Origin of the sequence: Actinomadura sp. 3N508 (assembly GCF_044326375.1) — a bacterium.
In the GTDB taxonomy this organism is placed as follows: Bacteria; Actinomycetota; Actinomycetes; order Streptosporangiales; family Streptosporangiaceae; genus Spirillospora.
This window is the reverse complement of sequence record NZ_JBIRAX010000003.1, coordinates 56,133-111,747: the sequence shown is the minus strand read 5'-3', so window position 1 is coordinate 111,747 and position 55,615 is coordinate 56,133. Positions and strand designations below refer to the sequence as shown.

At 69.8% G+C, this 55,615-nt stretch carries 61 protein-coding genes and 2 pseudogenes (1 of these 63 running past the window's edge); 23 read left to right on the top strand and 40 right to left on the bottom strand.

Annotated elements, in window-relative coordinates; genetic code table 11:
• Nucleotides 1-66, bottom strand: a pseudogene (locus ACH34S_RS11685) (pentapeptide repeat-containing protein); its annotated part reaches 1,005 nt to the left of the window's first position; the annotation flags it as partial.
• A gap of 351 nt (nt 67-417) precedes the next feature.
• On the opposite strand from ACH34S_RS11685, the gene ACH34S_RS11680 reads away from it, so the two are divergent.
• Together ACH34S_RS11680 and ACH34S_RS11675 are read left to right on the top strand one after the other, a co-directional pair.
• Nucleotides 418-966 (top strand): DNA/RNA non-specific endonuclease, encoded by a 549-nt coding sequence (locus ACH34S_RS11680; protein ID WP_395952549.1) that lies wholly within the window; start codon nt 418-420, stop codon nt 964-966.
• Between the two features lie 83 nt (nt 967-1,049).
• Nucleotides 1,050-1,415: a peptidase inhibitor family I36 protein gene (locus ACH34S_RS11675; protein ID WP_395952547.1), complete on the top strand. Its 366-nt coding sequence runs from the start codon at nt 1,050-1,052 to the stop codon at nt 1,413-1,415.
• A 908-nt stretch (nt 1,416-2,323) separates the two neighbouring features.
• Here the strand turns inward: ACH34S_RS11675 and ACH34S_RS11670 are convergent.
• The 5 genes from ACH34S_RS11670 to ACH34S_RS11650 form a co-directional block, all read right to left on the bottom strand.
• Entirely contained in the window at nt 2,324-2,635 is a 312-nt protein-coding gene (locus ACH34S_RS11670) for a hypothetical protein (RefSeq protein ID WP_395952546.1), read from the bottom strand.
• The gene (locus tag ACH34S_RS11665) at nt 2,626-3,495 is read right to left on the bottom strand and encodes a hypothetical protein (protein ID WP_395952545.1); all 870 of its coding nucleotides are present in this window, start codon (nt 3,493-3,495) and stop codon (nt 2,626-2,628) included. Before ACH34S_RS11665 ends, ACH34S_RS11670 begins: the two co-directional genes overlap by 10 nt.
• A gap of 201 nt (nt 3,496-3,696) precedes the next feature.
• Nucleotides 3,697-3,963, bottom strand: coding sequence for a hypothetical protein (locus ACH34S_RS11660; protein WP_395952544.1), 267 nt, complete (start codon nt 3,961-3,963; stop codon nt 3,697-3,699).
• Nucleotides 3,951-4,226, bottom strand: coding sequence for a hypothetical protein (locus ACH34S_RS11655; protein WP_395952543.1), 276 nt, complete (start codon nt 4,224-4,226; stop codon nt 3,951-3,953). The genes ACH34S_RS11660 and ACH34S_RS11655 overlap by 13 nt, the downstream gene beginning before the upstream one ends.
• Nucleotides 4,223-4,474: a hypothetical protein gene (locus tag ACH34S_RS11650; RefSeq protein ID WP_395952542.1), complete on the bottom strand. Its 252-nt coding sequence runs from the start codon at nt 4,472-4,474 to the stop codon at nt 4,223-4,225. Before ACH34S_RS11650 ends, ACH34S_RS11655 begins: the two co-directional genes overlap by 4 nt.
• Nucleotides 4,475-4,660: 186 nt before the next feature.
• Between ACH34S_RS11650 and ACH34S_RS11645 the strand changes: the two genes are divergently transcribed.
• Both ACH34S_RS11645 and ACH34S_RS11640 read left to right on the top strand, forming a co-directional pair.
• On the top strand, nt 4,661-5,989 hold the full coding sequence (locus tag ACH34S_RS11645) for a transcriptional regulator (RefSeq protein WP_395952541.1): 1,329 nt from the start codon (nt 4,661-4,663) through the stop codon (nt 5,987-5,989).
• A gap of 45 nt (nt 5,990-6,034) precedes the next feature.
• Nucleotides 6,035-6,559, top strand: a complete 525-nt coding sequence (locus ACH34S_RS11640; protein WP_395952540.1) for an NUDIX domain-containing protein — start codon at nt 6,035-6,037, stop codon at nt 6,557-6,559.
• A gap of 225 nt (nt 6,560-6,784) precedes the next feature.
• Here ACH34S_RS11640 and ACH34S_RS11635 read toward each other — a convergent pair whose 3' ends face one another.
• Nucleotides 6,785-7,231: a PASTA domain-containing protein gene (locus tag ACH34S_RS11635; RefSeq protein ID WP_395952539.1), complete on the bottom strand. Its 447-nt coding sequence runs from the start codon at nt 7,229-7,231 to the stop codon at nt 6,785-6,787.
• Nucleotides 7,232-7,557: 326 nt separating this feature from the next.
• Between ACH34S_RS11635 and ACH34S_RS11630 the strand changes: the two genes are divergently transcribed.
• The gene (locus tag ACH34S_RS11630; RefSeq protein ID WP_395952538.1) at nt 7,558-8,385 is read left to right on the top strand and encodes a PIN domain-containing protein; all 828 of its coding nucleotides are present in this window, start codon (nt 7,558-7,560) and stop codon (nt 8,383-8,385) included.
• Between the two features lie 103 nt (nt 8,386-8,488).
• On the opposite strand, the gene ACH34S_RS11625 is transcribed toward ACH34S_RS11630, so the two are convergent.
• The 4 genes from ACH34S_RS11625 to ACH34S_RS11610 form a co-directional block, all read right to left on the bottom strand.
• Nucleotides 8,489-8,977 carry a hypothetical protein gene (locus ACH34S_RS11625; protein WP_395952537.1) on the bottom strand — a complete coding sequence of 163 codons (489 nt, stop codon included), beginning with the start codon at nt 8,975-8,977 and terminating at the stop codon, nt 8,489-8,491.
• A gap of 51 nt (nt 8,978-9,028) precedes the next feature.
• The gene (locus ACH34S_RS11620; protein ID WP_395952536.1) at nt 9,029-9,406 is read right to left on the bottom strand and encodes a hypothetical protein; all 378 of its coding nucleotides are present in this window, start codon (nt 9,404-9,406) and stop codon (nt 9,029-9,031) included.
• Between the two features lie 350 nt (nt 9,407-9,756).
• The gene (locus ACH34S_RS11615) at nt 9,757-10,983 is read right to left on the bottom strand and encodes a cytochrome P450 (protein ID WP_395952535.1); all 1,227 of its coding nucleotides are present in this window, start codon (nt 10,981-10,983) and stop codon (nt 9,757-9,759) included.
• A 102-nt stretch (nt 10,984-11,085) separates the two neighbouring features.
• Entirely contained in the window at nt 11,086-12,687 is a 1,602-nt protein-coding gene (locus tag ACH34S_RS11610; RefSeq protein ID WP_395952534.1) for an SAM-dependent methyltransferase, read from the bottom strand.
• Between the two features lie 1,128 nt (nt 12,688-13,815).
• Between ACH34S_RS11610 and ACH34S_RS11605 the strand changes: the two genes are divergently transcribed.
• The gene (locus ACH34S_RS11605) at nt 13,816-14,151 is read left to right on the top strand and encodes a hypothetical protein (RefSeq protein ID WP_395952533.1); all 336 of its coding nucleotides are present in this window, start codon (nt 13,816-13,818) and stop codon (nt 14,149-14,151) included.
• Nucleotides 14,152-14,320: 169 nt separating this feature from the next.
• Here the strand turns inward: ACH34S_RS11605 and ACH34S_RS11600 are convergent, their stop codons facing one another.
• On the bottom strand, nt 14,321-14,638 hold the full coding sequence (locus ACH34S_RS11600) for a hypothetical protein (protein ID WP_395952532.1): 318 nt from the start codon (nt 14,636-14,638) through the stop codon (nt 14,321-14,323).
• Between the two features lie 106 nt (nt 14,639-14,744).
• Here ACH34S_RS11600 and ACH34S_RS11595 point away from each other — a divergent pair, with 106 nt between their 5' ends.
• The gene (locus tag ACH34S_RS11595; RefSeq protein ID WP_395952531.1) at nt 14,745-16,661 is read left to right on the top strand and encodes a protein kinase; all 1,917 of its coding nucleotides are present in this window, start codon (nt 14,745-14,747) and stop codon (nt 16,659-16,661) included.
• Nucleotides 16,662-17,041: 380 nt separating this feature from the next.
• On the opposite strand, the gene ACH34S_RS11590 is transcribed toward ACH34S_RS11595, so the two are convergent.
• A complete protein-coding gene (locus tag ACH34S_RS11590; RefSeq protein WP_395952530.1) occupies nt 17,042-17,434 on the bottom strand; it encodes a hypothetical protein in 393 nt (130 codons plus the stop codon).
• Between the two features lie 175 nt (nt 17,435-17,609).
• Between ACH34S_RS11590 and ACH34S_RS11585 the strand changes: the two genes are divergently transcribed.
• Complete coding sequence (locus ACH34S_RS11585; protein ID WP_395952529.1) at nt 17,610-18,101, top strand: hypothetical protein; 492 nt, start codon at nt 17,610-17,612, stop codon at nt 18,099-18,101.
• A gap of 104 nt (nt 18,102-18,205) precedes the next feature.
• Here ACH34S_RS11585 and ACH34S_RS11580 read toward each other — a convergent pair whose 3' ends face one another.
• On the bottom strand, nt 18,206-19,873 hold the full coding sequence (locus ACH34S_RS11580) for a TROVE domain-containing protein (RefSeq protein ID WP_395952528.1): 1,668 nt from the start codon (nt 19,871-19,873) through the stop codon (nt 18,206-18,208).
• Between the two features lie 447 nt (nt 19,874-20,320).
• A complete protein-coding gene (locus tag ACH34S_RS11575) occupies nt 20,321-20,761 on the bottom strand; it encodes a hypothetical protein (RefSeq protein ID WP_395952527.1) in 441 nt (146 codons plus the stop codon).
• Between the two features lie 234 nt (nt 20,762-20,995).
• Here ACH34S_RS11575 and ACH34S_RS11570 point away from each other — a divergent pair.
• Nucleotides 20,996-21,082, top strand: a pseudogene (locus ACH34S_RS11570) (hypothetical protein); the annotation flags it as partial.
• Between the two features lie 54 nt (nt 21,083-21,136).
• Nucleotides 21,137-21,589, top strand: a complete 453-nt coding sequence (locus ACH34S_RS11565; RefSeq protein WP_395952526.1) for a hypothetical protein — start codon at nt 21,137-21,139, stop codon at nt 21,587-21,589.
• A gap of 1,187 nt (nt 21,590-22,776) precedes the next feature.
• Here the strand turns inward: ACH34S_RS11565 and ACH34S_RS11560 are convergent.
• From ACH34S_RS11560 to ACH34S_RS11505, 12 genes are all read right to left on the bottom strand, one after another.
• Entirely contained in the window at nt 22,777-23,388 is a 612-nt protein-coding gene (locus ACH34S_RS11560; protein ID WP_395952525.1) for a recombinase family protein, read from the bottom strand.
• Nucleotides 23,389-23,465: 77 nt separating this feature from the next.
• Nucleotides 23,466-24,317, bottom strand: coding sequence for a tyrosine-type recombinase/integrase (locus ACH34S_RS11555; protein ID WP_395952524.1), 852 nt, complete (start codon nt 24,315-24,317; stop codon nt 23,466-23,468).
• A 251-nt stretch (nt 24,318-24,568) separates the two neighbouring features.
• Nucleotides 24,569-25,321, bottom strand: a complete 753-nt coding sequence (locus tag ACH34S_RS11550) for a PP2C family protein-serine/threonine phosphatase (RefSeq protein ID WP_395952523.1) — start codon at nt 25,319-25,321, stop codon at nt 24,569-24,571.
• Between the two features lie 21 nt (nt 25,322-25,342).
• Nucleotides 25,343-25,654: a hypothetical protein gene (locus ACH34S_RS11545; protein ID WP_395952522.1), complete on the bottom strand. Its 312-nt coding sequence runs from the start codon at nt 25,652-25,654 to the stop codon at nt 25,343-25,345.
• Between the two features lie 29 nt (nt 25,655-25,683).
• Nucleotides 25,684-27,675 (bottom strand): hypothetical protein, encoded by a 1,992-nt coding sequence (locus ACH34S_RS11540; protein ID WP_395952521.1) that lies wholly within the window; start codon nt 27,673-27,675, stop codon nt 25,684-25,686.
• Nucleotides 27,676-27,707: 32 nt separating this feature from the next.
• Nucleotides 27,708-28,691, bottom strand: coding sequence for a hypothetical protein (locus tag ACH34S_RS11535; RefSeq protein ID WP_395952520.1), 984 nt, complete (start codon nt 28,689-28,691; stop codon nt 27,708-27,710).
• Entirely contained in the window at nt 28,691-29,158 is a 468-nt protein-coding gene (locus tag ACH34S_RS11530; RefSeq protein ID WP_395952519.1) for a hypothetical protein, read from the bottom strand. Before ACH34S_RS11530 ends, ACH34S_RS11535 begins: the two co-directional genes overlap by 1 nt.
• Nucleotides 29,159-29,174: 16 nt before the next feature.
• On the bottom strand, nt 29,175-29,792 hold the full coding sequence (locus ACH34S_RS11525) for a hypothetical protein (RefSeq protein WP_395952518.1): 618 nt from the start codon (nt 29,790-29,792) through the stop codon (nt 29,175-29,177).
• Nucleotides 29,789-30,013: a hypothetical protein gene (locus ACH34S_RS11520; RefSeq protein ID WP_395952517.1), complete on the bottom strand. Its 225-nt coding sequence runs from the start codon at nt 30,011-30,013 to the stop codon at nt 29,789-29,791. Before ACH34S_RS11520 ends, ACH34S_RS11525 begins: the two co-directional genes overlap by 4 nt.
• Nucleotides 30,013-30,243 (bottom strand): hypothetical protein, encoded by a 231-nt coding sequence (locus ACH34S_RS11515; RefSeq protein ID WP_395952516.1) that lies wholly within the window; start codon nt 30,241-30,243, stop codon nt 30,013-30,015. The genes ACH34S_RS11520 and ACH34S_RS11515 overlap by 1 nt, the downstream gene beginning before the upstream one ends.
• The gene (locus tag ACH34S_RS11510; protein WP_395952515.1) at nt 30,240-31,355 is read right to left on the bottom strand and encodes a hypothetical protein; all 1,116 of its coding nucleotides are present in this window, start codon (nt 31,353-31,355) and stop codon (nt 30,240-30,242) included. Before ACH34S_RS11510 ends, ACH34S_RS11515 begins: the two co-directional genes overlap by 4 nt.
• A 102-nt stretch (nt 31,356-31,457) precedes the next feature.
• Complete coding sequence (locus ACH34S_RS11505; protein WP_395952514.1) at nt 31,458-31,589, bottom strand: hypothetical protein; 132 nt, start codon at nt 31,587-31,589, stop codon at nt 31,458-31,460.
• Between the two features lie 358 nt (nt 31,590-31,947).
• Here ACH34S_RS11505 and ACH34S_RS11500 point away from each other — a divergent pair, with 358 nt between their 5' ends.
• Complete coding sequence (locus ACH34S_RS11500; protein ID WP_395952513.1) at nt 31,948-32,154, top strand: hypothetical protein; 207 nt, start codon at nt 31,948-31,950, stop codon at nt 32,152-32,154.
• Here the strand turns inward: ACH34S_RS11500 and ACH34S_RS11495 are convergent.
• The 6 genes from ACH34S_RS11495 to ACH34S_RS11470 all read right to left on the bottom strand — a co-directional run bounded on the left by ACH34S_RS11495 (nt 32,151) and on the right by ACH34S_RS11470 (nt 36,463).
• The gene (locus ACH34S_RS11495) at nt 32,151-32,486 is read right to left on the bottom strand and encodes a DUF6409 family protein (RefSeq protein ID WP_395952512.1); all 336 of its coding nucleotides are present in this window, start codon (nt 32,484-32,486) and stop codon (nt 32,151-32,153) included. The genes ACH34S_RS11500 and ACH34S_RS11495 overlap by 4 nt on opposite strands.
• Before the next feature lie 95 nt (nt 32,487-32,581).
• Nucleotides 32,582-33,328 (bottom strand): hypothetical protein, encoded by a 747-nt coding sequence (locus tag ACH34S_RS11490; RefSeq protein WP_395952511.1) that lies wholly within the window; start codon nt 33,326-33,328, stop codon nt 32,582-32,584.
• Nucleotides 33,329-33,419: 91 nt separating this feature from the next.
• Complete coding sequence (locus ACH34S_RS11485; protein ID WP_395952510.1) at nt 33,420-33,668, bottom strand: hypothetical protein; 249 nt, start codon at nt 33,666-33,668, stop codon at nt 33,420-33,422.
• Between the two features lie 205 nt (nt 33,669-33,873).
• Complete coding sequence (locus ACH34S_RS11480) at nt 33,874-35,172, bottom strand: hypothetical protein (RefSeq protein ID WP_395952509.1); 1,299 nt, start codon at nt 35,170-35,172, stop codon at nt 33,874-33,876.
• Entirely contained in the window at nt 35,169-35,501 is a 333-nt protein-coding gene (locus ACH34S_RS11475) for a hypothetical protein (protein WP_395952508.1), read from the bottom strand. Before ACH34S_RS11475 ends, ACH34S_RS11480 begins: the two co-directional genes overlap by 4 nt.
• A gap of 512 nt (nt 35,502-36,013) precedes the next feature.
• Nucleotides 36,014-36,463 (bottom strand): DUF6069 family protein, encoded by a 450-nt coding sequence (locus tag ACH34S_RS11470; RefSeq protein ID WP_395952507.1) that lies wholly within the window; start codon nt 36,461-36,463, stop codon nt 36,014-36,016.
• A gap of 82 nt (nt 36,464-36,545) precedes the next feature.
• On the opposite strand from ACH34S_RS11470, the gene ACH34S_RS11465 reads away from it, so the two are divergent.
• A complete protein-coding gene (locus ACH34S_RS11465) occupies nt 36,546-36,986 on the top strand; it encodes a MarR family winged helix-turn-helix transcriptional regulator (RefSeq protein WP_395952506.1) in 441 nt (146 codons plus the stop codon).
• Nucleotides 36,987-37,124: 138 nt separating this feature from the next.
• Here ACH34S_RS11465 and ACH34S_RS11460 read toward each other — a convergent pair whose 3' ends face one another.
• Complete coding sequence (locus tag ACH34S_RS11460; protein ID WP_395952505.1) at nt 37,125-37,457, bottom strand: thioredoxin family protein; 333 nt, start codon at nt 37,455-37,457, stop codon at nt 37,125-37,127.
• 46 nt (nt 37,458-37,503) lie between these two features.
• Complete coding sequence (locus ACH34S_RS11455; protein WP_395952504.1) at nt 37,504-38,148, bottom strand: class I SAM-dependent methyltransferase; 645 nt, start codon at nt 38,146-38,148, stop codon at nt 37,504-37,506.
• 160 nt (nt 38,149-38,308) lie between these two features.
• Here ACH34S_RS11455 and ACH34S_RS11450 point away from each other — a divergent pair, with 160 nt between their 5' ends.
• Nucleotides 38,309-38,665, top strand: a complete 357-nt coding sequence (locus ACH34S_RS11450) for a MarR family winged helix-turn-helix transcriptional regulator (RefSeq protein WP_395952503.1) — start codon at nt 38,309-38,311, stop codon at nt 38,663-38,665.
• 18 nt (nt 38,666-38,683) lie between these two features.
• Here ACH34S_RS11450 and ACH34S_RS11445 read toward each other — a convergent pair whose 3' ends face one another.
• From ACH34S_RS11445 to ACH34S_RS11430, 4 genes are all read right to left on the bottom strand, one after another.
• A complete protein-coding gene (locus ACH34S_RS11445; protein ID WP_395952502.1) occupies nt 38,684-38,992 on the bottom strand; it encodes a sulfurtransferase TusA family protein in 309 nt (102 codons plus the stop codon).
• 2 nt (nt 38,993-38,994) lie between these two features.
• Entirely contained in the window at nt 38,995-40,176 is a 1,182-nt protein-coding gene (locus tag ACH34S_RS11440) for a cysteine desulfurase family protein (RefSeq protein WP_395952501.1), read from the bottom strand.
• Entirely contained in the window at nt 40,173-40,841 is a 669-nt protein-coding gene (locus tag ACH34S_RS11435) for an ArsR/SmtB family transcription factor (protein ID WP_395952500.1), read from the bottom strand. The genes ACH34S_RS11440 and ACH34S_RS11435 overlap by 4 nt, the downstream gene beginning before the upstream one ends.
• 211 nt (nt 40,842-41,052) lie before the next feature.
• The gene (locus tag ACH34S_RS11430; protein ID WP_395952499.1) at nt 41,053-41,454 is read right to left on the bottom strand and encodes an ArsR/SmtB family transcription factor; all 402 of its coding nucleotides are present in this window, start codon (nt 41,452-41,454) and stop codon (nt 41,053-41,055) included.
• A 112-nt stretch (nt 41,455-41,566) separates the two neighbouring features.
• Here ACH34S_RS11430 and phnD point away from each other — a divergent pair, with 112 nt between their 5' ends.
• The 10 genes from phnD (at nt 41,567) to ACH34S_RS11380 (ending at nt 53,077) form a co-directional block, all read left to right on the top strand.
• Nucleotides 41,567-42,475, top strand: a complete 909-nt coding sequence (phnD, locus tag ACH34S_RS11425) for a phosphate/phosphite/phosphonate ABC transporter substrate-binding protein (RefSeq protein WP_395952498.1) — start codon at nt 41,567-41,569, stop codon at nt 42,473-42,475.
• A gap of 12 nt (nt 42,476-42,487) precedes the next feature.
• Entirely contained in the window at nt 42,488-43,225 is a 738-nt protein-coding gene (locus ACH34S_RS11420) for an ATP-binding cassette domain-containing protein (RefSeq protein WP_395952497.1), read from the top strand.
• Complete coding sequence (phnE, locus tag ACH34S_RS11415; protein ID WP_395952496.1) at nt 43,222-44,118, top strand: phosphonate ABC transporter, permease protein PhnE; 897 nt, start codon at nt 43,222-43,224, stop codon at nt 44,116-44,118. The genes ACH34S_RS11420 and phnE overlap by 4 nt, the downstream gene beginning before the upstream one ends.
• Entirely contained in the window at nt 44,115-44,477 is a 363-nt protein-coding gene (locus ACH34S_RS11410; protein ID WP_395952495.1) for a DsrE/DsrF/TusD sulfur relay family protein, read from the top strand. The genes phnE and ACH34S_RS11410 overlap by 4 nt, the downstream gene beginning before the upstream one ends.
• 48 nt (nt 44,478-44,525) lie before the next feature.
• A complete protein-coding gene (locus ACH34S_RS11405) occupies nt 44,526-45,707 on the top strand; it encodes an NAD(P)/FAD-dependent oxidoreductase (RefSeq protein WP_395952494.1) in 1,182 nt (393 codons plus the stop codon).
• A gap of 141 nt (nt 45,708-45,848) precedes the next feature.
• Complete coding sequence (locus ACH34S_RS11400) at nt 45,849-48,002, top strand: MMPL family transporter (RefSeq protein WP_395952493.1); 2,154 nt, start codon at nt 45,849-45,851, stop codon at nt 48,000-48,002.
• Between the two features lie 95 nt (nt 48,003-48,097).
• Complete coding sequence (locus tag ACH34S_RS11395) at nt 48,098-48,709, top strand: 4Fe-4S dicluster domain-containing protein (protein ID WP_395952492.1); 612 nt, start codon at nt 48,098-48,100, stop codon at nt 48,707-48,709.
• 4 nt (nt 48,710-48,713) lie between these two features.
• Entirely contained in the window at nt 48,714-49,604 is an 891-nt protein-coding gene (gene nrfD, locus ACH34S_RS11390; protein ID WP_395952491.1) for an NrfD/PsrC family molybdoenzyme membrane anchor subunit, read from the top strand.
• Nucleotides 49,605-49,618: 14 nt separating this feature from the next.
• On the top strand, nt 49,619-52,177 hold the full coding sequence (locus ACH34S_RS11385; RefSeq protein ID WP_395952490.1) for a molybdopterin-dependent oxidoreductase: 2,559 nt from the start codon (nt 49,619-49,621) through the stop codon (nt 52,175-52,177).
• Nucleotides 52,178-52,183: 6 nt separating this feature from the next.
• On the top strand, nt 52,184-53,077 hold the full coding sequence (locus ACH34S_RS11380) for a mycoredoxin (RefSeq protein WP_395952489.1): 894 nt from the start codon (nt 52,184-52,186) through the stop codon (nt 53,075-53,077).
• 320 nt (nt 53,078-53,397) lie between these two features.
• Here the strand turns inward: ACH34S_RS11380 and ACH34S_RS11375 are convergent, their stop codons facing one another.
• Nucleotides 53,398-54,924: a hypothetical protein gene (locus ACH34S_RS11375; RefSeq protein ID WP_395952488.1), complete on the bottom strand. Its 1,527-nt coding sequence runs from the start codon at nt 54,922-54,924 to the stop codon at nt 53,398-53,400.
• Nucleotides 54,925-55,615 lie beyond the last annotated feature (691 nt).

Sequence of the window (55,615 nt, the reverse complement as noted above, 5' to 3'; positions counted from 1 at the left end):
CACTGAGGATGTGTTGTCAGGATCGGTATGTTGGCAGGCGCTTTCGGCCTGGGCAGCGGCGACCATGTCCCGATCCCTATCGGACCCGCTTCTTTAGCGCGTGGTAACACCGAAGTCGGCAACAACCGGCCATTGCCCAGCGGGGTAGGCGTGGTAGTGGCGCAGGGGCAAGCCTGACCGTCCCTGTTCGTCACGTCTCCATCCAGAAGCGGAGAGTTATGGTTCAGCTGCATTGCGTGATTGTCTTGTCGGGACGCTCCCGACGAAAGGATCACCGCTGTGGCTCGGCACAGATCCGTCACAGCCCTTCTCGCCACCTTCTTGACCGCTTTGCTCGCCGTCATCGGCGCTCCGGCCGCCGAAGCGTTGTCCGCTGAGACCTCCGATCGGGCTGTGCTCCTCACCCAGACCGCCAGGGTGTCGCGACAGATCGACCAGGTGCCCTGCGAGCCTCACATCGGCGCCAACGCGACTTACCGCGCCCACGGCGCCACCTTCACCACCGACGGTCATGGCAGACCGGTGACGGCCGAGGCCACCAACCTCACCCGCTCCAAAGCCGACCGCGGCCCATGCCAGACCAAGGTCGGGCACATGGCCCCCACGCCCGGATACGACGGGGGCCACCTGATCGCGGCGACGCTGCACGGCGTCGACCAGCGGTACGACCTGGTCCCCCAGTGGGCCAGCGTCAACCGCGGCCTCTATCAGCAGATGGAGGCCGGCGCCAAGAAGTGCCTGACCGCCCCCGGCGGCAAGATCCTGCGCTACAGCATCCGGGTCACCTACCCCAACGCCAGCACGGTCGTCCCCGATCGCTTCCTGGCCGACGTCACCGTCGACACCGACGGCCACCCGCAGCAGCGCCTCGACCTGACCTTCCCCAACCGGCGCCTGGAGCCGGCCGAGTCCCAGGCCATCAAGGCCGAACTCACCGCCGGGCTCCGCACCGCCGGATGCACGTGAACGACCCGGCGCGTTAACCGGTCCGCCGCCCAACCCCACCATCGGCCAAAGGCCGCAACCAAATCACCACAGGAGGTTCCGCCATGCCCATCATCCGTCCCGTGTCGAAACTGCCGGGCCTGACCGCCGCTCTGGCCGGACTGGCGGCCGCCGGTTCGCTCATCCTGGGCCCGGCAGCACCGGCCGAGGCACTGGCCGGCCCCAGCCACCGCTGCCCCGAGGGCTACGTCTGCTTCTGGAGCGGCCCCGACTTCACCGGAACCATGTACGTCTGGCACAACCCGGTCAGCCACTACTGCGATCCGACGCCGCCGCAGCCCGCCAGGACGATCTACAACAACGACGACGAGGCGTGGGCGTTCTACCGCGACCTGGACTGCACCACCCTCGCCGTGACCCTGCCCCCGGGCAGGTTCGCCCGCGACACCGAGGCGTACAGCTGGAAATAGCCCCGAGCACGACGGCCGCCCGCTGGAGCAAACTCCAGCGGGCGAGCTGCTTCGCAAGTGCCGGGACGCGAGCGAGAACCACCTGCCTGCGGGAAGCGGTCGATGGCAGCCAGAAGAAGCCGGTGATGGACAAGCTCGACGCGCCGCCCACCTCGGTGGAGAATTCTGCACCGGCGGTAGATATTCATTCACCGCCGCCCGTTATGTGTCACACGACACAGAACAATCAGAAGAGTCTTGCTGACGGCACTGCGATACCGGCCAAAAGGCGCCTAACATGCTGACTCCTGAGAGAAATTCTCAGGTGGGGCCTGGTACCCGCTGGTCTCGCTGGCTGTGCGCGGTACCAGGCCCCGCGGCCGCTAGCGGCCGCCGGCCGTCACCAGATGAAGATGAACGGGACGACCGTCAGGCAGAGCCTTGTCAGCTCCAGCCAGACGGAGATCATCCTGCACCCTCTGTCGTGGTCGACGACCTTGTTTTTGGGCTCGTCCATGACGCGCCCTCCTACCTACCCGGCCTAGGGGGGCGGCCGGGGTAGCCCGCGCAGAGGTATGCCACCTTGCGCCGGCGTCAAGGTGGCTCTGTGCGAACTGTTTCCGGAGACTAGCGCCTGTACTGGCGTGGCGGGAATGGATCTGTGTGGAAGTGATAAAGGGCCGGGCTGTTTTGCCTGGTCAGGCGTAGAGAAATCTGTGTCCGGGTGGCGGGTGGCTTGTTGTGGAATTCAGCGGCCTTTTCTGGATCGTCGAGGAATCCTATGACAGGGGTGTGCGCTTCTCAATTGTGGTGAAATGGGCGAAACGCGCCTGTTCGGGAATCTGAACAGGCGCGCTCGTGATCTCGAAGGCGGCCTCAGGAAGGTCCGTGCCGTGGCCCGGGCGCGCCGCCGACCCGGGCCACGGTGCCTAGGGGAGCGCGTCCGCCGGGCCGTCCGGCTCGGCCGACGGCGTCACCGCGCCGAGCTGCTCGGCGATCTCGCTCGCGGCCTGCGCCGGATCGGCAGGCAGCCTCTCCCACGGCCCGCTTTCCGAGCACCACTGGTAGCTCCGGCCGGTCCACATAACCACTCTCGGGACGGCGTCCCGGCCGGTGACCCGTACGTGCGACAGGCCGGACTCGTCGTTGCGGAGCACGCAGGCGGCCAGCTGCGGGGCGCGCTGGCGGATCGCGGCGTGGAGCCGCTTGGCGGGCCCGAACCCCTCAGACGTCAGATCCATTCGCGGGCCTCGACCTCGTGCAGAGCTGCGGTATCGATGGTGGCGACGATCGCGTCGTGGTCGGACGCCTTGCCGGTCGGGATGCGCTGATAGCCGAGGACGGCGTCAGCCATGTTGTCGGTGACCCAGAACTGGTCTGTGCGGACTCCGCCGTTGTGGCCGGTCGGGGCCAGGAGCTCCTTGTCCGCAGCCTCGTCGCCCTCGCGATCGGCGATGAGCTCGGCGACGTCGTACAGGTCGCCGTCGGCCAGCGTCAGCGCGACGAGGGGGTTGCCGAGCCACGGTCCGTCTGGGACGGCCCGGCGGTAGCAGCGGGAGGAGCGGTTGTAGGGCGGGACGGTGCTCCAGTCCGGGTCGGTGTCGGCGGGGCCGAGGTGGTTGATGTCGCCGCCGAGCAGGCCCATCCCGCCGTACCGGTAGAGGCGCTCGATCAGGACCTGCGCCTCTGTGGCGGCTTTCTGCGCGCTGCTGGGGTGCAGGTGCGCGGAGATGACGGTGAGCGGCACCTTCATCTTCGGGTCGGCGATGACGTCGAAGACGGCGACGCCGAACCCGTGGCGGCTCTCCCTGGCGTACTTGGTCTCCCAGTGCCGCCACCGCAGAACGTCCGGCCGGTGCATCACCACCGTGTGCGCCCCGGACTTGGACGGGGCGACGTGGGCGCGCATCCCCAGGTCGTGCTCGGCGTCGGCCTGGAGGCGGGGGTCGGCTTCCCAGCCGTGGGCCTCTTGGCCGAGCAGGATGTGCGGGTCGACCTTCCGGATGATGTCGACCTGGTCGGGCCACCGCGGGTCGGGGCGGCCGTCGGAGTCGGTGCGGCCGGCGTATTTGAAGTTCAGGCTCATGACGGTGAGCTGCACGAGGGGACTCTCTATGGTCGGGTCGCCCGGGTCCGGGCGAGCGATGGGTGCGCGGGCGGGCGGACCGAGGGGTGCCCGCCCGCGCACGCTGGGGGATGGGAGCTGGCTAGAAGGGGCGACGCACCCGGAGCCACGGGGATTGCCCAGGCGCGCCGCCCCGCCCACGCCCCCCGGCAGCCACGTGACCGCGGGGCGGGGGAGTCACCGGGATGCGGCCTGCAGCTTGACCCACAGCTCGGCGGGCGTGTTCGCCTCCAGGGCCGAGGCGTCGGTGTGTGACAGGTCGTCGCGGTCCACCGTCGGTCGAGTCGCCCACCACCGTCCCCGGTCGGTCCAGATGACCGACCAGCCGGGGAACGCCTGCTTGAACATCCGCTTGAGGTCGCTGACGTCATCCGGCAAGGGCGGGACGCTCGTCGCGTCCGCGCCGGGTTTGGTCTCCTCGCCGAGCTGCATCACAGGACGCACCGCCCCGCGGTGTCCGTGACCGGCACCCGCGCGGCGGCCTCGGCGGCGAGCTGCGCCTCCATCTGGAGCGCGCCCTCGATGAAGTCACGGAGCCCCTGCGCGGTCTTCGCGCGGATCACGATGTAGCCGCCGCCGCTCGGGCCGCCGAACTGGACCCGGGTCGCCTGCCACGGCGTGTGGAGGCACGGGTTGTGCCGGCACACGAAATCGGGGAAATCTTCGAGTAGGTCGGCGAGGCTCTTAGCAGGGTCGGGCGGGGTCACGTTGTCGCTCCGGTCTCAATCGCTGGGTGAGGCGCGGCGGCGCCGTCGGCGGGTTGTGGGGACTGCTCGTTCAGGAGCGCGCGGAGCCCGTCCTCGGTCTCGGCGCGGAGGGTGTGGACCTTCCCCTCCCGCATCTCCGATTCGGTAAGGAGACGTTTGCGCGTGGCCCACCAGGTCGTGACGCCGTCCTGCGCGTACCTCCAGATCGCCCATTCGTCGGGCTCTGGCGGTCGGGGCCGGTCGGTCATCGGTGTACTCCTGCGGTAACGAGGTGGTGTCAGCCAAGCCCGAACTGGCGCGAGCTGGGGAGGTGTGAGCGGGCCCCGGTGATGGTGAAGGGTTCACACGGGGTGTGAAAGGAATGCTCGCGATCCGCGCCGCACCCGGTGGCCGCGCTCCTACAATGCCGATAATCACCAGCAAGGAGGCGCGTCGTGGCCGAGGCGAATCTGCTCCTCGACGCCCTGATCGACGAAACGGGAATGTCCTACGCCGGGCTCGCGAGCCGGCTCAACCAAGGCCACACGACCCGGTATGACCATGCGTCGGTGCGGCGCTGGATCCGCGACAACGCCATCCCCCGAGGCGATGCCCCGGAGCGGATCTGCCGCGTCCTGGGCGCCGCCCTTGGCCGGGGGCTCACGCTTGCTGATATCGGCATGGACCGCGCCCGGCACGGTGACCTGTCGGACACGCCGCTGCGGACGGCGATTGACCAGGCGGCGGCGCTGTGGCGCGGCGACTACAAGCAGCGCGAGGCGGTCGAGCACACCCGGCTGCTCTCGGGCAGTGCGGCAGTCGCGCCGGTGTTCGCGTGGGAGAATCCGCCGGACGACATCGACGTCTCCCATCGCGGGCCGCTCGCGGTCGGCGCCGGCGACGTTGCACGGGTCCGGGCGGCGCGCGACCGGTACGAGCAGATGTACCGGCGCGTCGGCGGCATCCCGGTGCGGCCCCGCATCGTCGCCTACCTCAACAACCGGGTCGGGCCGCTGGTCCGCGGCGGGTACGACGACCGCACTGGCCGGGAGCTGCTGCGCGCGACCGGCGGCCTGGTCGCGCTGGCCGGGATCTCCGCCTACGACGCCGACCGTCAGGCCCTCGCCCAGAGGTATCTGCTGCACGCCCTGCGCATGGCCAAGGCCAGCGGCCACCGCGGGTTCGGTGGCTACTGCCTGGCGCTGCTGGCCAACCAGGCGATGTACCGCAAGGACTACCGGCGCGTGGTGCAGTACGCGCAGACGGCGCTGCGCGGCGCCGACGGGCACCTGTCCCCGGCCCTGATGGTGGATCTGCACACGCTGCAGGCCAAGGCGTATGCGTGGATCGGCGATATTCGCGGCAGCCACCGTCACATGACGCACGCTGAGGGCATTCAGATACGGCCGGAGAACGAGCCACCGGAGACCGGGTACGTGCAGCCCGGCCTGCTGGAGACCCAGCATGCCGAGGTGCTCCGCCGTCTCGGCGACCTGACCGCGGCTGAGACCTACGCCGAGCAGTCCGTCCATCCCTCCAACGGGACGCACCTGCGAGGCCAGGCGCACCGGCTCGCAACGCTCGCGCAAGTGCAGGGAGAACGCGGGGACGCCGAGCACGCCGCAGCCACCGGGCAGAAGATGCTGGACCATACCGAAGGCATGGAGTCGGGGCGATTGCATGACCGCGTCACCGGCCTCGTTCGTGCTCTTGCCGCCTATGACACAAGCGACGTGCGTGCGTTTCGTGAACGTGCCGAGCTTCAGCTGCACCGCGACCAGTAGCGTGACGGGCGACCCTGTACCCATCGAACTAAGGGAGCCGGCCCCGTGCGTTGGAAGGTCCATTCCGAGAAGCCGCTTTACAGCGACCCCTGGCTCGACATCCGCCTCGCCGACGTCGAGATCACCGGCGGACGGCACCTGGACCACCGCGTCATCCGGTCGGAGGCGGGTGCTGGCGCGGTAGTTGTCGACTCGGAGCAGCGGGTCCTGCTGGAGTGGCGGCACCGGTTCATCACCGACGCATGGGGCTACGAGATCCCCATCGGCGGCGTTCGGGACGGGGAGGCGCCCGAGGCGGCCGCCGCGCGTGAGGCGGAGGAGGAGACCGGGTGGAGGCCTGGTCCGATGCGTCCGCTCACCATCGTGCACCCCACTCCGGGCATCAGCGACAGCCGCCACTACATCTACTGGGCGGACGGCGCCACCCACGTCGGACCGCCGGCCGAGGACTGGGAGGCCGAGCGGATCGAGTGGGTGCCGCTCGCCGATATTCGTGAGCTGGTGGAGACCGGGAAGATCGTCAGCGGCACGAGCATGGCCGCGCTCTTGCTGGCCGCGGCCAGACTTTGAGTTCCCGGATCACGGCAGGCTAGGGCAGGATCGTCGCGAGCGTGGCCCACTCCTCATAACGGCGCGCTCGGCCGAGGACGCGTCAGCCGTGCAGCCCGATCTCGAGTTTTTTCGGCGCACAACCCGGCGGGTGCACCGCGGGGTGCGCGGGCTCAAACTGCGCGGCGGAGCCCGCAGCATGACCGGGATCGGGCCGATGCGGGGCGGCCGTGCCCGAGGGCCGGGCTACTCGCTGAACTTCTTGGCGAACAACGTGATGGCCTGATCGGGGGCGACGAGTGTCCCGGCTTTCGGGGTTTGCCGGACGACCACCCAGTTGCGATCCCACACCAGGATCCGGTTCTGACCGGTCGCATCCTGCTCTCTCAGGTTGTAGAGCCCGTGCGACTGCATGAAGTCCTGGGCCTCTTGATGGTTCTTTCCCACCACGTTGGGGACGCGGATCTTGGTGGTGGGCGTGACGGTCGGCTCGGCCGGCGCTGTGGAGTTTTCGGTAGTTGGGCTGGGGGACGGTTCGGTGCTGGCCGCGCGGCTGGGCGTCTCGGACACCGCAGGCGTAAAGGGTGATGCCGCGGCGGCCTGATCGGTCGGCGGCGCCGACCCGATTCCATAGCCGGTAGCGCAGCCGGCCAGTAGGCCGAGCCCGAAGAAGCCGCCGGCGAGGAGAGCCACGACTCCTCCGGGGACACCGGTCCGGTGGGGTGGCCGCGGCGGGGGTCCGTAGTGCATGCGTTATCTCCAGGTAAGCCGGGCGCGGGGTGCCTGTGAGACGTGCCAGGGGAGGCGCTGGTGCACGAGCGGCCGGTCTAGGCCAGGTCCCGCGTTGTCCGCCTGCCAGCTGGCGATACGCAGTATCGCGGCGCCGGGGGCCGCTCCGTTGTTTCTGGGGCCCGGCCCGTTGGGGGCTGAAGGTACGAACAAGCTCCCCAGGCGCAGAGCACCGCGACACACCGTCAATCCCGTTCGCGGGCACTCCGTCCGCCTGCGAGGCTCGCCGCATGGAGCTAAGAAACGGGATCACCCACGCTGGCGCCATCAAGGCGATCCAAGCCTGCTGCAACTCCTCCACCACGCTCCAGCACCACGAGCACCACGTGGCGCGGAGCAGATACCTGCGATGGGTCGACGAAACCGACCGCCAGCTCCGGAACATCTTCGTCGACAGCACCCAAAGCGAGGCGCTGTACACCGTCCGGTACTGGTACCTGGCCGAGGGCCGCGACCTCATCCTGCCGAGCGGTCACGTCGACTGGGGGCCGCTCGTCAGGGAGCAGGAGGTGCAGGTGGAGCGGCTGTGGGAACTCACGGCGCGGATGAAGGCCCTCAGCGAACGTGTCGAGGGGCCCGGAGCGATCAACGTCCTCGACGCCAACGCATACATCGAGGCGACGATGTTCGACCAGGTCGACTGGCGTACAGAGCTGGGTGAGGAACAGGTCCGGCTGGTGCTGCCCTATGCCGTGCTCGTTGAGCTCGACGAGAAGAAGCACGACCGAAACGAACGTGTTTCCCGCCGGGCCTACAAGGTGGTCCGCGCCCTCGACCAGTACATCCCGCAACTGGCCAAGGGCGGAAGAGCCGAAATCCGCGCGAGGGTGACGATCGAGCTGCTGCCCGAGGAACGCGGTCACCGCCGCGCCCCGATCACCGATCAGGAGATCGTGGACCAGGCCGTCCTGCTCAGCCAGTACAGCGGCCGGCCCGTGCAGATCATCACCGATGACCGGCACATGAGGCTCCGGGCGCTGAGCTACGGGCTCGACGTCTGGCCCATCCCCGACCGTCTGTTGCTGGAGCGCAACCGCCCCAAACCGGACGGGTCCTGACTCGCGCAGGCGGGCGAGCCAGGGGAGGGGGCTGGTCTACTCTCCGCTGCGGCTGGCGTAGTGGTCCGTCGCCTGTGGCCGCCGTGGGGAGCCGGGCACCGGTTCACCACGGCGGCGTCTCAGAACGGCGGGGGCTGCCGGGTGAGGGCGCCGCCCTCCTCATGGCGGCGCCGCCACCCCGGAGGTCAGCTGTCCGTGGGCAGGCTGATGGTGGCGCGAAGCCGTCGTCGTCGCGGCGGCGAGTGGGGATCAGGGCCACCTCCTTCGGCTCGATGTCGCCGTTCTCACCAAGGCTGGCGTTGCTGGCGACCCGGCAGACCTGGAACGCGATCTGCGCCCGCCCGTTCGAGGGCATGCGGTGGAGGGCGCGGCCGGCCATGTACAGCACGTCGTACCATCGCCCGTTCTCGTCCTGGATGGCGCCGGTACGGGCCGCGTCGGCGTCGGTCCAGGCGACGCAGTCGTCGTGCGCGGCGCGGGTGAGCGCGACCGGCATGCCGAACCTGGCGTCGCGAGCCAGATCAGCGGGGGCTTCGATGAGGTCGCCGGCGTCGATGTGGGCCGCGCGCACCTGGTCGGGGCGGTTTCGCAACGTGTTCTCCCGTGGTGGGTTGGAGGTGGGCGGGGGACTCCCGCCCACCGGTCAGGCAGTTGCCTCCCACTCCGCCTGAAGGGCGGCTTCTGCGATGCGCCGCTCGGTCGCTGTGCGCCCGCTGCGCCAGGCGTGCTCGGCGGCGGCGGGTGCAGCCTGCCGTGCCTTCTCCAGCGTCTGGGCGGCGTGTGCTTCGGCGTCGTCGAGGGCGCGTTCGAGCCGCCGCGCTCTGGCCTCAGCGGTCCGGAGGTTGGTGCGTGCGACGGCATTGCCAGGCTCGCGGGCGAGCGCCTTCCGCGCCTCGCTGATCTGGTGTTCGGCGTCCTGCAGCTTCACCAGCACGGCGACGGCCTGCTGATCGGCCTCCCGGAACTGCTTCACTTCCGGGATTCCGCATGCCACCTGGATGTCAGGGTGAGGAGTGGTCACACCCACAGAGTATGGCAATCTAATAATTATGTCAAGTTGGATGTGTTTTGGGGGAGGCTTGTCCCGAACCCAGGCAGGGCCGGCCGCCGGGACTCGCAAGCTCGTTACGCAGCCGACATGGGCGGCTGTCCCCGCAACGGCTGAACCCTCCTGCCCATCGAGCAGGGTGGAGCAGGCATCGAGCTCGGCGGCGGCGACCGTTGTCCCCGGCTCGCCGAGGGCAACGGCTCGTTCTCCCTGCTGTTCGAGACCGCCGGCGGCGCCTTCGAGGGTCACCCGGTACGGCGGCCGCCAGCCCGCGGGACGAGGCCGAGGCCTTCACCTGATGGGAAACCGGCGGCCAGCCCCGATCATTCGTAGTCGTCCCAGGTGACCGGCATCTCGCGCGGTCGGCGAATGAGCACGCTGGTGTCCCAGGAGATCTCCTCCGGGTCACAGGCGAGGCGGAGGCAGGGGAGGCGGCTGGTCAGCGCCGCGACCATGATCTGGAGTTCGAGGCGGCCCAGGTGGGCGCCGAGGCACACGTGGGCGCCCTGCCCGAAGGTCAGGTGATCGCGGGCGTTGGGGCGTTCGGGGTCAAACTGGTACGGGTCGGGGAAGACGGCCGGGTCGCGGTTGGCGATATCGTGCCCGGGGATGATCAGCTCCCCGGCCTTGATGGTGACATCGCCGAGCTGAATATCGACTGCCGCACGGCGCGGCAGCGCGGTGGCGTTGTAGGTGGAGGGGAGCAGGCGCAGCAGCTCCTCGACGACACCGGGTGCGGCCTCGGGATGGTCGACCAGCCACCGGTAGGTGCTGCGGCCTTCGTGGGTGGTGGTCAGGAGGCGGTAGGTTCCGGTTGCTATCGCGGCGGCGGTGGTCTCCCAGCCGCCCACGATGATCCCCACCGCGAGTAGCGCGGCGTCGTCATCGGTGACGCCGGTATCGGCGGCACCCAGCGCGGTGGCCAGCGCGGTGGCCAGGTCATCGGCCGGTTCCCGGCGGCGCTGGGCGATCAGGCCCTTGGTGTAGTCGATCATCGCCATTACTGACGGCCATGCCTCCTCGGCGTGCTCGGCGCCGACCAGGAGACCATCGGACCAGGCATGGAACTGGGCCCGCTCGGCGTCCGGGACGCCGAGCATCTCCCCGATGATCGTCAGCGGGAGCGCAAACCCGTACGCCTCGGTCAGGTCCACGGGGCCGCCGGTGGCGACCATAGCGTCGAGCAGCTCGTCCGCGAGCTGTGCGATGCGGGGGCGATACCGGGCGAGCCGAGTGGGCGTGAACTCGCCGGCGACCAGGCGCCGGATCCGGCGATGCTCGTCACCGTCCCGGGCGAGGATCAGCGGGCCGAGCATCGGGAACGGCGGGATGCCGTCGGCGTCGCCGCGGGTCAGGTCGGGGTGCCGGAAGGCCGCCAGCGCGGCGGCATGGGTGGTGGTCAGCCATGCGACCTGACCGCCCGGCAGCGTGACCTGAACCAGGTCTCCGGCCTGCCGGACCTGTTCCCAGTCGTCGCCGAGGCTAAGCGGGGCGCCGCTCGGGGCGGGGAAAGGGAATCGCAGGTGAGGGCACGGGGTAGGAGAAGTCATCCGCTCTCTCTTTCGGGATGCGGCGGCTTCTCTGCTGCATTCCGTTCCCTCCCACGCCGCAGGCGCCCACAAACCTGCAGAATGTCATATCTGTCGCGTTTGTCAGCTCTTCCGTGCGATGAGGCTGAGCGTGGGGAGTTCCCCCGGCGAATTCTGCCTCGGGGTCGGCTGCCCGGCCCACACCTCCCAGACCCTCCACGCGTCGGTAGCGCCCGGGGGAAGGATCTCGAACTCGGGAGGAACGAGGCTGGCGAGTTCGGGAGCTGTCCGTGCGATGAGGTTCATGGTCGGCGACGTGCGATACGCCTCCTGCATGGCCCACGGAACGCCGCTCGACAGTCCCTCGGTGCTCGCGGAGGTGAACGTGATGTAGGACCCGGCGGCCAGCAGCTCCCCTAGCTCGGCATACCGATCCTGATACTCCGGGGTGTTGGCGATCATGTTGACTTCGTGCTGGTTGATGACGACGACCGGCTGGGAGAAGTCGATCAGATCTAGGCGGTGGCGGGCCTGCAGAAAGGTCTCCAGGTTGCCCCAGAGACACTCCACGTTGCGGACGCCGGCCAGGAGGTGCTGGGAGTATCTCACCATCGCCGGGTCGACGTTGAGATAGAGGATGCGCGCGTCGGGGCGGGGTAGGTGCGCCACATCGTGCACGGCGAGCGGTGAGGGGGGCAGGCCGCCGAGCTCGATGAACTGGACCACACCCGCGCGGGCGAGCTTGCTCACCAGGCGGGCGGTCAGGTCGAGGGTCTCTCTTTGTACCTCCCGGACCCCGGGGGCGATGGTGAGGATGCTTCTGACGGCGGCGCGGTCGAGCGCGGTGTGAAACGCGCGCGGCTGCGACATGTACGTGCCGAACACGATTTCCGAGCTGTAGTTCGCCAGCCGCGGCTGGGTTACCGCATCCAGGCGGCCGCCGTGGTCGAGGACGGCCTGATCAGCCGGGGGCAGCGGCGGAGGTGGCGGGGCGGGGGCCATGCGTCCGGTGCGGATGTCCTCGCGCAGGTCACGGAGCCGAGTGGATGGGACGGCACCGATCTTGCGTTCCACGTAGTCGTTGTGGCGGTCGAACGCGGCGAGAGCGTCGACGGTCCGCCCCGCCCAGTGCAGGGCGGACATGAGCATCTCGACGAGGTGCTCGCGTTCGGGCCAGGCGTTCACCAGCTCCTGCGCGGTTTCGGCGACTTGGGGGTGCTGGCCCAGCTTGCGTTGCACTTCGGCGAGCCGCTCCACCGCACCGAGCCGCTCGCCTTCGAGGCGGTGCAGCAGCTCAAGCATCGGTGCGGTGTCGGGCATGGCTTCGACCGGCAGCGCGGCCCAGTGCCGCATGGCCTGGATGTACATCTCCGCCGCGGTGCGCGGGTCATCGGAGGCGAGCGTGCCCGCGTCCTCGACAAGGGCACGCCATCCGGACAGGTCAACGATGTCGGTTCGAGGGAGGCAGAGTTCGTAACCGCGGGGGCCGAGGCCGATGCGGTCGCCTCCCAGCATCTGCCGTAGCCGCGACATGATCTTTACCGGGCGCTTTTGGTCCTTGGGCTGACTGTCGGGAGGCCAGAGAAGATCGCGTAGCTGGTCCGCGGACACGGGGTGGCCACTGCACACCAAAGCAAACAGCGCAGCCCGCTGAACGGGCTGCAGGGACGGTTGTGGCTCGTGATCGGGTATCACCTGGACGCCGTCGAGCACGAGAATCCGCATGTACCCCCCTCTTTGTCGCCTCAGATGATGGGTGACGTCCACCTCTCCTGTCCGAAACGTGTCCGCATCCGGTCGCGGAATCGGCCCGTTGACCTGTGCGGGGACCCGGCGGGGACCGGATGGGGACCGGATGAGGACCCTTTGGAGACCATTTGCGGACCCGACGAACCTAGGGTTCCGATCGTGGTTGGCAAGCGGGCCATGGACGGGTTGAGACATCGGCTGGTTTCTCTGCTGCGCCCGTCGTGGCCGCGCAGCCAACAAGGGGCGATCGCCCTGGTCAACGCGAAGTACGAGAAGGAGCCGGCGGAGCCCCTCGGGTAGGAGGCCGGTGATCTAGGAGGTGACGTGGGGCGCGCGTACGCAACGCAGGGGTCGCAGGCGACCCAACGGCCAACGCGGTCGGGAAGGCACCGACGGGGAACGGCTCCGTCGACGGAAACGTCGGGGGCGCCGGGTGTTGGGCGGTCCGGTTGGCGGGCCTGGTTCCGACGCGGGAGGCATGCGACACCGGAGCGTGAACTGGACGGCCGGACTGGCCGGCGAACGCTCCAGGCGAAGTAGAGGTGCAGCGCGCCCTTCTGGAGGAATTGAGAAGCGGCGCGGGCCCTTCCTGGCCTTGGTTGCGGGAGGTGTACCCCGCCATCTCCCGCAACCAACCCGCCGGCGCCGGACGCCGTAGATAAGGCGGAAGGTGTATGCGTGATCTCCGGCGGGCGACGGCGTCGAGTTCGGCGCAGGAACGACACCAAAAGAGAGTCGGCGCGGCGACTCTGAATCCCGAGAAACGACGCAGCCGCGACGCGGGTTTCGTCTCGACAACACGGGGACCGTAGCTCGGCGCTGCACTTCGCCCACGAGGGACCTCAACGATGCAGGGACCGGGCGCCACCACCGCCCCCGTAGCGGACAGTGCCGTAAATACGAGCGGCGAGGAAGGAGGCGCGGCAGGCGCAGCGAACACGAACAGGCACGACGATGGCGTCCATCGCCGTGGCATCTCATTTGAGGCGGGTTCGCGGCCCGGCCATACCCCCTGGTATTGCGGACCCTGCCTCACGAGATTGCCCCAAGCAGACCACGCGTCTTCCGGTAGCATTAGTTGCCTGCACAACTACGGAGCGCGTTATGCACGACCACCCGGCAAGGCGCTTGGTCCCCGACCTCGACGAGTGCTCAATCTGCGGTGAACCGGTCGAAGGCGAAAACGCCGACCTGCGTCATCTCGGCGGGCAGTACCGGCAGCGGATCGTTCCCGCCCGTACAGACTCGTTCGCCTTTAACCGCGGCGTCGCCGTCTTGGCTCAAGCCCTCGACCGGCTCAGCTGGACGCCCAGCCTGGACAACGAGGCACGAGCCCGCGCCGGTATGGAGGCCCTCTACGCGGCCGGCCTGGTGACCTCCCGGCCCCGGAAGGTTCGCGCGCGCAAGATTTCCGGCGGCCCCCGCAACAAGCAGACGTAGCCAGCTGATGGACCGCCGACGCCGCAGTACTATGAGGGAACTCTTCGGAGTTGTCAGGGCCGGTGAGGACTGTCACCTCTCCACGCAAGTGGCGGGACCCCCTCACCGGCCCACCGCTTTCATGACGTGAGAAAGCCCCCGAGCTGGAAGCTCGGGGCCTGTTCTCTACCTACCGCATGCGGGCCTCGCCGAGGGCGACACGCGCCCCCTCGAACGTGGTGGCGGCCGCAATGAACTCCGCCGCCGCCCGCTCCGCAACCGGACCGTTCACACGGTCCAGCGCCAGCAGGATCGGCGCGTTCTCCTGGAGGCCGGTCCGCCTTCGCAGTAGTTGGGCGGCGGCCGTCAACGCGGTCCACGCGCACCAGATGTCCACCTTCGCCGCCGCGAACTCCTCGGTGCACTCGGGGACGACAGCAGGACGATCTGTGATCTCCTCGTCTTTCTGTAACAGCGCCTGACGAGAAGCCGGCACGCTGCCGCGCACCGGTCGCACCATCGACCGTGCACTGGCGACCGTGCGGGGCTTGGCCCCATACGCGCGCGTCTGAAAAGATGGCGATCCGGGAGCAGCAGACTCCGAGGAGACCCCTGTGAGGACTCCCCTCCAGCCTGGCGATCCCGAGTCGATCGGTGCCTATCGCGTTCTGGAGAGGCTCGGCGCGGGCGGCATGGGCGCGGTCTATCTCGCCGAGGACGTCACGGGCGCGCACGTCGCCGTCAAGGTGATCAAGTCCGAGCTGATCCGCGGCGAGAACGGCGCCGTGTCGGCCCGGTTCCGGCGTGAGATCGCCGTGCTCCGCAGTCTCAGCCGGCGTTGCACGGCCGCGCTCCTTGACGCGGACCCTGAGGCCGACCCGCCGTACCTGGTCGTCGAGTATGTCGAGGGCTTATCGCTGGGCGAGGCCGTGCGGCAGGACGGACCGCTGCGCGGCACCTCCCTGGAGGAGGTCGCGGTCGGCACCGCCGCGGCGTTAGAGCACATCCACGCGGAGGGCATCGCGCACCGCGACCTGAAGCCCGGCAACGTCCTCCTGGGACCGCACGGCCCGCGCGTCATCGACTTCGGCATCGCCCTCCTCACCGAGCCTGGCACCCGGATCACCGCGACCGGCCAGCTCTGGGGCACCCCGCCGTACATGGCGCCGGAGCAACTGATGGGGGAACGGGTGACGACGGCCGTGGACCTGTTCGCATGGGCGGGCACCGTGGTCTGCGCCGCGTCGGGCCGGCCCCCGTTCGGCGACGACCGCCGGACCGTCCACACGAGGATTCTGCATGGTGAGCCGTCCCTTGAAGGGCTCGGCGGACCGATGTTCGACATGGTGCGCAGGGCCTTGGCCAAGGACCCGGCGGCCCGCCCGTCCGCCGCCGAGGTCGTGGAGAGCCTGCGTGGCCTGTCCCGGACCGTCCTGCGGGACGCTTCCCTCGGCGCAGGACCGGCGGGGCTCGACGCCGACGACGCGGAGGGCTGGGCGGAGAAGGCGGGCCAGAGCATCGCGGAGGGCAAGACCCAACTCGCCCTCTACCAGGCACAGCGCGGGCTGTCCATGAATCCCCTGCACCCCCGCTGCCTCTTCCACCGCGCCCAGGCCAACCTCGCCGAAGGCGGCCACGGGCTCCAGGACCTCCAACTGGCCCACGAGGTCGACCCGGACGACGCGGAGATCCGCCGCGCCTACGCACGGGAACTCACGGCCCGCGGCGATTCCCGGGCCATGGAGAGGGCCTACACTCTCGAACCGGCCGACCCCGTGGTCTCGGCGGCCTTCGCCCGGTCCCTGGCACAGCACGGGCACACCGAGCGCGCGTTCCAGATCGCGCCCGGCGACCCGGAGGTCCGCCACCGGTACGCCTTGATGCTGGCGGAGCGCCCGGGAGGCGAACTCGACGCGCTGGCGGTGTCGCCCCACGATCCCGAGGTCCTCTCCCGGTACCACCGTTTCGCCGAGTTGACGGCCGGATCGGCGGCGATCCCACCAGACGCGCTGCGCGCCGTCCTCGCCGTCAACCGCGAGCTGGACGGAGGCAACACCGACCTCATACGCCTCGCCGTGGCGCTAACCGACCTCGCCTGGCTGGACCCGACCCTGCCCGCCGAGACCCGGCTCCACCTGTTCCCCAAGGTGCTTCATGCGCTCTGGTGGGAGCTCGCTGCCCACGCCCGCAGCCCCTTCTCCCTAGAACGCGCCGCCGCGTTGGAGTGGACGGCGCGTCTCGCCGAGTTCCTCGCCCCCGGCGACTGGCGGCTCCAGAACCTGGCCCGCGCCGCCTACGCCCCCAAGACGAGCACCGCGCAGGGCGTCGGCCTCGCGGTGGGCTCGGGCTTGGCCATGCTCTCCTTCCTCCTGGTCCCGGTGACTGGGCTCACATGGTGGATGGCGGTGTTCCTCGTGTTCCCGTGCTTGCTGATCGTGCCAGTCATAGTCGCAGTTGGACTGCAGGCGGCCCGCCGTGAACAGCGCCGTAGCAAGGCACGCGAACTCTACCCGTGGTCGGCCCACGACTGACCCCCCGCCGGGCGCCCTCCGACCGACGCCAGCGTCGCGACGTCCTCGCCCCGGTCAAGGTCAGGTTCTGGCGGGCGGCCTGCCGATCAGCCCTGCGAGGCCGGCGTCCAACGTGGGCCGGCGCCGCTGGGTGAGGGAACGAACGGTCGTCCTGGCTGAACAGCCGCCGCCTGCATCGCCGCGACGAACGCACGCCCGAGCGCTTCCTGCCTTCGTTGGCATCGCCGCCACTCTGATCCACCACCGCCAACTCACCAAATGAGATGGCGTCTAACTAAGGTCGACGATCATCTGGGGTGTCCCTCTCTCTCGGGGCCCAAAGACGGGACGTGGAAGACGGGACAGGTGCCCCCGGTTGGTTACCGGGGGCACCCGGGCCGCTAGTCGGCGATGCCGAGGTCGAGCGCGACCTTTCCGACCTCGAACTCTCCCCGCCGGATCACGTGCTCAAGCCCGTCCAGCCGCCACCCGCCAGGGTCCCCGTGCAGCTTGATGAAGCCGGCGAGGTCGTAGCCGAGGAGCCAGTCCGTGATCGCGGCCTGGAGCAGCTCCGTGTGCAGCTCGGAAAGCCCCTGCGGGGGGATCAGCTCCATGCGGGCCCGGTTGAGCGCATGGAGAGCGGCGATCGTTTCCTCAGGCTGCCACTCCTTGCTGAAGTGCTGAAGCTGGATCGGGAGCGGCAGGTAGGTCAGGACCGCCCGGATGATCCCGTAGAGGGTGATCATGTCGTCGGTCAGGTCTTCCCACCGCTTTTCGGCGTGGTCGTCTTCCACGTCGATACCTCTCTGGAGTTGTCAAGGGCCACCGGCAATCCCGGGACCCGCCGGTCCGGTGGGCTGTCACCCCCGCCCGTTCCGACACCTCAAACACTACCGTAAAACATTGCGTAACGCAATACTTTTCAAGTATGGTGGTCTCATCAGCACCAACACCGACAGGAGAGACCCGATGGACACATGGGCCGCAACCGTGAGGCTTGCCCTCACCGGGCCGGCCACGCAGGCCGCCGCCCCGCCTCTGCCCGAGGGAATGACCCTGGAACACCGTGACCCTGCCCACGGCCGCGCCACGGTGCGGACGACGGTCCAGGCTCAGGACTTGGCCTCGGCTGCCGCAGCGGCGGCTGGCGCGGTCACCGCGGCGGTCTCCAACTGGCCCGGCACGCCCACGGTCGTCGGCGCGGAGGTACTCCGCGCGGATGAGGCGGCGCACCTCACAGCGCACCCCGACCCGCTCGACCTCGTTGACGACACCGGCGCCGCGAAAATGCTCGGTGTCGCGCGGCAGCGCATCGCCGGCCTCGCCGCGACGCCGAGCCTCGGGTTCCCGCATCACGTCTCCGAACTGACCCGTGGGCGGGCGTACACCGCGGCGTCGATCGCGGCGTTCGACGACCGGTGGACCCGCACGCAAGGACGACCGACGAAGGCCCGCGCCTGACACGCCCGGGACAGCGCAACGGCCCGTCTCCTCGCTAGGGGGCCGGAATCGGCGACGGGCCGTTGCTTTCCGGGTGCCGGAGGGACGCTCCGGAGATCGGCGGGTCAGGGCCGCATGAACTCGGTGACCAGCGTCGGGAGGGACGCGTCGAGGCCGGCGACGTTCACCACGCCCGGGTCGCGAGGGTCGCCGATCGACGTGCCGGTGGCGTTCAGGGACGCGACGACCAGCCGCGCGGCGGGGGAAACCCGCCGCCGGTACTCGGTGAGCGCTTGGGACGCGTGCTTCTCACCGGCCCAGGTCTCGTTGTCGGTCAGCACGAGGACACCGTCGGCCTCGACGTGTTCGGCCGTGGCCCAGGCGAACGGGACGGCCAGGTCGGTGCCGCCGCCGAACGGCCGCCACCGCTGGATCTCGGTCAGGCTGGTGCGCGCCGTCAGCGACGACGGCACCATCTGGGTCGTCACCTCGATCACGTGGGCGTTGCCGCGCTCGATCCGCAGCATGATCGCGGCCAGCGTGTTCGCCACCTGGTAGGTGGTGCCGACCGGCGTGCCGCTTGCAAGGACCTGCTCCCAGGTCATCGAGGAGCTGGCGTCCACGGCGATCAGCAGGCGCCGCCCGGACGGCTGGGTGTGCCCGTACGACAGCTCCCACGCCTCCTCCAGCGCGTCACAGACCGCCGTGACCGGAACCCAGTGCTGCGGCTCCTTGCCGGGCCTGGCGGGCGTCTGCCCCGCCCGGTAGGCGGCGAGGACGAGGTAGGCGGTCATGGGGTGGACGCGGGCGGCGGCGAGCGAGTCGGCGTCGGTGAGCCGCGCGGACACACGACGCGTGGCGTCACCGAGCGGCGTGAGGGTGCCGAGCCTGGTCATGCGGCCGAGGTTGCGGAGCAGTGCCGTGACCCCGATCGTGTCGATCAGCGCGTCCCACACGGTCGGCTCGGTCAGCCACCGGTCGGGCAGGAACTCCCAGGGAAAATTCCGCTGGCTGATCACGCGGCGGGCCTCCCGTGCGGAACCGACCGCCTGCGCGGTTAGGAAGTCGTCTACCCGGCGGACCAGCTCGCGGGCCTGGTCGTCGGTGACGTTGCCGGCGATCCAGCCGAACAGCGCTGCCCGCTGCGGGGTGCTGGCGACGGGGTGCGCCATCCGCATCACGTCACGCAGGTGGAACTCCTCGCTCTGCGGGGTGCGGCGCTGCATCGCCTTGCAGGCCCGGTAGGCCAGATCCTCGACGTCTTCGTGGACGAACGGGTACGCCAGTGCGGTCCGCAGCGACCGGAACGTGCGCGGCCGTAGTTTCCCGACGCGGCCGGACGACGCTCCACCCAGCTCCTTGTAGTACCCGAACCACGTCGCCAAGTGGTCGGTGGTGCGGGCAACGCGAGGCAGCGCGGACTTGGCCGCCTGCCGGGCCGCGTGGTCGCCCCACGCGAACGCCGCAGCGATCACGAACAGGGCACCGCGGTTGGAGGGGGCGCGCGGCGGCCGCGCGGTCGAGACCTCCTCGGCGACCGCGACCGCGCGGGGCCCGTCGAGGGCGATCGCGTCGCGGACCACACCGGCGTTGTCGACCGTCAGCGCGGTGGCGTCCACGTAGAAGGTGCCGCCTGCGGTGCCGAGGATGACGAAGTCCTCCAGGCGCCGCCACACGTCGAGCGTGAACACGTAGCCGCCGGCAGCGTTGCGGACCTGGTCGCCCTCCCTGCCGGGGAGCGGCTGGCTCTGCGGGGTGCCGAACGTGGGCAGGGATGCGAGCGGGTCACGCATGAGGGACTCCAGGCCGTGAAGGCGGGGGAGGAAGGGGCGGATGTGTGGATGTCCGCCGGGTGTTTGTCGACTGGAGTGCTGCCGCTACACCACACCGCCGTGAGAGGCGGCGCCAGGACTCGAACCTGGCCGGCCAGTTTGGGATCGATAACCGACGGGCTTCGACCCGCCCCCTGCCCCGTATATGGGAACGCGTCAGACCTGGTGCCGGCACGGATGTGGGAACGCCCACCGGGGGAGATCTGTACAAGAGATAACCGACGGGCTTCGACCCGTGCAGGCGCCGGGCCTGACGCGTGTGTCCCGACTGTAGGCCGCAGTGGACCGTCCACGCACGCCTGTTTCGGCTGGTGTGGGCAGCGTGACCCTAGATAGCCGTATAAGCCGCTAGACCAGGGCGGTGCTGGTACGAAGAAGGCCCCCGGCTGTCGCCGGGGGCCTCGTTCGTCACTCCTGATTCTCAGGCGGCTCCTCCTCGTCGGTGCGGAGGATCTCCGACTGCTTTTCCAGCAGATGGATGGAGGTGATCGCACGACCGCACATGAACTCGACTCGCTTCAGGCAGCGGAACCACAGTTCCGCGTGCCAGTCGGTGAGCTCGAACTGTTCGGTGTGCGTGACCATCAGGAGGGCGTGGAGCATCTCCAGCGCCCCCTCGGCGATCAGGGACTCCGTAATGGCCGGGATGCCCTGGAGGGGAAGCAGCTCTTCCCGCGCATGGTGGACCGCGTCGACCGCCTCGCCGACGCTCTCGGAGTCGTCGGCCCGGAGGTCGGGCAGCCCGACGACGATCGGAAGCAGCGAGAACAGCTCCCGCAGCATCTCCCACACGAGTGTCGTCCTGGCCAGGTAGTACTCGCGCGACTTACCCGCGAATTCGTCTTCCACCTGGGAATTCCTCTCTGGAGTTGTCAAGGGTTACCCGGCAAGCTCCGGGGCCCGCCGGTCCGGGGGGCTGTCACTCCCGCTCCGTTCCGACAACACAAACTCTACCGAAAACTATGACGTAACGCAACAGTTTCTTGGTTGCTGTCCGAGATGCTGTCGTAGTGCGGACACCGGGTATGCGTACGTCGATGTGGCGGATCTGGCGGCGGCGGTGACCGTCCGGGATTCCAAGATCCGGACGGGCCCAAATTGGTGTTCGGTCCGGCCGCGTGGGAGGCGTTCGCGGCCGAGGCCAAGTCAGGTGCCCTCGCCCTGAGCTGAGACCGATCAACCAGGAGCCCCGGCCCGTCAAGCAGACGGGCCGGGGCGCTCAGCGTGTCCGTCCGGCCGCGCTGGAACGGGCAGCTGCGACCACCTGTTGAGACGCCGAGTAGGAGAGGCCAGCGCGCGACGCTGACGGCGCGCACGGTCGTGGGCGCGCATCACCCCCTGGGCGGTGACGGCCTGATCCCGATGGACGACGGCGTTTCCGTGCGCGACGACCTGCGCGGGGCTTGCAGGGCGCTCGATATGAGGCCGGGCTTCCGTGGCGGGCTGATCAACGAGCCCATCTTGTGGGCGCCCCCGGACGTCCAGGACGAGACCATCGTCGTGGCTACCAAGATCACGGCGACGACCGGGGCGGCTCTGGCCCGGACCGCGCGACCCGGCCTGTGCTGCTGTCCCAACCGCCCGGCTTCGCCTCGCACCCCCAAGACCGTGCGGCCGGTCGAGTGGCTGCGCACCGGCCAATACCGCATCCCCACCACCTTGCCGGGCCTCAGCTGAAGCGTCGCCGTGGCGGCGTCCGGCACCAGGCCGACACCCCTGCGCGTGGCCCCGCGCACCGTCGCTCCCTTGAGCGGGCCGGTGATCGCGGCCGGCCGCACCGCTGCGCCTGGCGACGTCCGCGACGGTCTGATCCCTGGCGACTTCACCATCACCGCCGCCGAGGAGCGACTGCCGCCCACTCCCACGCCTCGACCGTCGTCGGGGGCGGCACACAGTGAAAGCGACCGCCGTCCCGGCCCTTGTGGCCGAGGACCTCGGGCATCCGGCACTCATGGCCGCGACGCACTTTTGGACACAGGAATTCGAGCAAGACTGATGTCCCTAACAAGGAAGCCCGGGCGTCAGAATGAACCGTTAGTGTGAACCAATTCGAAATGCCTAGAAGTCCCATGGGAGACAGGTCGGATGTCTTAGAGTGGGAGCCATGTGAGTCTTACGATGGAGGGCGGGTGCGATGGTCGAGCCCAGGTCAAGTGACACCGAGTCGTCCGAGGCAAGCAATGTTCGTCGGGTTTCTGTGACGAACGTTCTCGCTGCTGGCGGCGCTGTGATCACGATCTTGTCCGGGGGGTTTGCCCTCCTTCAAGGGTGTACCGGATCGCCTGGGCCGGAAGGTAAGGAAAATGTGGCGGCTTCGCCGTCCACGTCATCTGCCGGTGCTTCTCCTGCCGTGGACGTGCCGACGCAGACTCCGAGTTCGCCCGTTCCCGAGAACCCACGGGTGCTCCGTCAGGGGACGATCTCAATTCGAGATGGCCATCAGGCCAGTCTTTCAACCGGGAAGGTAGGCGCCAGCGTCGAACGCCCAGATTTGGCCTACAGCGTTGAGGTTGTTGGCTACCTCTCGGCCTCCGCCGGGAGGATCGCCAGAGCTGATGGAGCGGTGACCCCAAGCACGTGCGCCGACCATCTAGCTCGTGATTCACAGTCAAAGATGGACACATTTAACACGTGGCTTTGCCTTGCCACATCGGACGGCCATGTTGCCGGAGTTCAGGTGGTCGATGAGGGTGACGAGGTGACTCTCCAGTACCTCATCTGGGATAGACCTGTTCCGCCGATCGCAAGCCCCTGAATCCCAGCCGACCGCTGACCTTCTGCGGAGGCTGAGCTGGCACGCGAAACGGCCCGCCATCCGCAACAACGGGCGACGGGCCGCGCGAACACGGTCGACGGGAGAGCGGTCAGGCGCGCCGGTAGGCGGTGACCCGCTGCCCGTGCTCGGGGTCCTCGGTGACCACCGCAGTGAGCCGCGCGCCGGGCAGCTCGGTGAACGGAATGCCGGTGTCACGGACGATGTCGACGGCGGGCACCCGGAGCGGGTTCTGTGGTGTGCGGTTGCCGAACACCAGCTCGGCGTCGGTGTCGAACGTCAGCATCACCCGCACCTCGACGCGCTCGTCGCCGGGTTCGTCGACGTGCGGCACGGCCGTCCGGCCGGCCATCGCAGCGTCCGTCTCGGCCAGGTCCGCGCCCATCAGCGAGAAGTCGCCCCACACCCCGTACAGCTTGGCGCCGTGCTCGTCGGCGAGGCGCGCCAGGCGCCGGCCTTCGGCGTAGTCGCGGGTCAGCATCTGCGGCGACGTCGTGATCACCCTGGCGGCCTCACCAGCCGCGATGGCCTCCTTCAGCCGGACGTAGCCGGAACGGTCGTTGTCCATGCCACCGGTGATGTCGCGGTAGGTGTCGGTGACCTCCCAGCCGCGCCGGGCCGCGAACTCGCGGCACGCCTCCTCGGCGGAGTTCAGGTCGCTGTTCGCGCCGTCCGCGACGCGCAGGTAGATAAAGGTGCTCATGATCGTCCTTCGGTTGTTCTGAGGCGCCGTAGCGCCATTGTCGGGGGAGAGGTGGCCTCTCGCGGGGCGTTGTCGGGTTAGGCGGCGAGCGCGTGGACGTCCGCCGGGGTCGGGAGGTACAGCAGCTCGACGGTCTCCTGCAGAACGGCGTCCGATCGGCGGTCGTAGCCCGCGGTGGTCGCGACGCTGGCGTGCCCGGCCTGACGCTGCGCCAGCACGATGTCGCCGCCGACCGCGAGGTAGCCGGAGATGAACGTCCGGCGCAGGTCGTGCGGCGTGAAGACCGCGACGCGCGCTTCCGCGCACCGGACGGTGATGATGTAGTTCACCGAGCTGGGCTTGAGCGCCCGCGCCTGGACGTTGCCGGACCAGTGCACGGGCCGGAACAGCGGGCCGGGTTTCGCCGGCAGCAGCGCGAGCCAGGCGTTGATCCACTCGGCCGCGCGGCGGTGCACGTAGACGGTGCGTTCCTTGTTGCCCTTCCCGACGATCCGCAGCGTCCGCAGCGCGGCGTCGTAGTGGGCGCGGAGGGCCTGGACGGCCTCCTCACGGCGGATGCCGGTCGCGTGCATCAGCGCGATCAGCGCCGCGTCCCGGATTCCCCGCGCGGGGTTGTCGTCGTCGGTGAGGCACGCGCGGAGGATCTTGTCGATCTCGTCCTCGCCGACGGCGCGGCCCGTCTGCTCGCGGTGCCCGCGCACGGGTGCGACGTCGGCGGCGGCCTCGAAGTCGTCGGCGGTCATGAGCTGGTGGCGGCGCGAGAACCGGAGGACGCACCGCAGCGCCACCAGATGCTGGTTGACGTACGCCGGCGACCAGCGCTCGCCCTTCGGGGTGGTCTCCTCGCGGAGCGCGGCGCGGATCGCCTGGGTGTGCTCGAACCGCAGCCGCCACCACGCGAGCCGTTCCGGTGGGGGGAGCGGCCTCACCCTCCGGGACGGTCACCATCAGCGTGCCGATGCGGGCGAGGCGCTTGCGCATCGTGTGCCGCGAGGCGGCGGAGTCCAGCGAGTCGATGTAGGTCGCCGCCGGGCACGGGTCCGGGGGCGTGTCGAGGACGAACCCGGCGGGCCCGCACGAGCGGCCGCGGCTCGGCGGAGCCGCGGGGGAGTGTTCCGGGCATCACGGACACCCCGAAACGATCATGTAGCTGATGGGAATTGGCATTCTGTCGAGTCACCTATCGGGTGGGGCGGTCGCGTAGGACAGCGCCACGGGCAGCGGCCGGACGCAGGACGACCACGGTCGCGTCGTCCCGATACCCCGTCTCGTCCTCGCGAGCGGCGGCGATGATCCCGCGAGCCAGCGCCGGAAGGCCAACGGCTTCGCCGTCCTCGTCCTGGGGCTCGTCGTACCGTCGCAACAGGGCCTCCAGCTCGTCGTGGGGCACGCCATCGGGGACGCCGTCGCTGACCAGGAGCACCGTCTCATCGGCGGGTATCTCCACGTCGTAGACGGCGGCGATGACCGCGGTGCGCAACGTCGCGCGGACCCAGTTGTCGTGGTCTGCCGCGAGGTCCCACGGGGCCCCGTTCCGGCGGAGCTGCTCACCGACCGTCTGATCGGTGGTGTACCGCCGCAGACGTCGGCCGTCCCAGCCGTAGGCGCGGGCGTCGCCGATCCAGTGGACCGCCGTGACGTCGTCGTGCGCCACGGCGGCGACGGCGACCGCGTCGGGGTTCTCGCCATCGACTGCGGGTGCCCTGAGAAGGTCAGCGGCCGTCAAAAGGGCGGCCAGGCCGCCGCGGTGTGCGGCGACCCTGGCGATGACGCCGGCCAGCAGACGCGAGCTGGCCGCGACCTCGGCGCTGTTGCCGATCCCATCGACGACCGTCGCCACCGTGGTCTTGTCGGTGGTCCAGGTCCGGGCAGCGTCGGCGTTGTAGGGGCGTGTCCCTCGCCGCGTTGCGGCTGCCGCCTGTGGTGCGGGCATAAGGTGCTCTCCTTCTTTGGGTTAGCCGCGACGAGCGGTGAGTGCGGCGAGGCGGTTGCGGCCGGCGAACGTCAGCTCGTACCGGCCGGTCTGCCCGTCCTTGACCACCAGCCCGCGTCGGGTGAAGGCGATCAGCTGGCTCTTCACCAGGCTCGGCGTCCAACTGGTGGCCGCCGCGATCTTCTCGGCCGTCAGCGCAGTCCCCGTGAGCGTGGACAGCAGGGTGCGGTCGACGTCGTCCCACGCCGCCGTCGGCTGGACGGTGCGAACAGGCGGGCGCGGACGGGGCGCCGGACGCTGGCCGGAAACACTCGCACTGGTGTTGGTGATCATTGTCGTTCTCTCCTTGGTTGGTTCGGTGGTCAGGCGGTGGCCATTCGGGGCTCCAACGCCTCACGCCCGGCGTTGCTGATCCGGTACGGGCCGCGCTCCTGGTGGTCCAGGAGCTCGGCCTCGGTGAGCTGCTGCAGAGCGAGCACGACCGTGCGGCCGGCGATCTGATCAGCCTCGGGCAGCCCGTAGAAGTGCTTCTTGACCTCGATCGCCGTGCGGGACGCGCCGTCGGCGAACAGCGCCAGGACCCGGTCCCGCGCTAGTGGTTTGGTGTCCGCCTGCGCCGCCGCCGGAGCGGTCGGGGCGTCGTCGTCGAGCGGCGGCGGGACGGGCACGCCGTTGTCGTCGAGCGAGGGGATCTCCCCCACCACGTCGTCGGCGGCCGCTGGCTCGCCCACCTGAGACCAGCCGTAGGCGTCGACCGGCAGCAACGTCCGCATCGTGGTGGGACGGTCCGCGCCCGGAGCGAACACGAACCCGAGCCCGGACGTCGACGTCCCGTCCGGCCACTCCTTCGGCAGCAGCACCGGGTCGACGGGCATCGCCCCGTTGAACGCCGCCCCACCCGAAAGCGGGTTGGCGGTCCGGAGCACGATCACGTTGCCCGACGCGACGGCGTCCTTGATCTGCTGAGAGTCGCCCAGCGACCCCTGCAGCGGCACCTGGGTGAGGAGCCGGACCTTGATCCCGCACTTGCGGGACATCGCGATGATCTCCTCGACCAGGCCGCAGCAGATGTCGTCGGCGAGGATCACCTGCGCCTCGTCGATCGTGATCGCGATCAGCGGCAGCCCGTGCCTGGGGTCGCCAGGCGTGAAGTCCTCCACGCCCTCGATCCGGCGGCCCCGCTCGTCCACCCACTCCAACGTCGACAGCAGCTCGTTGCGGGCGTACATGCGGGCCCGCGCCTCGAACAGCAGCCGCCGCGCCTCCGCGACGGTGCCGGCGAACCGGTGAACGGACTTCTTCCACCCCGAGTAGGACTGGCCGCGCTGCGGGTCGACCAGCCACGACACCACGAGGCCACAGTGACGTTCCTCGGCGAGCAGCATCTTCACCAACGCGGATTTGCCGGCGTCGGTGGTCCCGGCGATGAGGGTGTGGACGGGACCGTGGCCGCGCCTCCAGTGCCGGTACGGGACTCCCGCCAGGTCGGCGTAGATCCCGATCCGCGAGACACCCGTTCCGACGTCCAGCGTGGGACCGTCCCAGTGGCGGACCTCCGTCAGGGGGTTGTCGGGCTGGACGAGGATGACCGCCAGATGCAACCCCCGAGGGTGCGGCTCGATCGAGAGCTGGTCGGCGCGAAGCTTCAGCCGGGCCCCGATCTCCTTCACCCGCGCCTGCGCCGCATCCGAGGTCCCATCGTCGAGTTCGATGACCGCGCGCCACCCGCCGGGGATCTCCTGGAGCTCCAGGAGCCGCGAGGCGGGCAGTGGCCCTTGCGGGCGTGAGACCCGCGCCGCCCACACCTGCCGGATCTCCTGCTGCCAGCTCACGGCGGCCGTGTCGTCGTCTGGGCGTGCCGGGCGGGGCCGCACGCGGTGATGCACCCACCACGGGACGGCCAACGCCGCGCCTGCGGTCCACAGGGCACCGTCAACAGCCGTAACGCCGGTGCCGGCCGCGGTCGCCGCCCACCCGGCGGCGGCGGTCCACGCGGACGCGCCGTACAGCTGCTCAGGCGTACGGGTGAGGCGGTGCCGTCCGCGCAGCCCCCACCACAACAGGCCGGTGCCCGCGGTGACGCCGGCGACGAGCGGCGGCGCGGCCGCGGTGGCGTGGGCGGCCGCCGCGGCCGCGTGCAGACCGCCCATCAGGGCCAGCGGCGCAAGGTGCTTACGGTGCCGGTACGGGCGTCGGGTGAACTTGCGGGGACGGTGGCCGCCGAGGCCACGGGCTTCGGGCCCCTCGCGCGGCACGGACGAGGGCGGCGCTTGGGCGTGCGCGTCGATCCGGGCGCGCATCTCCTCCAGCTCTTCCTGCATCTGCGCGAGCGTCCGCCTGGTCCGCCTGGCCATGACACATCCCCCGTTCGGTTCCTGGTGCGGGTTCAGCTGGTGCTGAAGTTGCGGTCGGAGCGCGCCCCCGTCGAGGCCTCGACTTCGGCCTTGGGCCGGTGGGTGCGGTTGAGGTAGGTCAGCGCCGCGCGGTAGGCCGCGACCGCTGCGGCGTGCGCGGATGCGGCGGTGCGGAGGCTGGAGGCGGCGGCGGCGATGTCGTTGTGGGCGCGGCGTTGGGCGTTGAGCGCGGCGTTGGCGGCCACCATGGCCTGGTGCACGTGTGCCAGCGCGGCAGGTTCCAGGCTGTGTGCGTAGCACGCGGCCTCCAGCTGCCCGAGGTTCGTCAGCGTCGCGTTGATCTGCTGGCAGTGCGCCTCGGAGGAGTCGGCGAGCTTACGCATCGACGCCGCGGCCTGCACGGCCTGCTCGCGGTCGTTGTCGCCCGACGTGATCAGCCGGTTCCAGCCGGCCAGGACGGCGCGGAGGCCGACGATCTCGCCGCCGCGCTTCGGGTGATTGGTCACGGTCATCGGGGCTCCATGTGGTGCGGGGTTCGGGACGGGCGCGGGCTGGCTCGGGGGGGCGGGTACTGGTTCGTGTGCCGGGTCGGGACCTGGTCCTTCGCGGGGCGCCTCGGCTGGTTCGGGCGCGGCCGGTTCGGGGGCGGGGTCCCGGTGGTCGGGTTGTTCGTCCCGTCTGGTGCCGGGCTCTGCCGAGTCGGCGTCTCCCGCCCGCTCCCGCCCGCCGGTGCCGGCGGAGGGAGCGGGGTCGGGTCGAGCGGCGCGGCGACCGGCGAACGACCTGGCCGCGCGCGCCGCGCGGGTCACCTGCCACGACATGGTCGCGACGGCCGACAGCAGCACCTCCGCGGACTCACCGTCGTGCTTGCGGGCCCAGGTGGCGTACCCGTCGCCGGTCATCTGCTTGCGCCATCGCCGCGCGGTCTTGACCCACTCCTCGGAGTGGTCGTAGGCGCGCCACGCCAGCCATGCCGCGAACGCGACCCCGATCACGACGGCGGTCACCGGGTCCATCAGCGGCCCGTCCCGCCGACCAGGTACGCGGCGGTGTTCACGGCCATGTCGCTGGTGCCGTCGACGAGGCTGTCCCCCACCGCGCCCAACGCGCCGCCGATCCCGACGACGAACGCCAGCGGCAGGATGAACGCCGCCCATTCGTCGCGAGGCTGCGGCTTGTTCTTCGGGTGGAGGCTGTGCACGGTGAAGATGCCGGTGATCAAGACGGCCACCGCCGGGATCGCGATGATGAGGCCGGCGGTGCCCTCCGACAGGTTGTCCGAGCCGAACCGGCGGAGCAGCGCGAATCCCTGCACGATCCAGGTGCCGAACGCGACCGACGCGCACGCCCCGACCGCAAGCATCATCACCAGCCGGACGGTCGGCAGGATCCTCTTCTGGGTCAAAGCCCACCGGATGGAGTAGGCCATCGCGCCGGCGGTCGCGGTCCCCGCGGTCGTGCCGACGGCGACGAGTCCAGACATTTCGGTTCCTTCGAGGTCAGAGGGTGGTGAGCCAGGCGATGCCGCCGCAGAACCCGACGAGCACCAGCAGGGCGGGGTACTGGACGGCGTACACCACGGCGTAGGCGGCGGCGCAGACGGTGACGCATGCGGCGCCGACTGTGTAGTAGGCGGCGGCTGCCGCGCCGGTCGGCTGCCGGGCCGCCGCCTGGTGGACGCGGCGGGCGAGGTCTGCGAGGGACACCAGTGGGCGTCCCCCATACGGCAGGTGCGCGAGGTAGGCGGGGGCGAGCGCGACGCAGCAGACCGCGCACGCCAGGTACCAGCCGAGCCAGGCCGCCAGCCGTGGCAGCGGCGCGGCGCGTTCGTCGACGCGTTCGCTGACACGGTCGGACATGGCCTTCACGGTGGGCGGCGCGGTCGTCAGCGGCGGCTGATTGGCCAGCGTCCGGGCGGTGCTCGCGGCCCACCGCGGCGCTGCCGTGCCGCTCTCGCCGTCACGCTCGGTGTCGGGGTCCGTGGTAGCGTCCTCTCGCGCGCGCACGCACGCACGTCGCGCCTGCGCGTTGGGGTCCTTCTGCACGGGGACGAAGGGCATTGCCTCTTGCTCTTGCTCTTCCTCCGCACCCTGCCTGGCGTCACTGTGCGTGGTCATTTGCGGTCTCCGAAACTGATGCTTCGTGCGAGGTCAGCGAGGCCGGCCGCAGCCTCGTCGGCGGCCTCCTCGGCCTGGTCGGGGTGGGCCTGGAGCGCGGCCTTCAGGTAGTCGACGGCGTGGCTGAGGCGGCTTGACCAGGTCGTGGCCTCGCGGATCCGGGCCATGTACATGTCGTCGCGGCGGTAGGGGACCAGGTCCCGGCGTTTGAGGCGGGCCATCATCGGGGCCTGACGGTTGCGGCGAAGGTGATCGGCAGGCCGCGCGGCGCGTCGTCGATGGTCAGGGTGAACTCGCCGACCTGGGCGGCGGGGAACCCTTCCCTATCCACGAAAGTGACCAGGTGGTCATGTATCCAGGTGGAGTCGTCGGGGTCGGCCACGACCGTCACCGGGTCCCCGACCCGCTCTCCGCGCCGCTTGAGGGTCAGCAGCATCCGCCGGGCGGTCACGAGTCGGCCCCACGGTCGACCTCATGGAGGCCGTGGACGGCGTCGCGCAGGAGCCGGGACCGACGGGTCCCGATCCCGAAGTGCGTCGCGAGCGGCTCCGCCCCGATCTTGCGGCCCGTCCGCTCGAAGTGCTCGGCGGCGTATGCCTGGGCGTCGGGCAGAAGCGGGTCGTCCTCGCCCATCCCGGTCGGGGCGGGGGCGGGCCGCTTCCGACTGGCCTGCTCGGCCTGCGCGGAGTCGGTCGGGTGAGTCGAGGTCGGCTCGCCCGAAGCGGCGTGCGGCGCGGCGCTCTGGGGAGGGCCGGTCGGGTCAGGGGCGGGGGCGGACGCCGGGGTCGGGTCGGGTGCTGCAGCCGGGGCGGGGACCATCGGAGCAGACTCGGCCGGGCGGGTTGAGGCGGGGCGGGGCGCGGCGGGGTGGGGCGAGGTCGGGGCGGGGGCGAGGCCGGCCGCCTCCCTCGCCTCTTCGGCTGCGAACTCGTCGTCGCGGCTGCGCAGCACCGCCAGGTGCGAGATCAGCCCGATCGCGATCGGGGGAATGCTGGAGACCAGCACGACCAGCAGCCACATGTGCTGGCCCGGCTCCCAGGCGCCGGCGTGGATCGCGTGGTAGACAGCGTTGCCCGCCAGCGACAACCCGATAGCGCAGATGGCGTTGCCCGCCGCGAACCGGCGGACCTTCGCCGACTTGGTCCGACGGGACTGCCACACCCGCGTCGTGGTGATCACGAACGTGTCCAGCGTGGTCGGCAAGAGCCAGTCGAGGCGACCCCAGCCGGTGTAGGCGCCCAGATGCCGCAGCGAGGTGAAGGACGCGACGATCGCGGCCAGACCCCCGACTGCGATTCCGAGGTCGACCACCCAGTCCCGCCGGTCCAGGTCGGGGCGGACCCGCCCCGGCTCGCTCCGCCGGTCGGGGCCATCCGGGGCGGGTCGGGGCGGCTTGATCGCCGGGGCGGGACGGCCGACCGGGGGCGCCTCGGCGGGCGGTCGGGTCGGGGCGGGAAGCGAGGGCGCCGGGTCGGGTCGGGGCGCCTGGACATCGCCGACCAGGCCCCGCCCAGGCGAGGCGGACCGGGTCGGTTCGGGCACGGCAGCTGCCGAGGTCGTCATGAGAGATCCCTGTCGGGTCTGTAGCCGGACGTGGAGCGACCGCGGACTGGCCGACCCGCGGCTGAGGCGGGGCGGTGCGCGATCGAGAGAAGGCGAGGCGGGCTAGCGAGTCGGGACGGACCTGGCCATCGACCACGCCTCCAGGCAGGACACGGAGGCGGCCATGGCGACCACGCACGGGTCGCCGAAAGTGCCGATGCCAGCGACGGCGACGGCGACGGCGTAGACGGTCATCGCCCCGAACCTTGGGGCCGGAACTCCTACCGCTGCGCGGTCCGGAGCCGGGTCGGGTCCGGGGCGGGCTGGCTCACGGGCCCGCTGGCCCTGCTGCGGCGAGTACTCTCACCCATGGGTCACGCCTTTCGTCGGAAGGCTTGGCCTGGCCGACGCCGCAACGGCGCCGGTCGAGGCCCTCGCCGCAGGTTTCCTAGGCCATATGCGGTGAGGGCCTCGTCATTTCCGGGGGGCAGATCCCCGGCCGCCAGAGTGGTGGACGGTCCACCACTAGGCAGACTACGCCGGTCGTTTACGGCCCGCAATCGATCGTGAGACGATCCCCGGTGAAATGGGAGAACAGCACCGGCGGAGCAGGGTGGACCGCCACCTGAAGAAATGGCGGCCCACGCTACGGCCCGACCGGGCGCTGTTCGAGCGCGTCGCCCGAGGCGTCGACCAGCTGGGCGGCGGCTGGACCATGAACAGCCACTACGAAGCCTGGTTGAGGTACTGCGCCCACGAGAGGGACGAGCCGCCGCCACGCCCGCCCGCCCCGCCCCCGGCCGACGACTCACCCGACTAGCCCTCCGCCGCCCGGTCGATGCGGCGGCGCCGCACCAGCGCGCCATGCACTGTGGATTGGAACCCCTCGGGCAGCCGCCCACGCGACGCGGCCCGCTCCAGCGAGAGCAGGGCGCGAGCGGACCGGTCCTCCAGCCGCTCCTCCAAGGCCGTGAGAGCTCCGGCGGGGAACGCCTGGACGCTCTCCCCGATCTCAGGATCGCCCAGGGTGTAGAACCACACCACGACATCGCCGGCCAACGTACCTGTCACGATCGCCTTGCGCGGACGCTCCTGGTGCCCGCGTACCCAGCGGCGTGCCATTACCAGGGAGCCGATCGGGAAGCTGCTCATTGCTATCTCGTTTCCTCACGGTCGACGAGGGGCCGTGCCTGGCGCGCATGGGCTGGCCAGACCAATGGAGCTGGCGGCCGGCATGCGCACCAGCCTCAGGCGGGCCGGTAAGCGCTGGGGTTCTCGCGATGCCAGGCGGCGCTCCACCTGGCGGACGCCCGGTCGCCTTCCATGCAGAACCACCCGCACGAGCAGTACGCCGTGGACGCGCCGTCGTAGCGCCCGCCGCCGCGCTTGCTCACGAAGGTGCCGTTCAAATGCCAGCCGCGGGGCTCGGTGGTGTAGGTCAGGTGGTGCGCCTCGGGCGCGAGGTCACGGAGCATCGCATCAGCGACCCGGGCAACGCCGAAGGTCGTCCAGAGGCCTTCCAACGCGAACCGCACCCGCACCCCCGTGTCGGTGGTGGCCGTGATGCTGTGCCGGTCGACAACCGCGGCCCCGCCAGGGACCCCCAAGCGGATCGACCCGTCAGCCCGCGGCTGCGGGCACCGTTGATTGCGCCGCATCTGCATCACGTGGCCGACCCCCTCCGGGCCGAAGGCGGGAGCATCCCAGGTAAGACCCTTCGGAGCCTGATGCAGGGCTGCGGCGAGCGCACGCGCCAGGGTCAGGTTCCCGTCCATTCCGCTGGCGTAGCCGGCCACAACGCGTTGACCGGAACGGTTCCGCAGGGCCAGGCGAACCACCCTGCCCGTGCCTGGCCGCACCAGGATGGTCCCGCGCGCCACCTCTTCCTCGTGCTGGCGGGTCCCTGCGGCGAGGGAGCGCTCCGCGTTGCGCAGCGCGAGGTACTCCTCGGCGCGGGATATGGGGCGCTGTCTGTGGCCACGGACCGTGGTCAAGGTGCCTCCATCGAAGCCTTCTTGGGAGAGTGGGGCAGCTGCCCAGAGTTGTTGGTGAGTGTGGGCCCACCTGAACCAGCGCGGCCCCGGCTCAGCCGGCCTCGTGGCTTTCTCGCCAGCATTGCCCGCAGTTGTCCGGGCCGTGCTCGCCGCCGAGTTCATTGAGGAGCAGGTGCTCTGCCTCGGTCATCGTGTCGACCTCAGCCAGGGTGGTGTGGGTGATGCGGACGCCGTCAGCGCTCCATTCGGCAGCCCTGTGCCGGGTGAGGTAAACGCGCTCGCGGCCATCGGTGCCGGTCTGGCGTACCAAAATGATTGGGGATTGCTTGGGGGGTTGCATCGGTGCTCCTCTCGGAAGGTGGGCGGCCACCCCATCAGTCCGGAGTTATCGTCGCTGATGGCTGTGCCTTTCTGTCTTCAGGGGCCCCCGCCCCTAAATGTGGTGGGTGCCTGGGATGTTTCCTGGGCACACATCAACAGTATGGCAATCCAATAATCATGTCAAGTCAAATGGAGTTGGGTCACAGAGAGATGCCGGCCCGTGTTCAGCAGTCCAGCTCCAGCAGCGTCTGCACCGGCCCCTGCATGGGCGCGGCGGTGGCCCTCTCCCACGCCTTGGTGAACTGCGGACCCACCTTGTCCGCCACCGTCGCCGGCACCACCACGGCCAGCTGCTCCACGGTCGGGAACACGCCCTCAGCGCGGCGCCGCAGCCACACCCGCGAATGCCGCCCCGCCGTCTCGACCGGCCTCCCCGCCCGGTCCGCGAGCGCCGCCAGATCCGCCATGCACTCGCCGCGGGCGCCCTCACTCAGCACCGTGATCGCCCGAGCAGCGCGGCCCGGCCCCGTGACCACGCGCCGCACCTCTACCACGGCCCACCGCCCCGCCTGGACGCGTTCCTCGAACAGCCGCAGCGCCTCCTCCTGCCCCGGCGTCGAGGCCATCAAGTCGTACAGGGCCCGGCCCGCCATCAGCGTCTGCGACGGGTTCAGCCCCTCGGCGACCGTCTCCATCAGCAGCGGCTCCCACGCCAGCGCCGGGGCGGCGGCGAACCCACCCAGCACCCGGCCCCGCCCCTCCTTGTTTGCCAGCGCGTATACGCAGAATGTGCACGCCGACTTTTCCCACCACACGCCGGTCTCGGCGTGGATGTACAGCTCGCACATCTCCCTCGTCCAGCCCCACGCCGCCAGCGGATACACCCCGGTCCGCAGCGGGCTGTTGGCGGCGGTGTCCTTCACGCACCTGGACTGTTCACCGGCCTCGAACCCCATGATCTGTCGGTACGGAGCACCGCCGGTCACGAGCGCGATCACCTCGTCGGCCGGGACCCCCTTAGCCTTTTGGCTGCATTTGCGGACGCCGCCGAGCTGCGGGATCGTGCCCGCCGTCACCATCTCGTCGAAGAGCCGGTACGCGCCGTCCACATACAGCCGTGACGGTGCCCGAGAGTCGTCCAGGACCGTGATCCCGTGGCCCTTCCGTGGACCTGTGCGGGCAACCTGGACATACCGGATGCCGTGCCGTGCCAGCCGCGGCAACACATGCTTCTCGACCAGCTCGCGGTGCACCGGCCACTCGCTGCCGGTCATGGCGGTGACGACCACAAGGCGGTCCAGCGTCAGCCCGGCGGGCAGCGTCGGCAGCTCGCCGGCCCCGTCGGGTGCGGTGATGCTCCGCCGGTCGCCGCCGACCTCGTCGAGCATCTGGCAGAGCCGCAGCAATATCGCGGTGCTGTCGACCCCGAGCCCGTAGGAGATCACCCACCAGCCATCCCAGCTGTCTTCGAGGCGAGAGGCGGCCGCAGGGACGGCGATGCCCGGAAGCTCCAGCGTGGTCACGCCGAACCTCCTGCGGCCCGCATGCTCTCCAGGGTTGCCACTTCCGCGGGCGCCAACTGGCCGGTCGAGACGGGGCCGAGGGCCTCGGCCTCGGCGATCACCTCCCACAGAGACAACCCCTGCTTGAAGTCGTGGCCCATCCTCTCCGCCAGCTTCGCGCGTTCTCGCGCGCCGTGCGGGTCGAGCCGGGCGGCCTCGACGAGCTGAGCGCGGGGCGCGACGATGCAGAACCGGCACGACAGGCGGGGCAGGAACAGGTAGATCCAGTGCCAGGGGACGCCGGCGTTGTCGATCAGCTCCCACACCTGTTCCTCAAGCAGGTGATGCACGGGCAGCCACACATCGACGCGTCGCCGCGAGTTGGAGTCACCGCCGGGGCGGAACGCGGCCTGCTGGCGAAGAGCAATATTCGTTGAGGTCGAATGGCTCGGCTTGTCGTAACGCAGAGTGAGCTCAAGCTCCTCAGGGTCTGGTCTGCGGCGAAGCGTTGATAGGAGGCCAGCGTGTCCTCGGTTCGCTTCTCGAACCGAAGGGGGTGTGCGCAGGTCGGTGCTCACGCGACCGTAGGCCGCGTGGTGCGTTGCGCCCGGAAGTTGCGGCGTGGGTCATGGCGCTGCCGCTTCGTCCCTTCGTCGTAGCGGCGGCGCTCAGCCATGCACGGCACAGGCTCTGGTCTCGGTCGAAGTCCGGTTCACCCGCATCAAACAGGTGATCTCAGTTAGTGGCCTCGCCGAGCTGGTGGGACAGCTCTGCAGTGTTGGTGAAATAGCCCGGTGACTTTCTGGTGAACCTGTTCAACCAGGGCTGTGCAACCTGGGCGAGATTGGTCTCTGGACGCTACTCACCGTGCTCGGCGTGGGAGGGCTAGTGCCAGTACTGGGACGATGATGATCGCGACGACGATGTGGCTGATCGACAAAACGACTTTGGTTGCGGTGGTGCCGTCGCTGATGACGGGCAGAACGAAAGAGGCGATGAGGCCGATCAATGTAAGCGCCACGAACGATGATCGCGGGCGTCTGGCCCATCGTCGGCACGCTACGGCGAGCGCGGTTCCGGCCACTCCTCCCTCCAGAAGCGCCCCGAACGCCATGTTGATCATCGGCATTCGCTCGTATTCGTCCTCGAACACCTCGGTCAGCTCCATCGGCACACCGGCGGCTCGGGCGACCGCGTACACGATAACGCTGGCCGCCGCGGCGACCAGCGCGGTGACCAGGCCCACTCGCCAGAGCGGCTGGTCGGTCCACTGGCTTCTGCCGAGGGTTGCGGCGTCTGATCGGTCAGCCATGCATCCCGTCCTCGATAGCGTCTGACGAAGGGAAACACGCGAATAGTGAAGTGTACTTCACTATATTGGGGTGGGTGGGCGGATGGACGTCGAGGGCACCGAGGTCATGGACCGGCTGTTCGAGTTGGCCGTGGTGCTCGGCGGCATGATGAACCGCCGTCTGGCGGAGAACGGACTCACTCCAGCTAGGGGCGAGGTCGTCTGGCTGCTGCACCGCCGTGGTCAACTCACACAGCGTGAACTCAGCGACGTGCTCGAATGCACTCCGCGCAACGTGACCGGCCTGGTGAACGCGCTGGAAGAGGCGGGCTTCGTGGCGCGCACCAAACACCCTGACGACGGGCGCGCGTTCCTGGTCTCTCTCACCCCGCGCGGCCGGGCGCTGGCCGCCGGATGGGGGGCCGACCGTGACGATGGCACTGCTCGGCTGCTCGCCGACACGTCCGAGGCTGAACTCGCTACCTTTGCCACGGTTCTCGATCGCGTGCTCGCTGCGCTGCGGACTGCCGCGTCAGGGAGCTGATCCCTCCCGTGGGAGAAACTGCGTGGAACGCCCACCGGGTGGACGCTGCTTCGGTGCCACGTCGCAGGGCATCGTGGCGGTTTCAGAAGGTTGAGGTGCTGTCCAGGGCCGTGAATCGCCGCGTTCGATGATGGACGGTCATTGAGGTTCCGGTGTGCTGGGCCAGGTCAAGAAGGCGTCCAGTGCATCGTGGAGCCGGGTCTTGGTGATCACGCCGGTGATGCGCTCGACCTCTCGGCCGTCGGTGAAGACGATCAGGGTCGGCAGTGCGGTGATCTGGTGGCGGCGAGCCAGGGCGGGGTTGTCGTCGAGGCGGACGGTGGCGATGCGCAGCCGTCCGGCGTGTTCGGCGGCGGTCTGCTGCAGGACGGGGACCAGGGCCTGGCAGGGACCGCAACTTTCGGCCCAGAAGTCGACCAGGAGCGGCTCGGCCGTGCGGGCCAGTTCGGCGTCGAAGTCGGCTTCGGTCAATGGAGTCAATGGGGTGGTGTTCACGATTTGTCTGTCCTGTCCCGGGTCAGGCGCGGCTGGCGGTGCCGATGATTTGCGGGGCCGTTGGGAAGGGCACGCCGGTGTCGGCGCTGGTCAACGTTTCGACATGCCCGGTGGTGAAGCCGGCGTTCTCGATGGCGGTGAGGGTGTCGCGGGAGCAGTGGCAGCCGCCGCCGAACCATGGCCAGATGCCAGTGGCGTCCAGGGTCTGCTGGACGCGCCGCCGTGCGGTTCGCGGGTTGCGGACGTGTTCGAGGAACCGCAGTTGGCCACCGGGCTTGAGGACGCGGGCGATCTCGGCGAGGGCGGTGGCCTGGTCGGGGACCGAGCACAGGACGAGGGAGGCGACGGCGGCGTCGCATGAGCCGTCGTCGGCGGGTAGCCGGTCCGCCCAGCCGTCGACGACCTTGACCGGCACTTTGATCTGCCCGTCGTCTTGGGACGCTCTGGTCTGGGCGAGGGCGCGCAGGTGGGGTTCGGGTTCGACCGCGAGGACCTCGGTGACGCTGCCGGGGTAGTGCGGGAAGTTGAGGCCGTTGCCGGCTCCGACCTCCAGGACGCGTCCGGCTAGACCGTCGAGCAGGGTGCGGCGGTGCGTACCGAGGCCGCGGTCCATCAGCAGGCTGGTGCGGGCGTAGAAGCGGGCGAACAGCGGATGGTGGTGGCTCATGGCGTCTCTCCCGAGGCTCGGGCTACTCTCCTTTTCAGGAGGATACGACATAGTGAAGCACATACACAATGAACCTGGTGCCGAAACTGCGGCTGGGCCTGGCGCGCTGGAGCGGTTGTTCGAGCTGGCTGCGATGACGTCGGAGTTCATGGAGCGCGGCATGGCCGAGCGTGGCCTGACGCGGGCGCGGGCGTCGGTGCTGTGGGCGCTGCACCAGCGCGGCCCGATGACGCAGCGGGCGCTGGCCGATCTGATCGGGGTGACCCCGCGTAACATCACCGGGTTGCTGGACGCGCTGGAGGCCGACGGGTTCGCCGAACGGGGCCGGCACCCGACCGATCGGCGCGCCACCCTGGTCGCGCTCACCGCTCGGGGGACCGAGACGATGGACGGCCTGGCGAGCGAGTACCGGGACGGCTACAACTGGCTGTTCGACGGCGTATCGGCCGAGGACCTGGTGGCTTTCGTATCGGTCGCGTGCACCGTCATGGACCGGATCCGCTCGATCGAGTGCTGATCAACCGGGGGTGCTGAATCATTCTGCGTTCAGATGCCAGGGTGCCTCTGGGCGAGTGGCCCGGGCTTCGGCAGCGACACGCAGCGCATAGCCCGGAACGGCGTTGGTCGCACGGATGGGGCGTACGGGGACCGGGCCGAGGTAGTTATGGCCGGTCAGGTGGCACCAGGCCGCCAGGTCGAGCGGCGCGGCAGGGTCGGTGGCCAGCAGGTGCACCAGCGTGCCCGGCCGAAGTCCGGCAAGGCGTTCGCGCAGGTGGAGGAGAAGTTCGGTGCACGACTTGTCGCCACCGTCGATGACGACGTCAGCTTCTTGCCGTGCGCTCACCGCTAGCTGCCCGGGGGAGTGAGGAGGGCATGGGCGGAGTCGGCGATCTGCTGTGCGGCCTGGTCGGTCTCGTCTTGGGTGCTCCACCGTCCGAGGGTCAGCCGGAGGGCGGCCAGGGCTCGGTCGTGGTCGTGTCCCATGGCCAGCAGGACGGGGGAGGGTTCTGGGCTGTCGCTGTGGCAGGCCGATCCGGTCGCGGCGGCTATGCCGGGTGCGGAGGCCAGGAGGCGGTCGCCTCGTGTGCCGGTGATGCTGATGTTGAGGGTGCCGGGCAGGCGGTGCTCGGGGTGGCCGTTGAGGTGTACGCGGCCGGGCAGCAGGTCGCTCAGTCGTTGGTGGAGCCGGTCGCGTAGCGATGTCAGTCGCGCGGGTTCGCCCGTGCGGAGGTCGGTGGCGGCCAGGTGTGCCGCGGTGCCGAGGGCGACGGCCGATGCGACCGGTTCGGTTCCGGCGTGGAGCCCTCGTTCTTGTCCGCCGCCGTAGATGGCCGGTTCGAGGTCGAGACCGGGCCGCACGTAGAGCGCGCCGATGCCCTTGGGGGCGTACATCTTGTGCCCGGCGATCGTCAGCAGATCGACGTCCAGTCCGGTCACGTCGAGGGGGATCTTCCCGGCGGCCTGCGCGGCGTCGGTGTGGAACAGGGCGCCGCGCTCGTGGGCCGCGGCGGCCAGTTCGGCGATGGGCTGCAGGACGCCCGTCTCGTTGTTCGCCGTCATGATCGACACAACGGCGGTGCGGGGGGTGAGCGCCCGCGCCAGGTCGTCCGGATCGACCCTTCCGTGGGCGTCGACGGGCAGGTGGGTGACCTCGACTCCGTGCAGCCGGTTCAGGGCGCGGCAGGTTTCAAGGACGGCGGGGTGTTCGGTCACCTGGGTGATGACGTGGGCGGGCCCGTCCCGGTGACGCAGGGCGGCTCCGCGGACGGCGAGGGTGTCGGCCACCGAGCCTCCGCCGGTGAACACGATTCCCTCCGGGTGGGCGCCGATCAGATCGGCGATCTGGCGGCGTGCGGTGGTCAGCGCCTGCCGGGGCTGCCGGGAAAGGGCGTGGTCGCTGGACGGGTTGGCGAAGTGGGTGCCCAGGTATGGCTGCATGGCCTCGACGACCCGCGGGTCCACCGGGGTGGTGGCGTTGTAGTCGAGATAGACGAACTCGTCGCGCAGGCCCTCCGGACGCCCGCTCATGCGGCGTCGTTGGCCACGGGCAGTCCGGCCTGGCGCCAGTCCGGCAGTCCTCCGTCCAGCGGGCGGGCGGTGTAGCCCTGCTCGCGGAGGAGCCGGACGGCCTTGGGGGCGAACACGCAGTACCTGCCGCGGCAGTAGGCGACGATGTCGGCGCCGGTGGGCAGTTCGGCCAGCCGCGCGGCCAGCTGGTCGTGCGGGATCCCGATCGCGCCGGGGATGTGGCCGGCCCGGTACTCATCGGCTGGCCGGACGTCCAGCACCAGCACCTCGCCGGAGTCGGCGCGGCGCGCGAGTTCGTCCAGGCCCACCGGTTCCAGGCTCTGCACGTTCCCCAGGTAGTCGCGGGCGGCACGGTCCACATCGGCCAGCCGGCTGCTCGCCAGGTCCTGAACCTGCGTGATCAGCGCCGTGACCTGGCAGTCGGCGATCCGGTAGTAGATCCGGGTGCCCGAGCGCCGGGTGGTCAGCAGACCGGCCGAACTCAGCGTCTTGAGCTGCGCCGAGGTGTTGCTCAGCCGCATTCCGGCGGCGCGGGCGAGATCTTCGACGCTGCGCTCTCCCTGGGCGAGCAGGTCCAGCAGCTCCAGCCGGGCCGGGTTGGACAGGGCCTTGCCGATCCGGGCGAACTGCTCGTACAGCGACGTCTTCGCGGTCGTGTCGTCCACCTTGATGTTCCAATCTATTTTGGAACACTGTACAAGGTGAGGCCGGTTGCGGCCAACCCGCGCCCAGGGGATGTCCTCCGCGACGCTCTAAAGGCTGTCGCTGTCCGCTGGGCTGCCAGTGCGCCGTCCTTGAAGCATGATTTCGGTCAGACGGGTCGCCCGCAGCCCGTCTTCTGCGAGCAGGCGCGCCGCCCCGTGGGCGCAGCCGGCGTCACGGCGATGGACGGCGATCTTGATCACCGCCCCCGGTCTCCTCGGAGCCCTGGCCGCGATAGGCCACGGTGGTCGCGGCCGTGCCGGCCATGCCGGCCAGATGGGCGGCGGCCATCTGCCGCAGCAGCGCGCACACGTCGGCGACGCCCTGATCAGCTAACCGGTAGTAGACCCTCGTTCCCTCGCGGCGGGTGGTCACCAGCCCTCCGCTCTTGAGGATCTGCAGATGCGCGGAGGTGTTGCCGACCCCGAGCCCGGCGGAGCTCGCGAGGGCGTCCACGCAGCTCTCACCGTGGGCGAGCAGATCCAGCAGTTCCAGGCGCTTGGCGTTGCCGAGCGCCTTGCCGACACGAGCGATCTGCTCAAGGACGCGGGTCTTGCGGTGGGGGTCGCCGCTCATCTATCTTCTCCAAAGAACTTCGGAATATTGGAGTTCGGAACAGCATAGTGCGGGGGTTTCGGCTCCGCGAGGTCTGTTCGGGCGATGCCCGAGCCAACGCAAGGGGAGAGCCGTGGCGCGATGGAGAGTTCCGATTGCGGTGCTGTTAGGCGCTGTGCTGGTGATGGGCACCGGATGCTCATCGTCGGCGGCGGATTCTGAGGGGATGCCGGAGACCCTGCGGGTGGGGTTGATCCCGAACGTGTCTCCGGACAAGCAGAAGGCGCAGTACCAGCCGTTCGGCCGGTATCTGGCCGGCAAGCTCGGTGTGAAGATCGAGTTGTTCGTGGCGACCGACTACTCCGGCGTGGTCTCCGCGCTGGCCGCCGACAAGGTCGACATCGCCTACCTGGGCGGGCTCACCTACGTCCAGGCCGCCCAGCAGACCAAGGTCGTTCCGCTGGTCACCGAGGTCGACCGGGAGACCGGCACGCCCAAATACCTGTCGGCGATCGTGGTGAAGAAGGACGCTCCCTACACCTCCACCAAGGATCTGCTCGCCTCGTCACCGAAGTTCGCCTTCGGCGACCCCAGCTCGACCTCGGGCAGCCTGTACCCGCGGATGATGCTGGTCGCGGCGGGGGCACGGTGCGATGCCCGGCAGCTGACCAAGTGCCCGCCGCTGGAGACGGTGACATTCACCGGCGGCCATGACGCGACCGCCCGGGCGGTGCTGAACGGCAGCGCGGACGCCGGCGGGATCGAACTGAGAATCCTGCACCGGCTGGAGAAGCAGGGCGGCATCACGGCCGGCGGGCTACGTGCGATCGACCAGCGCCAGGTGATGGGTTACCCATGGGTCGCCCGTGCAGGTCTGGATGCCACGGCCCGCAACGCGATCACCACGGCGTTCACCACGATGCGAGACCCGGCGCTGCTGGACCTGATGCGGGCCAACAGCTTCGTGAAGGTCACCGAAGCCGACTACGCCGAAGTCCGTGACCAGGCCGCCGAACTCGGCCTGATCGAGGCCGGAAATTAGCCGGGGGCTGCGATGCGCATCGAGGTGGAAGGACTGACCGTGGTCCTCGGGGATAACCAGATCCTGCGCAAGGTCGACCTTCAGTTGGCCGACGGTGAGCAGGTCGCCGTACTCGGCCCGTCCGGCGCGGGCAAGACCACGTTGTTCCGTGCGTTGCTCGGCGGCGTCCCGCTCGCGGCGGGACGGATCAGGATCGGGGGCCACGACCCGTTCGGTTCGCGCGCCGAACTGGCGCGGATCCGCCGGGCCACCGGCTGCGTCCGGCAGCGCGACGACCTGATCGCCGGGCTGACCGCGCGGGCCAACACGCTCATGGCCACCACCTACCAGTGGCGGCTCACCGAATGGCTCGCGGTCCTCGCCGGGCGGGTACCGCGCCGCTACACCGCGCCGCTACGGGAGCTGACCGACCGGCACGGCATCACCCCCCATCTCGAACGGCGGGTCGAGCACCTGTCGGGCGGGCAGCGCCAGCGCGTCGCCCTGGTGCGGGCGGTGCTGCCGGGGCCACGGCTGCTGCTGGCCGACGAGAGCACGTCCGGTCTGGATCCGGTGCGGGCCGAGACCGTCCTGGAGCATCTGGAGGGGACCGCCGCCACCCTGCTGGTCTCCACCCATGACCTTCAGATCGCCCGCCGGTTCGGCCGGGTCATCGCGCTGCGCGAGGGCCGCATCGTCTTCGACGGGCCGGAACTGGACGCCCGCGCGGTCGAGGACATCTACGGCACGGCGGGGAGCGCGGCGCGATGAACACCCCCGTCACCGCTCCTCCCGCCCCCGATGAGCAGCGGGCAGCGCCCCCGCGCCGGTCGCCGATCCTTTCACCGATCCGGTGGCTGGTCGTCGCCGCCGTGGTCGCGGCCTGCCTGTGGTCGCTGATCGGAACCGGCGTCGGCATCGGATCGCTGATCGACGGCAGGCAGGGCGCCGCGCAGCTGCTCGGCGGCCTGTTCCCACCCGAGCTGGACGGCGAGCTGCTGCGCAGGGTCGGCACCGCCACGGCCGAGACGCTGCAGATCTCCATCGCCGCGCTCGTCCTCGGCGCCGCCGCCGGCCTGCCGCTCGCCGTCCTGATCGCCGGGAACGTCGCCGCGCCCCGTCCCGTGGCCGCCGCGGCCCGGGTCGTGGCGGCGGCGCTGCGCGGGGTGCCGGAACTGCTGTGGGCGCTGCTGTTCGTCGCCGCGGTCGGGCTCGGCCCCGCGGCGGGCGTGTACGCGGTCGGGCTGCACGCCGCGGGCGTGGTCGCCAAGCTGTGCTCGGAGCAGATGGAGGCGGTCGAGGCCGCCCCGGTCGAGGCGATGCGGCTGACCGGAGCCTCCCGGACCGCCACCACGTTCCTGGCGATCATCCCGCAGGCCCGCGCGAACATCGCCTCCCAGCTGCTCTACCAGTGGGAATGCAACCTCCGCAGCTCCGTGGTCATCGGGTTCGTCGGCGCCGGTGGCATCGGCCAGGACCTCGGCATCGCGCTGCGCCTGTTCCGCTACCAGGAACTGGCCACCCTGATGCTGGCCGTGCTCATCCTGGTCCTCGGCGTGGACCGCCTCTCCAAGATCTTCCGGAGCCGCCTCGGTGCCGCCTCCGGAAACACCCCAGGTCACAGCACATTCCGATTCCTGCGTCTTCGAAGGAGCACGACATGAAGTTCCTGTTCGCGTTGCACGACCCGCCCTACGGGACGGAGCGGACCTACAACGGCATCCGGTGGGCCCGGCAGATGCTCGACACTAACGGGACCCAGCCGGACAACGAGGTGAAGGTGTTCCTGTTCGCCGACGCGGTGGTGTCGGTGATGTCGGAGCAGAAGACCCCCAACGGGTTCTACAACATTGCCTCCATGCTCAAGGCCCTGGCGAGCAAGGGCGCCGCGGTCGGGATCTGCGGCACGTGCCTGGACGCCCGCGGGATCGCCGAGGACATGATCCTCAAGGGCGCCCACCGGTCCTCGATGGCCGAGCTCGCCGACTGGACCACCTGGGCCGACCAGGTCGTCAACGTCTGAACCACGCGCACCACGACCCCGCTCACCGCACAAGGAAGGCATATCGCCGTGTCCAACAACGTCCTCGTCCTCGGCGCCGGAGTCGCCGGGCTCAGCACCTCCGCCCGGCTCCGCGAACTACTGCCGGACGACGACCGCGTCGTCCTGGTCGACCGGTCCTTCACCGGAGTCCAAGGCCTGTCGCTGCTGTGGCTGCTGCGCGGCTGGCGGGCCCTCGATGACGTCACCGTCATCCCGGGCGGCGGCGTCCTGCCCGGCGTCGAGCGCGTCACCGCGACCATCGAGCATCTCGACCTGGACCAGCGCCAGGTCCGGACCGACAACGGCCCGCTCCACTACGACGCGCTCGTCATCGCCCTCGGCGCCGGTTTCGACACCGCGAAACTGCCCGGGCTGGACGAAGCCTTCGCCGCGGGAAGCGCCGTCCACTACTACACCCCGGACGCCGCCGTCGACGCCCACGCCAAGGTCAGCCGGATCCGATCGGGCAAGATCGTGTTCCTGGTGACCAGCGTCCCGTTCAAGTGCCCGGCCGCGCCGTACGAGGGCGCGATGCTCGTCGCGGACCTGCTCACCGAGAACGGAGCCCGCGACACAACCACCGTCGACCTCTACACGCCCGAACCCCAGCCGATGCCGGTCGCCGGACCCGTCGTCGGTCAGGGGGTCACCCAGATGCTCGACGCCCAGAAGATCGGCTTCCACCCCGGACGCCAGGCCGAGCGCATCGACGCCGCGGGCGGCCAGATCATCTTCACCGACGGTGAGCGCGTCCCTTACGACCTGCTGGTGTTCATCCCGCCGCACGTGCCGCCCGCGCCGGTCAAGAACGCCGGCCTGTCCCCGGCCGGATGGGTGCCGGTCGACCCCACCACCCTTGCCGCCGAGACCGCCGGGGTGTGGGCGCTCGGCGACGTCTCCTCGATCACCCTCGGCAACGGCAAGCCGCTGCCCAAGGCCGCGGTGTTCGCCGCGGGCGAGGCCGACGCGGTCGCCGCCGGCGTGGCCCGCCACCTCGGCTACGCCGCGCCGGAACCGCACTTCGGCGGCAACGGACACTGCTACCTGGAGGTCGGCGGGCACCGCGCCGCCAAGGGCGCCGGGAACTTCTACCACCCCGACGGACCCCAGGTCGAGATGTCCGAACCATCCGAAGAGCTCCACCGCGCCAAGGAACGCGAGGAAGCCGACTGGCTCGCCACCTGGAACGCCGCGGCGCCCGCCGGCTGACCACACGAAACATCACCGCGATGTTGCCGCGCGACGTCGCTTGACGGCGGTGCGCATCGATCCTTGCGGCTACCGCCGACCGGGCCCGACGGCTGAACGGGCCCGGTCGGCGACGGCCCTTCGCTCTCAGGAGGTTCCCTCATGTCCGTCGGCGCGTCCGACCCCGTCCGCCACCACCCGCCGCGCGGACGCCGCACCCTGGCCGACCGGACCGCCGCCGCCATGGTCGCCCGCCGCAAGCTCGTCATGCTGGCCTGGCTGGCGATCGTGCTGGCCGCGGTGCCGCTCGCCGCCACGCTCAACGGCGCCCTGTCCGGTGCCGGGTGGAACGCCCGCGGCTATGAAAGCGAACAGGTCCGGCACGAGTTGCGCCGGGACTTCGCGGCTCTGGGCGCAGAAGCCGCCGCCGTCGTCGTCCAGGCGAAGACCCCCGAAGGGCGCGAGGCGGCCGTCGGCACGGTCCTGGCGGGCATCGGCGACGACCCGGCGGTCGAGCGGGTCACCGATCCGCGCACCCAGCCGCCCGGCGCCGGGCTCGTCAGCTCCGACGGTCGCACCACCCTGATCCCCGTCCACCTCCACGCCGGCAGCGACGCCCACCTGCCCGAAGCGGCGGCGGACCTGAGCGACGCCGTCGACCGGGTCAGGCTTCCCGCGGGCGCCTCAGCCGACGTGACAGGGGAGTGGCCGGTCTGGGCCGACTTCAACGAGTCCAACGAAAAGGCCATGCTGAAGGCCGAGATCCTGTCCGGCCTGCCCATGATGGTGCTGCTGGTCATCGTGTTCGGCAGCCTCATCGCCGCCGGGATGCCGCTGATGCTGACCGCCGCCGGAATCGCCGTCTCCTACGGCGGGCTCCACCTGATCACCATGGTCACGCCGCTGTCGGTGTGGTCGATGAACTTCGCCATGATGATCGGGATGGCGCTCGGCATCGACTACAGCCTGTTCATCATCACCCGCTACCGGGCCGAACGGGCCAGCGGCCACGACACCCAGACCGCACTGGCCACCACCCTGGCGACCTCCGGCAAGGCGATCGTGCTGTCCGGCCTGGCGTTGATCATGGCGTTGGGAGCGTTGCTGCTGCTGCCGGTCATGGTGTTCCGGTCCATGGCCGCCGGGATGATGCTGTCGGTACTCGCCGTGGCCGCCGCCGCCCTGACCCTCCTGCCCGCCGTGCTGGCCGCGCTCGGCGACCGGGTCCTGCGGGGCCGCGCCGCACGCACCGGCCCGAGCGAGGCCCGCTGGGCCCGCTGGTCCAGCGGCGTCGTCCGCCGGCCCGCCCTCGGCCTGCTGGCCGGCCTGCTGATCCTGGGCGGCCTCGCGCTCCCGACCGCGAGCGTCGAGCTGGGCATGCCCGGCGCGCGCGTGGTCGACGCCGGGTACTCCAGCCGCGACGGCTACGAAACACTCACCGAGGCCTTCGGGCCCGGCGCGGGCGCCACCATCTACATCACCACGCCCCAAGCCACAGCATCCCAGGTCGTTCAGATCGCCCAAGGCCGCAGGGGAGTGGCCGCAGCCCGGACGGTGACCGAACCCGCCGCCACGGGTCGGCTGGTCGTCCAGGTCACCCCCACCACCGCGATCGACGACGACCGCACCGCCGACCTCGTTAAAGGCATCCGCGGCGACCTCGATCGAGCCGCCCCGCAAGCCCTGGTCGGCGGCCCGGCGGCCCAGAACCACGACCTGACCCGGGCCCTGGCCGCGTCCGCGCCCTGGATCATCGCCCTGGTGCTGATCATGTCGCTGCTGATGATGCTCATCGTCTTCCGCAGCGTCATCATCGCCCTGGTCTCGGTGGTGATGAACCTGCTCACCGTGGCCGGCGCCTTCGGGATCGCCTCCATCATCTTCCAGCACGGGATCGGCGCGTCCCTGATCGGCATCGACTCTCAAGGGTTCATCGACGCCTGGGCACCGGTGTTCTTCTTCGCGATCCTGTTCGGCCTGTCCATGGACTACCAACTGTTCCTGCTCGCCGCCATCCGAGAAAAGTACGAACTCGGCGGCGACACCCGCACCGCGGTCCGCGACGGCATCGCCGCCACCGGCCGACCCATCACCAACGCCGCGATCATCATGGTCATCGTGTTCGTCGCGTTCGGCGTCACCGGCCCCATCCCACCCACCGAACTCGGCATCACCCTGGCCATCGCGGTCATCCTGGACGCCACCATCGTCCGCATGCTCATCGTCCCCGCCAGCCTGGCCGTCTTCGGCGACGCCAACTGGCGCATCCCGCGCTGGCTTGACCGGGTCCTGCCCACCTTCACCTTCCGGCACTAACCGCAACCGAGCACCGGCTGCGGGCCTTGGGGGCCCGCACACACCTTCCGCCCCGCACCTTTGGTTTCTGACGAGCCCCTGAAGGAGACACTGCTGTGGCGCGCTTCGGAATGCTGATCGACCTGAACACCTGCATCGGCTGTCACGCCTGCTCGGTCGCCTGCAAGAACGAGTTCGACGTGCCGCTGGGAGTGTTCCGCGACACCGTCCTGTACGTCGAGGACGGCCAATACCCTAACGCCACCCGGCACTTCATCCCCGTCCTGTGCAACCACTGCGAAGACGCGCCCTGCCTGACTGCCTGCCCAACCGAGGCCATCACCCGCCTCCCCAATGGTGAGGTCGTCATCGACGAAGGCGACTGCAACCTCAACCGGTTCTGCATGTCCGCCTGCCCCTACGGCGCGATCTACGAAGACCCCCAAACCAACACCGCCGCCAAATGCACCCTGTGCGAGCACCGCACCTCGCTAGGAAGCCAGCCCGCCTGCGTCGAAGCGTGCCCCACCCAATGCCGGATCTTCGGCGACCTCGACGACGAGAACAGCGCCATCGCCACCAAGATCCGTGACAACCCCACCGACGTGTGGAAACCCGAAGCTGGCACCCAGCCCCGCGTCTCCTACATCGACCCTAAACGCGCGCTGCCACTGATCGCCGTGAACGGCGTCCAGGTCGACACCAACGCCGACCTAAAGGACCGGTGACGCGGTGACCGGCGTCCTAGCCGCGCCGTTGCCTGTCTCCCCGTGGGGAGGGCTGTTGGCCGCCTACTTCACTGTCATCGGCCTGCCCAGCGGCCTCACGCTGGCCACTTGGTGGCGCCGCGCTCGGAATCCGGCCGCCGACCTCGCGCTGGATTGGCGCGCCACCTGGGTGTGCCTGCTTCTGCTGTCGGGGGCCGGGTTGCTGCTGACCGTAGACCTGGGCCGGCCCGAACGGTTCTTCCTCATGCTCACCCGGTTCGGGAACTGGGACTCGCCCATCTCCCTCGGCGCCAAAATCATCGCGGTCAAGACGTTTCTGCTCGGCACCGCCCTGTACCTGCTGTGGCGGCGCCGCGCCGCCGCCACTCCCGGGTCCGCGCCGCCGCCAGCCCGAGGAATGACGCGGCACCTGGACCAGACCGTGGTGTGGCTGCTCGGCTTCACCAGCCTGGCCCTGGCCGTCTACCCGATCGCGGTCCTGGCCCGCTCGTGGGTATCCCCGCTGGCCGCCACCAGCGGCGCGGCCCTGCTCTACCTCATCACCGCGCTGCTGATGGGCATCGCCGCGATCCAGCTGCTGGACATCCCTCAACAGCCCGCGCGAGGGCAGGCGAGTCTGTACCGGCAGGTGACGCTGGTGCTGCTGCTGGCCTACACCGTGGCCTTGCTGTTCACCGCCGTGTCGGTTACAGGCGAACCGGCCGAGGCCGCCCTGGACGCTCTGGCCACCGGCCAGTGGGCGCCGCTGCTGTACGGCGGGGTCCTGGGGATCGGCCTGCTCCTGCCCGCCGTGACACTCACCATCGCCTGGGGCAGACGCTGGGCCGCTCCGGCCGCCGCTGTCGCGATCCTGATCGGCGCCTGCACCCTCCGCTACCTGATCTTCACCGCCTGAGCTGGGAGCGATCGTTGACCACCGACACCGAAACTCCCGACACCGCCACCCCGCCCGATGACGGATGGGAGCTGTCGCGCCGCGACCTGCTCCGCCTCGGCGCCGCAGCCGGGACCGCGATCATCGGGCTCGGCGCGATCGAGTTCATCCGCGGCCCCAAGCCCGCCGCCCCGGTCCCCAAACACGAGCCGAAAGCGCGGCAGGTCGCCTCGATGTGCCAGATGTGCACCACCGCCTGCGGCATCATCGGCCACGTCAGGGACGGCCGCCTGCTGAAGATCACCGGCAACCCGCACGATCCCAACAGCCAGGGCTCGGTGTGCGCCAAAGGCGTCGCGGGCCCGTCGGTGCTGTACGACCCGTTCCGGATCCTGTACCCGCTGAAGCGGGTCGGTGAGCGGGGCTCAGGCCGGTGGAAACGCATCACCTGGGAGCAGGCATACAGCGAGATCGCCGGACACCTCAAGAAGATCCGCGAAAGCGGGAAACCCGAGGAGTTCGCGTTCCAGCAGGGACGCAACCGGTCTACCGACATCATCTCCCGGTTCCTCAACGCCTACGGCACCCCCTCGGCGTTCAACCACCGGGCGCTGTGCTCACTCAACCGGCGCGCCGCCATCCTCACCACCATCGGAGAGTCCGACTGGGACCTCGGCGACTTCGAACACACCAAGTACGTCCTGAACTTCGGCTGCAACTGGGCCGAAGCCCACCAGGGCCACATCCCGGTCGCCATCCGCATGATGCGCGCCCGGCAGAAGGGCGCCAAGCTCGTCACCTTCGAGACCCGGCTGTCCAACACGGCCGCCCTGTCGGATGAATGGTTCTGCGTCAAACCCGGAACCGACGGGCTGATCGCCCTGGCCATGGCCAACGTCATCTGCCGCGAACAGCTGTGGGACAAGGAGTGGCTGGACACCTGGTCCAACCACCCCGCCGACAAGATCGCGAAACACCTCGCCCAGTACACCCCCGAATACGCCGAACGCGAGAGCGGCGTCCCGGCGGCGACGATCGAACGGATCGCCCGCGAGTTCGCCGCCGCGGCCCCGCGGTGCACCACGATCTGCAACCGCGGCTCGCAGTCCCACCGCAACGGCTACTACAACGACCGCGCCATCACCATGCTCAACGCCCTGGTCGGCAACATGGGCAAGGTCGGCGGCTGGTGCTGGCACCCTCAGTCGGCGTGGGACAAGAAGCTCCTGCCCGAACCCGGGCCCGTGCCCGACAAGCCCACGGCGCGCAGCATCATCGCCGAGGCCAAGGACTGGCCCCTGGCCAACGCCTTCCCCGACAAGAAGATGAAGGTCGCCCAGGTCATCTACCTGTGGATCAAAGAAGGCCGGCAGAAGATCTCAGCACTGATGACCTACAACGCCGACACCGCCTGGTCCTGGCCCGAAGCCCAACTCGTCCGCGGCGTCCTCAAAGACGAGAAGCTGATCCCGTTCCACGTGTGCATCGACGTGATGTACTCCGAGACCTCCCACTTGGCCGACATCCTCCTGCCGTGGGCCACCTACCTGGAACGGTGGGACATCGACTCCCGCCCACCCCAAGGCCTGGTCGACTACGTCGGCTTACGTCAACCCGTCGTGCCGCCGCAGGGCGAGTCCAAGGACATCCGGGAGATCTTCCCCGAGCTCGCGCGCCGGATCGGCGGCGGGATGGACAAATATTTTCCCTGGGCGACCACCGAGGACTACCTCGCCGAATACTTCAAACCGATCCCCGGCGGATTCGCCCGCATGCGCGCCCAGGGCGTCTGGTACGACCGCACCAAGAAACCGCACTACGAACCGCACCTGAATGTCCTCACCACCCAAGACCTGAAGGGCTCACGCGAGGACCCCAAAACCGGGATCATCTACAAGGGCGCCGACCAGAAGACCGGCGACCCGCTGGCGATCGGCATCCGCATCGACGGCGTCGCCATGCGCGGGTTCCTCACCCCGTCCCGCAAGGTCGAGATCTACAGCAGCTTCATCGTCGAGTCCGGCAGGAAAGTCGACCGGGATGTCCAGCCGCTCCCGGTCTACGAGCCGATCCCCAGCCACCAGGGCGACTTCCCGCCCCACCAGCTCATCATGACCAGCTACAAGATCAACGTGCACAATGCGCACCGCACCATGCAATCCAAATGGCTGCAGGAGATCTCCCACACCAACCCCGCCCTGCTCAACCGAGCCACAGCCACCAAACTCGGAATCGGTGACGGCGACTGGATCGAGGTCACCAGCTTCCGCCCCAACGACAAACTCGTTCCCGGCGGCGACGGCTCCAAGATGGGCACCCTGCGCACCCGCGTCCGCCTCACCGAAGGCGTCCACCCACTGGTCATCGCCATCGCCCACAACGCCGGACGCAGCGTCGGCGGCGCCTACGCCACCAACGGCAAAGACACCACCACCAACCCAGGCCACGCCACCGTTGCCGACGCCGACCTCGACCGGATGTGGTGGGACGGCAGCCTCAGCGTCCCCCAGAACGACCTGCTGCCCATCTACCCCGACCCGGTCGCCGGCGGCCAGGCCTACCACGACACCGTCGTCCAGATCCGGAAGGCCTGACCCGCCATGAGCCCGACCCCCGTCACCGCCGACCACCTCACCGCCTACACCGGACTGCTCCACCTCGCCGTCCGGCTCCTCGCCCGCGAGATCGACCCGCCGCTCTACCGGCAGCTGACCACTGCCAACGCCCCCGCCACAGACGATCAGCGACCCTTGATCGACGCCCGCCTAACCGGGCGGCCTCAGCAGAAGGCCCTCGAAGACCTCGCGGTGGAGTACTGCCGCTTGTTCATCGGCCCGCAACCAGAGTGCCCGCCCTACGCCTCCGCCCACCGCGGCGAGGTCAAACTCGGCGGGCGCTCCGCCCACGACATCGACGACTTCATGGACCGCCACCGGCTACGTCCCGTCCTCAACGAACACGACGCGGTCCTCCAACACGACCACCTCGCCGTCGAACTGTCCCTGCTGGCCCACCTGTACGACACCGCGGCCAAGCCCGCCGACAGCCATCTCACCGCCGACACCGCCTGGGCAGCCGCACACACCCTCCTGCACAACCACATCTGGCCCTGGGCCGACGACTACCTTCGACGACTCCAGCACACCGCCGAACTCGCCCCCTACACCACCATCGCCCACCTGACCTGGCAAGTCCTCAACGAAGCCAGCACCTGGCCGGACACAACCGACACCGATCCCACCATCGACAACGCCGCTCTCACCCTCTACTCCGCCCCCTGGTGCGCATTCTGCAAGCGCCTCAAAAAGCACCTCGACCGCGAAAAAATCCCCTACACCGAGATCAACGTCGAACAAGACCCCACAGCGGCCGAGACAGTCAAAAAGATCAACAATGGCAACCAGATCATCCCCACGGTCGTCTTCGCCGACGGCACCACCATGACCAACCCCACCATCACCCAGGTCAAGCACCAACTCGACCCCGACACCTGAAGGCCCTCCGCCGCCGAACGGCGCGTCACCGGCCACCAACCAGAAGCCGACCACGGCGAAATGACTGCAGCCGGAACGAGATGAGCCCGCATGCATTCCTGAATTGCCTGGCCGTACTTCTAGACAGAAGGGTTCTGTGCAGAGGTGGCGGCCATGGGAGGGCGCCGCCGGTAGGGTGACCTGGCCCTTCTGCGACCGGGCGCCCGCTCCGCGAGGTCGCTGACCGCCGCTTCTTGCTGTCCGAGTCGGCCGCAGGAGAGGCACCGAGCGCGACCGCCACCGACCCGCCTTCAGGGCTTCTCACGCCGACCCGCGTGGGTCTACTCAGGGCCGGTGGTTGATTCGCTGCGGAGACGGCTGGCGACGTAGCTGGCGCGGTCCGCGCCGTTCTCCTTGTGCCAGGTGCTGGCCGTGCTGTCGGCGACTCCGAGGAGATCGGCGAGCATCTTCCAGTGGACGGCGCCAACGAGGGAGAGCCAAGCACCATTGCGGGCGGTTCGAGTGCTGGGGACGCCGAGTTTACGCAGGCGCGTTTGGAGCGTGGCGGCGGTGAGCGGCTGATCCGGTTGGAGGCCGGGGAACAGATACGGGGTTTGGCGGTGCCGGAGTGCCGCTGCGAGCGGGTGACGTTGTTGGATGAGCCGGTGGAGCAGGGCGGAGAGCCGTTCTCGGAGCCAGAGCGGATCTCGGCCGAGTTGGAGGCCGAGGATGCCCGGTTGCTCGGGGTGAGCCAAGACCTGGTCGGTAGTCAGGTTGACGAGGCGGAAACAAGATTGTCCGTATTGCAGGATCAGGCAGGCGGCGACACGGTCGGCGAGCGGGGCAGTCTCGTCGGTTTCCAGGGTGAGCGCGAGCTTGACACGGTCGGTGTCGCTCATGACCTCCCGGTCGCCGGTCTTGGCCGAGGTCGCTATGGCGACGTTGTCGGGGGCCAGGCCGTTGGAGGCGGCCCACAGCAGGAACGGCCGGGCGTAGAGCTGCCGGGTCTTGTTCTTGATCAACCATCGGTCGACCGCCGACTGGGTGAGGTCGGCCAGGTCGATCCGGCGGTCGTGCAGGTGAGTGAGGAGCAGCCGGGCGGCCAGGAGTTGGCGGCGGAGGTTTTCCCGCTGGCCTCGGGTGAGGCGGGTTTGGCGTTCGGCGCGGTGATGGGCCAGGGGCAGCACGTGCCAGCGGGCATAGCGGGCGAGAAGCGATCTGTCGCGTGGATCATCGGTGCCGGCGAGCACGTGGTCGATGTCGCGGTCGAGCTGGGCGAGTTGTTCCTCCCGGGGTTCCAGCAGCCCGGCCAGCACGAGCAGCCCCCGCAGGTGCCTGACCGCGGTGGTCTGCCGCAGGTCGTCAAGGGCTCGGTGGGTACAGGCCAGTTCGCTGGCGACGATGCGCCGGATCAGCTGGCCGCCGGGGCGGCGCAAGTAAAGGCAGAGCGAGTAAGGATTGTCGTAGTTCTCCAGCAATTCGGCCAAGGGCGCCAGCCACCCTGCCAGATGTCCGTCGGGTGCGGTGAAGGCGGCCAGGAGATCGGCGCGGGCGGTGCAGGACAGGCATTGCCCGCGCAGCAGGCGTCCCATCGCGCCACAGGTGGGGCAATGGTAGGAGAAGCTGACCCCGGCGCAGTGTGGGCAGATCGGCCCGGCCTCGTCCCTGCCGAAGACGGCGGCGAGCCGGCCGCACCGGTGGCAGAGGTCGTGGGTGAGGCGGACGGCGTCAACGCAGGACAGGCAGACGGGACCTTCGGGCCAGCGGCGTTCGGCGCGGGCGTGGCCGCCGCAGCGGGCGCAGGGGACGATCGCGGCGCTGTTGCAGGGAACGCAGCGCAGCCCGTCATCGAGGCCAGGGGTCGGCATCGCGGGACGCTCGCCGCAGTCCTGGCACACCGGTCCGGGCCGGACGAGTTCCCAGCACCCTGTGCACCATGGCCCGCGATCGTCGCGGGCGCAGACGATCTTGCGTCCGCCGCATCCGCAGCACGGTTCGGCCTGATCCGAACGCCGGCATGATTCACACCACGGGCGGCCATCGTCATCACGGTACGCGGCTGGCCGGGTCTTGCCGCAGGTGACGCAGGGGTGGCGTGGGCGTGAGCGCTTGGCGCAGGCGCGGCAGACACCGGTGCTCAAGATGCCGATCTTGCGGGTCTGACCGCACTGGGGACACAGCACGTGCGGTGCTCGGCGATTGTCGCAGCGTTCGCACACCGGGCCCTCATCGGTGTGCCGCAGGACGGGTCTTTCCTCGCCGCAGTCCACACAGGGGCGGACGGGCTGTTGATAGTGGCGCTGGTAACACATGCTGCAGATCGGCTGCTGGTTCCAGCGGACCTGGACTGGCGCGGTCCTGCCGCACAACGAGCAGGGCTCGGCGCGATACCAACGGCGGCAGCGTGTGCACCAGGGACCTTCCTCGGTGCGGGTGTAGGGGACGGTGACCTTCCCGCATCGGCAGCACGCTTCGCGTTCCAAGGTCTTGCGGTAGCAGGTGACGCAGATCTGGCCCTGCGCCGTCCTTCTCATCCCGGTCAAGGTCCGCCCGCAGGCG

Bases quoted from the DNA above. Each gene is read 5' to 3' on its own strand.
- ACH34S_RS11675 (WP_395952547.1), top strand. From the start codon at position 1,050: ATGCCCATCATCCGTCCCGTGTCGAAACTGCCGGGCCTGACCGCCGCT.
- ACH34S_RS11670 (WP_395952546.1), bottom strand. From the start codon at position 2,635: ATGGATCTGACGTCTGAGGGGTTCGGGCCCGCCAAGCGGCTCCACGCC.
- ACH34S_RS11650 (WP_395952542.1), bottom strand. From the start codon at position 4,474: ATGACCGACCGGCCCCGACCGCCAGAGCCCGACGAATGGGCGATCTGG.
- ACH34S_RS11630 (WP_395952538.1), top strand. From the start codon at position 7,558: ATGGAGCTAAGAAACGGGATCACCCACGCTGGCGCCATCAAGGCGATC.
- ACH34S_RS11615 (WP_395952535.1), bottom strand. From the start codon at position 10,983: ATGACTTCTCCTACCCCGTGCCCTCACCTGCGATTCCCTTTCCCCGCC.
- ACH34S_RS11610 (WP_395952534.1), bottom strand. From the start codon at position 12,687: ATGCGGATTCTCGTGCTCGACGGCGTCCAGGTGATACCCGATCACGAG.
- ACH34S_RS11605 (WP_395952533.1), top strand. From the start codon at position 13,816: ATGCACGACCACCCGGCAAGGCGCTTGGTCCCCGACCTCGACGAGTGC.
- ACH34S_RS11585 (WP_395952529.1), top strand. From the start codon at position 17,610: ATGGACACATGGGCCGCAACCGTGAGGCTTGCCCTCACCGGGCCGGCC.
- ACH34S_RS11580 (WP_395952528.1), bottom strand. From the start codon at position 19,873: ATGCGTGACCCGCTCGCATCCCTGCCCACGTTCGGCACCCCGCAGAGC.
- ACH34S_RS11560 (WP_395952525.1), bottom strand. From the start codon at position 23,388: ATGAGCACCTTTATCTACCTGCGCGTCGCGGACGGCGCGAACAGCGAC.
- ACH34S_RS11550 (WP_395952523.1), bottom strand. From the start codon at position 25,321: ATGCCCGCACCACAGGCGGCAGCCGCAACGCGGCGAGGGACACGCCCC.
- ACH34S_RS11545 (WP_395952522.1), bottom strand. From the start codon at position 25,654: ATGATCACCAACACCAGTGCGAGTGTTTCCGGCCAGCGTCCGGCGCCC.
- ACH34S_RS11540 (WP_395952521.1), bottom strand. From the start codon at position 27,675: ATGGCCAGGCGGACCAGGCGGACGCTCGCGCAGATGCAGGAAGAGCTG.
- ACH34S_RS11535 (WP_395952520.1), bottom strand. From the start codon at position 28,691: ATGGACCCGGTGACCGCCGTCGTGATCGGGGTCGCGTTCGCGGCATGG.
- ACH34S_RS11530 (WP_395952519.1), bottom strand. From the start codon at position 29,158: ATGTCTGGACTCGTCGCCGTCGGCACGACCGCGGGGACCGCGACCGCC.
- ACH34S_RS11525 (WP_395952518.1), bottom strand. From the start codon at position 29,792: ATGACCACGCACAGTGACGCCAGGCAGGGTGCGGAGGAAGAGCAAGAG.
- ACH34S_RS11520 (WP_395952517.1), bottom strand. From the start codon at position 30,013: ATGGCCCGCCTCAAACGCCGGGACCTGGTCCCCTACCGCCGCGACGAC.
- ACH34S_RS11510 (WP_395952515.1), bottom strand. From the start codon at position 31,355: ATGACGACCTCGGCAGCTGCCGTGCCCGAACCGACCCGGTCCGCCTCG.
- ACH34S_RS11505 (WP_395952514.1), bottom strand. From the start codon at position 31,589: ATGACCGTCTACGCCGTCGCCGTCGCCGTCGCTGGCATCGGCACTTTC.
- ACH34S_RS11495 (WP_395952512.1), bottom strand. From the start codon at position 32,486: ATGAGCAGCTTCCCGATCGGCTCCCTGGTAATGGCACGCCGCTGGGTA.
- ACH34S_RS11485 (WP_395952510.1), bottom strand. From the start codon at position 33,668: ATGCAACCCCCCAAGCAATCCCCAATCATTTTGGTACGCCAGACCGGC.
- ACH34S_RS11470 (WP_395952507.1), bottom strand. From the start codon at position 36,463: ATGGCTGACCGATCAGACGCCGCAACCCTCGGCAGAAGCCAGTGGACC.
- ACH34S_RS11465 (WP_395952506.1), top strand. From the start codon at position 36,546: ATGGACGTCGAGGGCACCGAGGTCATGGACCGGCTGTTCGAGTTGGCC.
- ACH34S_RS11455 (WP_395952504.1), bottom strand. From the start codon at position 38,148: ATGAGCCACCACCATCCGCTGTTCGCCCGCTTCTACGCCCGCACCAGC.
- ACH34S_RS11450 (WP_395952503.1), top strand. From the start codon at position 38,309: ATGGCCGAGCGTGGCCTGACGCGGGCGCGGGCGTCGGTGCTGTGGGCG.
- ACH34S_RS11440 (WP_395952501.1), bottom strand. From the start codon at position 40,176: ATGAGCGGGCGTCCGGAGGGCCTGCGCGACGAGTTCGTCTATCTCGAC.
- ACH34S_RS11430 (WP_395952499.1), bottom strand. From the start codon at position 41,454: ATGAGCGGCGACCCCCACCGCAAGACCCGCGTCCTTGAGCAGATCGCT.
- ACH34S_RS11420 (WP_395952497.1), top strand. From the start codon at position 42,488: ATGCGCATCGAGGTGGAAGGACTGACCGTGGTCCTCGGGGATAACCAG.
- phnE (WP_395952496.1), top strand. From the start codon at position 43,222: ATGAACACCCCCGTCACCGCTCCTCCCGCCCCCGATGAGCAGCGGGCA.
- ACH34S_RS11410 (WP_395952495.1), top strand. From the start codon at position 44,115: ATGAAGTTCCTGTTCGCGTTGCACGACCCGCCCTACGGGACGGAGCGG.
- ACH34S_RS11400 (WP_395952493.1), top strand. From the start codon at position 45,849: ATGTCCGTCGGCGCGTCCGACCCCGTCCGCCACCACCCGCCGCGCGGA.
- ACH34S_RS11380 (WP_395952489.1), top strand. From the start codon at position 52,184: ATGAGCCCGACCCCCGTCACCGCCGACCACCTCACCGCCTACACCGGA.
- ACH34S_RS11375 (WP_395952488.1), bottom strand. From the start codon at position 54,924: ATGCCGACCCCTGGCCTCGATGACGGGCTGCGCTGCGTTCCCTGCAAC.